Annotated in this window: 49 protein-coding genes (1 of these 49 running past the window's edge); 30 read left to right on the top strand and 19 right to left on the bottom strand. The window is 70.1% G+C overall.

All coding sequences use genetic code 11. The features are described from left to right. The first annotated feature begins 230 nt into the window (after positions 1-230). From AC1DG4_RS10855 to AC1DG4_RS10840, 4 genes are read left to right on the top strand one after another with little or no spacing between them, the layout of a single operon-like run. Positions 231-1640 (top strand): XdhC family protein, encoded by a 1410-nt coding sequence (locus AC1DG4_RS10855; RefSeq protein ID WP_477421233.1) that lies wholly within the window; start codon positions 231-233, stop codon positions 1638-1640. Continuing rightward, positions 1631-2701, top strand: coding sequence for an FAD binding domain-containing protein (locus AC1DG4_RS10850; RefSeq protein ID WP_477381455.1), 1071 nt, complete (start codon positions 1631-1633; stop codon positions 2699-2701). The genes AC1DG4_RS10855 and AC1DG4_RS10850 overlap by 10 nt, the downstream gene beginning before the upstream one ends. Next, positions 2698-5601 (top strand): molybdopterin-dependent oxidoreductase, encoded by a 2904-nt coding sequence (locus AC1DG4_RS10845; RefSeq protein ID WP_477381453.1) that lies wholly within the window; start codon positions 2698-2700, stop codon positions 5599-5601. Before AC1DG4_RS10850 ends, AC1DG4_RS10845 begins: the two co-directional genes overlap by 4 nt. Further along, positions 5598-6215: a nucleotidyltransferase family protein gene (locus tag AC1DG4_RS10840; RefSeq protein ID WP_477381451.1), complete on the top strand. Its 618-nt coding sequence runs from the start codon at positions 5598-5600 to the stop codon at positions 6213-6215. Before AC1DG4_RS10845 ends, AC1DG4_RS10840 begins: the two co-directional genes overlap by 4 nt. A 253-nt stretch (positions 6216-6468) precedes the next feature. On the opposite strand, the gene AC1DG4_RS10835 is transcribed toward AC1DG4_RS10840, so the two are convergent. Next, positions 6469-8013 (bottom strand): NCS2 family permease, encoded by a 1545-nt coding sequence (locus AC1DG4_RS10835; protein WP_477381449.1) that lies wholly within the window; start codon positions 8011-8013, stop codon positions 6469-6471. Between the two features lie 28 nt (positions 8014-8041). Continuing rightward, positions 8042-8572: a nucleoside deaminase gene (locus AC1DG4_RS10830; RefSeq protein ID WP_477381447.1), complete on the bottom strand. Its 531-nt coding sequence runs from the start codon at positions 8570-8572 to the stop codon at positions 8042-8044. Between the two features lie 243 nt (positions 8573-8815). On the opposite strand from AC1DG4_RS10830, the gene AC1DG4_RS10825 reads away from it, so the two are divergent. The 5 genes from AC1DG4_RS10825 (at position 8816) to moaA (ending at position 13358) form a co-directional block, all read left to right on the top strand. Continuing rightward, positions 8816-9223, top strand: coding sequence for a TOBE domain-containing protein (locus AC1DG4_RS10825; protein ID WP_477381446.1), 408 nt, complete (start codon positions 8816-8818; stop codon positions 9221-9223). Further along, positions 9220-10035 (top strand): molybdate ABC transporter substrate-binding protein, encoded by an 816-nt coding sequence (modA, locus tag AC1DG4_RS10820; protein WP_477381444.1) that lies wholly within the window; start codon positions 9220-9222, stop codon positions 10033-10035. The genes AC1DG4_RS10825 and modA overlap by 4 nt, the downstream gene beginning before the upstream one ends. A 41-nt stretch (positions 10036-10076) precedes the next feature. Then, complete coding sequence (locus AC1DG4_RS10815) at positions 10077-10943, top strand: ABC transporter permease (RefSeq protein WP_477381443.1); 867 nt, start codon at positions 10077-10079, stop codon at positions 10941-10943. Between the two features lie 35 nt (positions 10944-10978). Next, on the top strand, positions 10979-12046 hold the full coding sequence (locus AC1DG4_RS10810) for a sulfate/molybdate ABC transporter ATP-binding protein (protein ID WP_477421231.1): 1068 nt from the start codon (positions 10979-10981) through the stop codon (positions 12044-12046). Positions 12047-12233: 187 nt separating this feature from the next. Then, positions 12234-13358, top strand: coding sequence for a GTP 3',8-cyclase MoaA (gene moaA, locus AC1DG4_RS10805; RefSeq protein WP_477381441.1), 1125 nt, complete (start codon positions 12234-12236; stop codon positions 13356-13358). Positions 13359-13503: 145 nt separating this feature from the next. Here the strand turns inward: moaA and AC1DG4_RS10800 are convergent, their stop codons facing one another. Continuing rightward, entirely contained in the window at positions 13504-13914 is a 411-nt protein-coding gene (locus AC1DG4_RS10800) for a molybdenum cofactor biosynthesis protein MoaE (protein WP_477381439.1), read from the bottom strand. Next, on the bottom strand, positions 13911-15074 hold the full coding sequence (locus AC1DG4_RS10795) for a ThiF family adenylyltransferase (RefSeq protein ID WP_477381437.1): 1164 nt from the start codon (positions 15072-15074) through the stop codon (positions 13911-13913). Before AC1DG4_RS10795 ends, AC1DG4_RS10800 begins: the two co-directional genes overlap by 4 nt. A gap of 91 nt (positions 15075-15165) precedes the next feature. Between AC1DG4_RS10795 and AC1DG4_RS10790 the strand changes: the two genes are divergently transcribed. The 5 genes from AC1DG4_RS10790 (at position 15166) to AC1DG4_RS10770 (ending at position 18448) form a co-directional block, all read left to right on the top strand. After that, positions 15166-15423 carry a MoaD/ThiS family protein gene (locus tag AC1DG4_RS10790; RefSeq protein WP_477381435.1) on the top strand — a complete coding sequence of 86 codons (258 nt, stop codon included), beginning with the start codon at positions 15166-15168 and terminating at the stop codon, positions 15421-15423. 23 nt (positions 15424-15446) lie between these two features. After that, the gene (gene moaC, locus AC1DG4_RS10785; RefSeq protein ID WP_477381433.1) at positions 15447-15917 is read left to right on the top strand and encodes a cyclic pyranopterin monophosphate synthase MoaC; all 471 of its coding nucleotides are present in this window, start codon (positions 15447-15449) and stop codon (positions 15915-15917) included. After that, entirely contained in the window at positions 15914-16408 is a 495-nt protein-coding gene (locus AC1DG4_RS10780) for a MogA/MoaB family molybdenum cofactor biosynthesis protein (RefSeq protein WP_477381431.1), read from the top strand. Before moaC ends, AC1DG4_RS10780 begins: the two co-directional genes overlap by 4 nt. Before the next feature lie 193 nt (positions 16409-16601). Beyond that, the gene (locus AC1DG4_RS10775; protein ID WP_477381429.1) at positions 16602-17897 is read left to right on the top strand and encodes a serine hydrolase domain-containing protein; all 1296 of its coding nucleotides are present in this window, start codon (positions 16602-16604) and stop codon (positions 17895-17897) included. A gap of 11 nt (positions 17898-17908) precedes the next feature. Continuing rightward, positions 17909-18448 carry a YaeQ family protein gene (locus AC1DG4_RS10770; protein WP_477381427.1) on the top strand — a complete coding sequence of 180 codons (540 nt, stop codon included), beginning with the start codon at positions 17909-17911 and terminating at the stop codon, positions 18446-18448. A 235-nt stretch (positions 18449-18683) separates the two neighbouring features. On the opposite strand, the gene AC1DG4_RS10765 is transcribed toward AC1DG4_RS10770, so the two are convergent. Beyond that, a complete protein-coding gene (locus tag AC1DG4_RS10765) occupies positions 18684-21959 on the bottom strand; it encodes an efflux RND transporter permease subunit (RefSeq protein ID WP_477381425.1) in 3276 nt (1091 codons plus the stop codon). Between the two features lie 156 nt (positions 21960-22115). Here AC1DG4_RS10765 and AC1DG4_RS10760 point away from each other — a divergent pair, with 156 nt between their 5' ends. Further along, positions 22116-22598, top strand: a complete 483-nt coding sequence (locus AC1DG4_RS10760) for a nucleoside deaminase (RefSeq protein ID WP_477381423.1) — start codon at positions 22116-22118, stop codon at positions 22596-22598. Positions 22599-22669: 71 nt separating this feature from the next. Here the strand turns inward: AC1DG4_RS10760 and AC1DG4_RS10755 are convergent, their stop codons facing one another. Together AC1DG4_RS10755 and AC1DG4_RS10750 are read right to left on the bottom strand one after the other, a co-directional pair. After that, positions 22670-23035: a fluoride efflux transporter FluC gene (locus tag AC1DG4_RS10755; protein ID WP_477381421.1), complete on the bottom strand. Its 366-nt coding sequence runs from the start codon at positions 23033-23035 to the stop codon at positions 22670-22672. After that, the gene (locus AC1DG4_RS10750; protein WP_477381419.1) at positions 23032-23439 is read right to left on the bottom strand and encodes a fluoride efflux transporter FluC; all 408 of its coding nucleotides are present in this window, start codon (positions 23437-23439) and stop codon (positions 23032-23034) included. The genes AC1DG4_RS10755 and AC1DG4_RS10750 overlap by 4 nt, the downstream gene beginning before the upstream one ends. Positions 23440-23591: 152 nt before the next feature. On the opposite strand from AC1DG4_RS10750, the gene AC1DG4_RS10745 reads away from it, so the two are divergent. Next, a complete protein-coding gene (locus AC1DG4_RS10745) occupies positions 23592-24308 on the top strand; it encodes a Pr6Pr family membrane protein (RefSeq protein ID WP_477381492.1) in 717 nt (238 codons plus the stop codon). 2 nt (positions 24309-24310) lie between these two features. Here the strand turns inward: AC1DG4_RS10745 and AC1DG4_RS10740 are convergent, their stop codons facing one another. Then, positions 24311-25696 (bottom strand): flavin monoamine oxidase family protein, encoded by a 1386-nt coding sequence (locus AC1DG4_RS10740; RefSeq protein WP_477381417.1) that lies wholly within the window; start codon positions 25694-25696, stop codon positions 24311-24313. Between the two features lie 207 nt (positions 25697-25903). Further along, positions 25904-26806 (bottom strand): MerR family transcriptional regulator, encoded by a 903-nt coding sequence (locus AC1DG4_RS10735; protein ID WP_477381415.1) that lies wholly within the window; start codon positions 26804-26806, stop codon positions 25904-25906. 104 nt (positions 26807-26910) lie between these two features. Here AC1DG4_RS10735 and AC1DG4_RS10730 point away from each other — a divergent pair, with 104 nt between their 5' ends. From AC1DG4_RS10730 to AC1DG4_RS10715, 4 genes are all read left to right on the top strand, one after another. Next, positions 26911-29391: a glycogen/starch/alpha-glucan phosphorylase gene (locus AC1DG4_RS10730; RefSeq protein ID WP_477381413.1), complete on the top strand. Its 2481-nt coding sequence runs from the start codon at positions 26911-26913 to the stop codon at positions 29389-29391. 85 nt (positions 29392-29476) lie between these two features. Then, positions 29477-30052, top strand: coding sequence for a hypothetical protein (locus tag AC1DG4_RS10725; protein ID WP_477421230.1), 576 nt, complete (start codon positions 29477-29479; stop codon positions 30050-30052). 203 nt (positions 30053-30255) lie between these two features. Next, positions 30256-31107, top strand: coding sequence for a DUF4097 family beta strand repeat-containing protein (locus AC1DG4_RS10720; protein WP_477381410.1), 852 nt, complete (start codon positions 30256-30258; stop codon positions 31105-31107). Further along, positions 31104-31748, top strand: coding sequence for a PadR family transcriptional regulator (locus tag AC1DG4_RS10715; protein ID WP_477381409.1), 645 nt, complete (start codon positions 31104-31106; stop codon positions 31746-31748). The genes AC1DG4_RS10720 and AC1DG4_RS10715 overlap by 4 nt, the downstream gene beginning before the upstream one ends. A 168-nt stretch (positions 31749-31916) precedes the next feature. Here the strand turns inward: AC1DG4_RS10715 and AC1DG4_RS10710 are convergent, their stop codons facing one another. Beyond that, a complete protein-coding gene (locus AC1DG4_RS10710) occupies positions 31917-32459 on the bottom strand; it encodes a universal stress protein (RefSeq protein ID WP_477381407.1) in 543 nt (180 codons plus the stop codon). A gap of 160 nt (positions 32460-32619) precedes the next feature. On the opposite strand from AC1DG4_RS10710, the gene AC1DG4_RS10705 reads away from it, so the two are divergent. The 3 genes from AC1DG4_RS10705 (at position 32620) to AC1DG4_RS10695 (ending at position 34065) form a co-directional block, all read left to right on the top strand. Then, positions 32620-32805, top strand: a complete 186-nt coding sequence (locus tag AC1DG4_RS10705; protein WP_477381405.1) for a DUF3073 domain-containing protein — start codon at positions 32620-32622, stop codon at positions 32803-32805. Positions 32806-32934: 129 nt separating this feature from the next. Next, the gene (locus tag AC1DG4_RS10700; protein ID WP_477381403.1) at positions 32935-33123 is read left to right on the top strand and encodes a hypothetical protein; all 189 of its coding nucleotides are present in this window, start codon (positions 32935-32937) and stop codon (positions 33121-33123) included. A 117-nt stretch (positions 33124-33240) separates the two neighbouring features. Then, positions 33241-34065, top strand: a complete 825-nt coding sequence (locus tag AC1DG4_RS10695; RefSeq protein ID WP_477381401.1) for an MOSC domain-containing protein — start codon at positions 33241-33243, stop codon at positions 34063-34065. Between the two features lie 171 nt (positions 34066-34236). On the opposite strand, the gene AC1DG4_RS10690 is transcribed toward AC1DG4_RS10695, so the two are convergent. Then, entirely contained in the window at positions 34237-36477 is a 2241-nt protein-coding gene (locus AC1DG4_RS10690) for an alpha-galactosidase (RefSeq protein WP_477381399.1), read from the bottom strand. 41 nt (positions 36478-36518) lie between these two features. On the opposite strand from AC1DG4_RS10690, the gene AC1DG4_RS10685 reads away from it, so the two are divergent. After that, entirely contained in the window at positions 36519-37547 is a 1029-nt protein-coding gene (locus AC1DG4_RS10685) for a LacI family DNA-binding transcriptional regulator (protein WP_477381397.1), read from the top strand. A gap of 7 nt (positions 37548-37554) precedes the next feature. Here the strand turns inward: AC1DG4_RS10685 and AC1DG4_RS10680 are convergent, their stop codons facing one another. From AC1DG4_RS10680 to AC1DG4_RS10665, 4 genes are all read right to left on the bottom strand, one after another. Continuing rightward, the gene (locus AC1DG4_RS10680) at positions 37555-39306 is read right to left on the bottom strand and encodes a glycoside hydrolase family 35 protein (RefSeq protein WP_477381395.1); all 1752 of its coding nucleotides are present in this window, start codon (positions 39304-39306) and stop codon (positions 37555-37557) included. 111 nt (positions 39307-39417) lie between these two features. Beyond that, a complete protein-coding gene (locus tag AC1DG4_RS10675) occupies positions 39418-40737 on the bottom strand; it encodes an ABC transporter substrate-binding protein (protein ID WP_477381393.1) in 1320 nt (439 codons plus the stop codon). Positions 40738-40806: 69 nt separating this feature from the next. Further along, positions 40807-41787 carry a carbohydrate ABC transporter permease gene (locus tag AC1DG4_RS10670; RefSeq protein WP_477381490.1) on the bottom strand — a complete coding sequence of 327 codons (981 nt, stop codon included), beginning with the start codon at positions 41785-41787 and terminating at the stop codon, positions 40807-40809. 8 nt (positions 41788-41795) lie between these two features. After that, on the bottom strand, positions 41796-42683 hold the full coding sequence (locus tag AC1DG4_RS10665) for a carbohydrate ABC transporter permease (RefSeq protein ID WP_477381391.1): 888 nt from the start codon (positions 42681-42683) through the stop codon (positions 41796-41798). 232 nt (positions 42684-42915) lie between these two features. Here AC1DG4_RS10665 and AC1DG4_RS10660 point away from each other — a divergent pair, with 232 nt between their 5' ends. Together AC1DG4_RS10660 and AC1DG4_RS10655 are read left to right on the top strand one after the other, a co-directional pair. Continuing rightward, positions 42916-45171 carry a DUF5054 domain-containing protein gene (locus AC1DG4_RS10660; protein ID WP_477421229.1) on the top strand — a complete coding sequence of 752 codons (2256 nt, stop codon included), beginning with the start codon at positions 42916-42918 and terminating at the stop codon, positions 45169-45171. Next, positions 45168-46304, top strand: coding sequence for a metallophosphoesterase family protein (locus AC1DG4_RS10655; protein ID WP_477381387.1), 1137 nt, complete (start codon positions 45168-45170; stop codon positions 46302-46304). Before AC1DG4_RS10660 ends, AC1DG4_RS10655 begins: the two co-directional genes overlap by 4 nt. A 160-nt stretch (positions 46305-46464) precedes the next feature. Here AC1DG4_RS10655 and AC1DG4_RS10650 read toward each other — a convergent pair whose 3' ends face one another. Beyond that, positions 46465-48879, bottom strand: a complete 2415-nt coding sequence (locus tag AC1DG4_RS10650) for a polysaccharide lyase 8 family protein (protein WP_477421228.1) — start codon at positions 48877-48879, stop codon at positions 46465-46467. Between the two features lie 133 nt (positions 48880-49012). Between AC1DG4_RS10650 and AC1DG4_RS10645 the strand changes: the two genes are divergently transcribed. Then, on the top strand, positions 49013-50386 hold the full coding sequence (locus AC1DG4_RS10645; protein ID WP_477381383.1) for a sulfatase family protein: 1374 nt from the start codon (positions 49013-49015) through the stop codon (positions 50384-50386). Between the two features lie 12 nt (positions 50387-50398). Here AC1DG4_RS10645 and AC1DG4_RS10640 read toward each other — a convergent pair whose 3' ends face one another. Genes AC1DG4_RS10640 through AC1DG4_RS10630 form a run of 3 tightly spaced genes read right to left on the bottom strand, consistent with a single transcriptional unit; the run spans position 50399 to position 54014 of the window. Next, entirely contained in the window at positions 50399-51871 is a 1473-nt protein-coding gene (locus tag AC1DG4_RS10640; RefSeq protein ID WP_477381381.1) for a sulfatase-like hydrolase/transferase, read from the bottom strand. Continuing rightward, complete coding sequence (locus AC1DG4_RS10635; RefSeq protein WP_477381379.1) at positions 51868-52863, bottom strand: Gfo/Idh/MocA family protein; 996 nt, start codon at positions 52861-52863, stop codon at positions 51868-51870. The genes AC1DG4_RS10640 and AC1DG4_RS10635 overlap by 4 nt, the downstream gene beginning before the upstream one ends. 32 nt (positions 52864-52895) lie before the next feature. Continuing rightward, the gene (locus AC1DG4_RS10630) at positions 52896-54014 is read right to left on the bottom strand and encodes a GntR family transcriptional regulator (protein ID WP_477381377.1); all 1119 of its coding nucleotides are present in this window, start codon (positions 54012-54014) and stop codon (positions 52896-52898) included. Between the two features lie 218 nt (positions 54015-54232). On the opposite strand from AC1DG4_RS10630, the gene AC1DG4_RS10625 reads away from it, so the two are divergent. The 3 genes in view from AC1DG4_RS10625 to AC1DG4_RS10615 are tightly spaced (at most 8 nt apart) and all read left to right on the top strand, a layout consistent with a single transcriptional unit that may run on beyond the window. After that, positions 54233-55537 (top strand): ABC transporter substrate-binding protein, encoded by a 1305-nt coding sequence (locus AC1DG4_RS10625; protein WP_477381375.1) that lies wholly within the window; start codon positions 54233-54235, stop codon positions 55535-55537. Continuing rightward, the gene (locus AC1DG4_RS10620; RefSeq protein ID WP_477381373.1) at positions 55534-56499 is read left to right on the top strand and encodes a carbohydrate ABC transporter permease; all 966 of its coding nucleotides are present in this window, start codon (positions 55534-55536) and stop codon (positions 56497-56499) included. Before AC1DG4_RS10625 ends, AC1DG4_RS10620 begins: the two co-directional genes overlap by 4 nt. Positions 56500-56507: 8 nt before the next feature. Then, positions 56508-56647 carry the 5' end (the start) of a carbohydrate ABC transporter permease gene (locus AC1DG4_RS10615; protein WP_477381371.1) on the top strand. The gene runs 790 nt beyond the window's last position, so the window shows 140 of its 930 coding nt (coding positions 1-140); its start codon is at positions 56508-56510; its stop codon lies off the right edge, out of view.

Here is a 56647-nt window from a genome sequence, read left to right as displayed (position 1 = left end):
CCGTATGGCGGAATTAAAAGTTCACTATGCGGAGGAAATATTTGCCGTCCCGGTGGATCCTCGGTATCATCGTCGCAGGCCTAGGCGGGTTGCGACAGCAGAACCATCTACCGGGCATCCCAGGCGGTGACGCCGTGGATTGTGACCCGGGGTTCCTCCCTCGCCACAGGCCCGATGCATCGCCCTTGATCAGGCGCCGATGGCCGGCACCTGAATGAGGAAGGTGCCCCATTCTGGATCGCATCCACGAGTACGCCGAGTGCTTCGCCGACCCGGATCGATGGGCGGTCGCGACGATCGTCGAGGTGTCAGGATCCGTCCCCCGCCCCGCCGGCACGTCGATGGCGGTGCGCGACGACGGCCGCACGATCGGATCCGTCTCGGGCGGCTGCGTCGAAGGAGCGGTCGTCGACGCCGCACTCGCGTGCCTCGAATCCGGCACGACCGAGCTGCACTCCTTCGGCTACGCCGACGACGACGGCATCTCGATCGGCCTGATGTGCGGCGGCGACGTGCGCGTGCTGGTGCAGCCGCTGCGCACCTTCGGCGCTGCTGAGCCCGCGAACCGCGCACACCTCGTTCGCGACCTGCCGCTGCACGACACCACGGCCGGCTCGCTCCTCACTGCGGAGGGGCTCGGGATCACGCTCCGCACGGACGCGCTCTGCACGGCCTTCGACCAGGACGAGCTGCCCGACGAGCTCCTGCGGGCCGCGGGGAACGCCGTCGAGCGGATCCGGGCGGCGCTGCGCGCCGGCGGCACGCACGTGGTCGACGTGACCGACCGCACGACACCGGAGTGCCCGGTCGTGCGACGTCTGCTGATCGAGTCGACCGCGACGCCCGCACGGCTCCTCATCTACGGCGCGAACGACTTCTCCGCAGCGCTCGCGCAGGCGGCGGCCGCGCTCGGCCGACACGTCACGGTGTGCGACGCGCGGCCCGTGTTCGCCACCCGCGCCCGCCACCCCGGCGCGCACGAGGTCGTGCTGATGCACCCGGCCGAGCACTTCGCCCAGGAGCTCGCCGCAGGCCGCATCGACGGCCGGACCGCGATCGTGATGCTCACGCACGACCCGCGCTTCGACCTGCCGGTGCTCGACGCCGCGCTGCGCCACGAGGTCGCCTACATCGGCGCGATGGGATCCCGCGTCACGCACGACAAGCGCATCCAGGAGCTGCGCGCCGGAGGGCTCACCGCCGCGCACCTCGGCCGGCTGCACTCCCCGATCGGCCTGGACCTGGGCGCGCGCACCCCGGCCGAGGTCGCGGTGTCGATCCTCGCCGAGCTGATCCTCGTCGAGTCGGCCGCGCGGGCAGAATCGGGATCCGCACCCGTGGGCRCACCGCCGACGCGGACCGGATCCGACTCGCCTCCCGCAGGCGCACCGCCGAGGCGGGCCGGATGGCGTCCTGCCCCGCCCGCGCGGCTGCGCCCCGCCCCGCCCGCGCGGCTGCGCGACACCGCCGGCGACGTGCACGACGATGCGCGGCGGAGCGCCGAGCACGTGGCCGCCGCCCCTGCCGAGGCGCGCGGGCCGGAAGCGGCACGAGACCACGGCGCCGTGCTGACCGGCCGCAGCTGTGCCGCGACGCCGAGACGCACCGCGGCGGCCGAGGAGGCTCTGGCATGGATGTGACGAGCGTGGACGAAGTGCTGATGTGCGCGGATCCGCAGCAGTGGCGGCCGGGCGATTCCTGGCTCGCCGGTGGCACCGTCATCTTCTCCTACGGCACCGACATCACCCGCGGCGCCCCCACCCGGCTGCTCGACATCACCGGCGCCGGCTGGCCCCCGCTCACCTGGCATCACCCACCTTCGAGTCGTCCCCATGAGCGCACCCCAGAGGGTCCCCTGACAGGGACGACTCGAGAAGTGGGGGGCGCGGCGTCGCTGGAGATCGCGGCGACGTGCCGGATCGCGGAGCTGCGCGCCCTCGCGGACGAGCCGTTGCCGGGGGGCATGCCGCGGGCGGCGCTGCCGGGGCTGGATCTGATCCCGCCGGCCTGCGACTCCTTCGTCGCATCGTGGAAGATCTGGAACGTCTCGACCGTGGGCGGCAACGTCGCGACCGGGCTCCCCGCCGGGCCGATGATCTCGCTGCTCAGCAGCTGGGACGCGACCGCGCTGATCCTCTGCCCGGACGGATCCGTACGGCGCACGCCCGTGGCCGAGCTCATCGTCGGCCCCGCCCGCACCCGGCTCGCCGACGGCGAGCTGATCCGCAGCTTCCTCGTGCCGGGCGCCTCCCTCGCGCAGACGCCGGCGTTCCGTCGCATCTCGCTCACCGAGCGCGGGCGCTCCGCCGCCCTGCTGATCGGGCGGCGGACCTCGGTGTCGTCGCTGCGGCTCACCGTCACGGCGTCGACGTTCCACCCGCTCGTGCTCGACCTGATGGCGGATCCGTGTGCCATCGCCCGACGCGAGACCGCCGGACTCGCGGTGCACGCCGACGGCACCGCCGCCGGACTCGCAGTCCGTGCCGACGGCGCCGCCTGGCGCGACGCGATCGACGCCGCGGTCGGCCGCACACGGGGCTGGTACGACGACATCCACGGCGAACCTGCCTGGCGGAGGCTGATGACGCACCGCCTCGGGGAGGAGATCCTCGCCGAACTGCTGCCGGAGTCCGCCTCCGGCGTCGACGACGCGATCGGGCGGACCACCGGCGACCTGCATATCGAGAGGAGCACCCGATGAGCGCCACCCTCACCCCTCGCTCGCAGCGCGAGACACCAGATTCTGCACCAGACACCGCGGCTGCCCTGGTGTCTCACGCAGAACGTGGTGTTTCGCGGGGATCCGACGCCAGCGGACCGTCCGCGACCGTCGATGGCCGCACGGTCGCGGTCACCCCCGAGCCCGGACAATGCCTGCGCACCTGGCTGCGCGATCAGGGGTCGTACGGCGTGAAGAAGGGCTGCGACGGCGGGGACTGCGGCGCCTGCACCGTGATCGTCGACGGCGATCCCGTGCACAGCTGCGTGTACCCCGCGCACCGCGCCGCCGGCCGGGACATCGTCACCGCGCAGGGCCTCGGCACCCCCGAGGATCCGCACCCGGTGCAGGAGCGATTCCGCCGCGCGGCCGGCTTCCAGTGCGGGTTCTGCACCGCGGGCATGGTGTGCACGGTCGCCTCGATGCCCGCGGGCGCCGAGGACGACCTCGGCCGCACGCTCAAGGGCAACATCTGCCGGTGCACCGGGTACCGCGCGATCGAGGACGCCGTGCGGGGCACCGTGAACATCGACGACCGCGCCGGCGGCGTGGGCCGTGCCACGGGAGCCCCCGCCGCGGCCGGAGTCGTGACCGGCACCGTCCGCTACACGATGGACGTCGACCCGGCCGAGCTCCCCTCCCCGATGCTGTACGCCGCTGTCGTGCGCAGCCCGCACGCGCACGCCCGCGTCGTCCGGGTCGATGCGGCCCGCGCCCTGGCAGCGACCGGCGTCGTGCGCGTGCTCAGCCGCGATGACGCGCCGACCACCGTGTTCTCCACGGCGCAGCATGAGATCGAGGCCGACGACCCGTATGACACCCGCGTGTTCGACGAGTACGTGCGGTTCATCGGACAGCGCGTGGCACTGGTCGTGGCGGAGTCGCAGCGGGCGGCGGACCGCGCCGCGCGCCTCGTCGACGTCGAGTACGACGTCCTGCCCGCGAACACGGATCCGGAGCTCGCCGATGCCGCCGGAACGGTCGCGCTGCACGGCGCGGCCTCCCCCGCCGGGCAGCGCGCGCACGCGGCGGGCGGATCCGTGCCCGACCCGGAAGGCGTCGCCCGTGCCGAGGCCAACATCGTCATGGAGATGAGCTCCGAAGTCGGAGACCTCGAGGCCGAGCTCGCCGCGAGTCACGTCGTCGAGGAGCGCACCTTCCATACCCACCGCGTCTCGCACACCGCTCTGGAGACGCACGGGTCCATCGCCTGGCAGGATCCGGACGGCCGCTTCGTCGTGCGCAGCAGCACCCAGGTGCCGTTCCTCGCGCGGCGAACGCTCGCCCGGATCTTCGGCATCGACAAGGATCGGCTGCGCGTCTACTCCGCCCGCGTCGGCGGCGGCTTCGGCGGCAAGCAGGAGGTGTTCACCGAGGACCTGGCCCTGCTGGCCGCGATGGCGACCGGCCGGCCGGTGCGCGTCGAGTTCTCGCGCAAGGAGGTGCTGACCGCGACGAGCGTGCGGCATCCGTTCCGCATCCGGGTGCGCATGGGCGCGACCGCGGACGGCCGGATCACGGGCATCGGAGTCGACGTGCGCTCCAACACGGGCGCGTACGGCAACCACGGGCCCGGCGTGATGTTCCACGGCGTGGGCGAATCGATCGCCCTGTACCGCGCGGCCGCGAAGAAGATCGACGCCGACGTCGTCTACACCAACACCGTTCCCTCCGGCGCGTTCCGCGGCTACGGCCTCAGCCAGATGATCTTCGCGATCGAGTCGACCGTCGACGAGATCGCCCGCCGGCTGGGGATGGATCCGCTCGCGTTCCGCACGGCGAACCTCATCGGGCCGGACGACGCCATGATCGCCGCGCACGAGGAGCCGGACCTCATCATCGGCAGCTACGGCCTCGACGAGTGCGTGCGGATCGTGCGCGACGGCCTGGCGCGCGACAAGGAGGAGGACCGTGCCGCGCTCGGCCCCGGCTGGCGACTCGGGGAGGGATCCGCGGTCGCGATGATCGCCACGGTCCCCCCGCGCGGGCACCATTCGCACACCGTGATCCGGCTCCAGGCGGACGGGGCGTTCGGTCTCGACGTCGGCACGGCGGAGTTCGGCAACGGCACCTCCACGGTGCATCAGCAGATCGCCGCGACCGTGCTGCAGACGACGACCCGCGCCGTGCGGCTGCGCCAGTCCGACTCGGATCTGGTGCCGCACGACACAGGCGCCTTCGGCTCGACCGGAACCGTCGTCGCGGGGCGGGCCACGCACGCCGCCGCGACCGCCCTGGCCGAGCGCATCCTGTCCCGCGCGGCGGATCTGCTCGACGCGCCGGTCGCCGAGTGCGTGCTCACCGGCGCGCGGGTGATCCGCGGCGAGCACTCGGTCGGCCTGGCCGAGATCGCCGCCGACGCGGAACGCCGGGGCCAGCCCCTCGAGGAGAAGGGGTACTGGGGCGGCACGCCGCGGTCCGTCGCGTTCAACGTGCAGGGTTTCCGCGTCGCGATCAACGAGGGCACGGGGGAGCTGCGGATCCTGCGGTCGATCCACGCCGCCGACGCCGGTGTCGTGGTCAACCCCGAGCAGTGCCGGGGTCAGGTCGAGGGCGGCATCGCTCAGGGCATCGGCGCCGCGCTGCATGAGATCGTGCGCGTGGACGACGACGGCACCGTGGTGTCGGACATCCTGCGGCAGTACCACGTGCCGACGTTCGCGGACATCCCGCGCTCCGAGGTGCACTTCGCGCAGACCTCCGACGTGCTGGGCCCCCTCGGCGCCAAGTCGATGAGCGAGTCGCCGTTCAACCCCATCGCCCCGGCGCTGGCCGCGGCCCTCCGCGACGCGACCGGCATCCGCCTGACCACGACGCCTTTCACACGCGACCGGATCCACGCGGCGATCCTGGAACGAGACGACGCGGAGGGGACCCGATGACGACGCGCGCCCGCCACGCGATCGTGCTCGCGGCGGGACGCGGCACGCGCCTCGGCCGCGGACCCAAGGCGCTCCTGCCATGGAACGGCGAGGTGCTCGTCACCCGCGCCGCCCGGGCCGCGGCCGAGGCCGGCTGCAGCGTCACCGTCGCGGTCGGCCCCGCCGCCCGTACGGCGCGCAGCTGGCTCCGCGTCCGCTGCCCGGCCGCGCACGTGGTCGAGGTGCACGACGCGCGGCTGGGCATGTCCGCCTCGCTGCGCGCGGCCGTGCTGCCGCTCCTCGTGACCGACGCCCCGCCCCATGCCGTGGTCGTGCTACTCGTGGATCAGCCGGGTGTCGACGCCTCCGTGATCCGGCGTCTGTTCGCGGCCCAGGTGCCGGGACGCGTCGCCCGCGCGATGTGGCACGGCGTCCCGGGAAACCCCGTGGTGTTCGGCACCGGAGAGCTGTGCTCCGCCGCGGCCCTCGCCGAGGGCGACGCCGCGGCCCGGGCGTGGATCGCGCGGAACCGCCACCTCGTCGACGACGTGGAGTGCGGAGACCTCGGCCGCGGCGACGACATCGACGAGCCCTCCGACCTCGCCTCCTGGCCCGAGTTGCGGGTACCCCGCTGATCATGCCGGTGGGCCGGCTGGCACCCGCCGAGGTCAGCGACGCGGCACACTCCGAATGCAGGACCGCTCCGCCATCTGCAGGACCGCCGGCCGCCCGCGGGCGCGGGTGACGGGGGAATCCGGGAGCGCGCCGCCTCAGGCGAGCCGCAGATCCTGCATTCGGGGACGGAGGTCCTGCATTTGACGCGAATCGGCCCCGAGCACGCCGAAGCCCCCGACCCGCACACGCGGATCGGGGGCTTCGAACGACGGCTCAGTGACTGAGGATCTGCTCCACCGGTCCGCGCACGAAGTAGAGCGCGAACCCGGCGGCGACGATCCACATCAGCCAGTGGACCTTCTTCGCCCGCCCGGACAGGACGTTGATGAGCGCCCACGAGATGCAGCCGACGCCGATGCCGTTGGCGATCGAGTAGGTCAGCGGCATCGTCACGATCGTGAGGAAGGCCGGGAGGGCGACCGCGAAGTTGGTGAACTTGATCTCGCGGATCTGTCCCATCATCATCGCGCCGACGATCACGAGCGCAGCGGATCCGACCTCGATCGGCACCACGAGCGTGAGCGGCGTCAGGAACATCGACAGCAGGAACAGCACGCCGACCACGAGAGAGGCGAGGCCTGTGCGAGCGCCCTCGCCGATGCCGGAGGCGCTGTCGACGTAGACCGTGTTCGACGAGGTCGAGGTCATGCCGCCGGCGACGGCGCCGAAGCCCTCGACGACGAACGCGGAGCGCAGCCGCGGGAACGTGCCGTCCTTGTAGGCCAGGCCCGCGTTCTTCGCGAGACCGGTCATCGTGCCCATCGCGTCGAAGAAGTTCGAGAACACCAGGGTGAAGACCAGCATCGTCGCCGACAGGGCGCCGACGCGACCGAAGGCGCCGAACAGGTCGAACTGCCCCACCAGGCTGAAGTCCGGGATGGTGACGAGCGAGCTCGGCAGCTCCGGGATCGTCATGTGCCAACCGTTCGGATCCTTGAAGGAGGGACCGAGCTGCAGCACCGCCTGGGCGATGAGCGCGACGATCGTGGTCGCGACGATGCCGATCAGGATGCCGCCCGGAACCTTCCGCGCCACCAGGATGCCGATGACGACGAGCCCCAGCAGGAAGATGAGCGTCGGGACGGAGGTGATGGATCCGTCGTTGCCGAGCTGCACCGGCGGACCGCCGGGGCCCGCGGTGCGGTTGACGAAGCCCGAGTCGACGAAGCCGATGAAGGCGATGAACAGACCGATGCCGACGGTGATCGCGGCCTTGAGCGGCTGCGGCACGGCATGGAAGATCGCGGTCCGGATGCCGGTGGCTCCGAACAGCACGATCAGGATGCCGTTGATCACCACGAGCCCCATGGCCTCGGCCCAGGTCACCTGGCCGACGACCGCGACCGCGAGGAAGGAGTTGATGCCCAGACCCGCCGCGAGAGCGAAGGGCAGCCGTGCGATGACGCCGAACAGGATCGTCATGACGCCGGCCGTGAGGCCGGTCGCCGCGCCGATCTGCGCCGCATCCAGGGCGTGGCCCGCGACATCCTTCGTGCCGCCGAGGATCAGCGGGTTCAGGATGACGATGTAGGCCATCGTGACGAAGGTCACGATGCCGCCTCGGATCTCACGACCGACGGTCGACCCGCGGCGGGTGATGCTGAAGAACCGGTCAAGACCGTTCTTGGGTTCGACCTCGACCGTCGAGGTGGCGCCGGTCTTCAAGGGAGGAAGAGTCTCCTCCTGACGGGAGAACAGGGCCGTGGCCTCGTTCTCGGGTGTTCCCTCTGCTTCGGGGGTGGGAGTGGGGGACGTCATTGTCTTCTCCTGGATTCGTCGGGTCGGGTCAGTACTCGGTACGGGTGGTGGTGAGGTTCCATTCGGTGAAGGGCGCGACGCGCTCCTCGGCGGGCAGTTCGATGTCGGAGACCGGCATGAGCGCCTTGTCCTCCGGTCCCCCCTCGAAATAGCGGTAGAAGACCGCGTCGTCGAAGCCGGCGTCCGCCGCGTCGTCGCGGTTGGCCGCGAAGTACACGCGGTCCACGCGCGCCCACAGCGACGTGGCGAGACACATCGGGCACGGCTCGCAGCTCGTGTAGAGGGTGGCGCCGGAGAGGTCGAAGGTGCCGAGCTGCTGGCAGGCGTTGCGGATCGCGGTCACTTCGGCGTGCGCCGAGGGATCGAGGTTCGCGGTCACCCGGTTGACCCCTTCGAAGACCCGGCCGTCGGCCGAGACGATGAGGGCGCCGAACGGGCCTCCGGCGTTTCGGACGTTGTCCGTGGCGAGGGCGACGGCCTGAGCGAGATACTCGGCGGGCGTGGCCGGCGCAGCGGACGAGGGCGCACTGCTGTCAGAAGGCACACTGGTGCTGTTCATGGAGAGCTTCCTTGCTGTCGTCGCAGTGATACGGCTTCCGGTCAGACCCTTCGTCGGGCCCTTCCTCGAGATAAGTACGTCGAACCGCTAGGTTGTCATCCCGCCTCCGGCCGTTGATACGGCCTCGGGTTGAAATGACAGTAACAGCGTTCCTTTGCCAGGTCCATGGTTTTTTGGAACCTGGATTCCACATTGTGATATTCCGTGTTGCTTCTCCGCATTCGCGGCGCTATGGTCGTCGCCATGACGCATTTTCGGATCCGCGAGGCTGCCGGCCTTCTGGGCGTCAGCGATGACACCGTGCGCCGCTGGGCCGCGGACGGCATCCTGACCCTGTCCACCGACGCGACGGGCCACCAGGTCGTGCCCGGTGCCGAGCTCGCCGAACGAGCCCAGGCACTGGCGAGCGAACCGGATCCGGGCGACAACGTGCTGCGCAGCGCGCGCAACCGGTTCGTGGGCCTCGTCACGGCCGTGCGGGTAGAAGGACTGATGGCGCAGATCGAGCTGCAGAGCGGTCCGCACCGCATCGTGTCTCTCATGAGCGCCGAGGCCGCCACCGAGCTCGGACTCGAGGTCGGGAGCAAGGCCGTCGCCGTCACCAAGGCCACCATGATGATCATCGAAACCGAAAGGACCGAGTCGCGATGACCCGATCCCCCCTCCCGATCCGCCTGTCCGCGATCGCCGCGACTGCCCTTGCCGCGGTGCTCGCCCTCACCGCGTGCTCCGGCGCGGCTCCGGCCGCGACGCCGACGCCCACCCGCACCGCCGAGGCCTCGACCGTCAGCGGCGAGCTCACCGTGTTCGCCGCGGCGTCGCTGAGCCAGGCGTTCGACCAGATCAGCACGGCCTTCGAGGCGGAGAACCCGAAGGTGCACGTCAACCCGATCACATACGACGGATCCTCGACGCTCGCGACGCAGATCATCGAGGGCGCCCCGGTCGACGTCTTCGCCTCGGCCGATCAGAAGAACATGGACAAAGTCACCCAGGCGGGCCTCGCCGGCGATGCGCCCGTCTTCACGACGAACGTGCTGCAGATCGCGGTCGCCCCCGGCAACCCGCTCAAGGTCACCGATCTCGCCTCGCTCGCGAACCCGGGGCTGAAGCTCGTGCTGTGCGCCCCCGCCGTGCCGTGCGGCAACGCCGCGAAGACGCTGTTCGACACGGCGGGCGTGACCGTGACGCCGGCCAGCGAGGAACAGAACGTGACGGCGGTGCTCGCCAAGGTCAAGGCCGGCGAGGCCGACGCCGGTCTGGTGTACTCGACCGATGTCAAAGCCGCGGGATCCGCCGTGACCGGCATCGCGATCACGGGCGCCGACAAGGCGACCAACAAGTACCCGATCACGGTGCTCAAGGCCTCGAAGAACGCCGAGGCCGCCACCGCGTTCCAGAGGTTCGTGCGGTCGGACAAGGGACAGAAGATCCTCAAGGATCTGGGGTTCGGCGGCGCATGAGCACCGGGGGCCGGAGGGAGCCGCGCGCGATCGGGTCGTCGATGACGGGGCCCGCGCGTGGTGACTCCCCGACCTCGGATGCCGCGCCCGTGCTCCCCGCGCCTGTCCCCCGACGGCGCGGGGAGCACCTGCCCGCCTGGCTGCTGATTCCGGCGGGCATCGCGGTGCTGCTGCTGGTGCTGCCGTTCGTCGCGCTGCTGGTGCGGCTGGACTGGGCGACGGTTCCGGCGGCGATCACGTCTCCCGCAGCGCTCCAGGCGCTCGGGCTCTCCCTGACCACCGCCGCGATCGCGACCGTGGTCTGCGCGATCCTCGGGGTGCCGCTGGCCGTCGCGATGGCCCGCAGCCCCGGCTGGCTGGCCTCGGTGCTGCGCACGCTGACCACCCTTCCGCTCGTGCTGCCCCCGCTCGTCGGGGGCATCGCGCTGCTCGCCCTGCTCGGGCGCAACGGCCTGCTCGGCGGGGCGCTGGCCGTTGCGGGGATCAGGATCCCGTTCACGACCGCCGCCGTGGTGATCGCGCAGGCGTTCGTGGCGCTGCCGTTCCTGGTGATCTCGATCGAAGGCGCGCTGCGCGCGATCGGCACCGAGCACGAGCGGGTCGCGGCAGGTCTCGGCGCGAGCCGCTTCACGGTCTTCCGCCGGGTCACGCTGCCCCTCGCGGCACCGGGGCTCATCGCGGGCACCGTGCTGTGCTTCGCCAGGGCGCTCGGCGAGTTCGGCGCGACCGCCCTGTTCGCCGGCAACGCCGCCGGGGTCACCCGCACCATGCCGCTCGCGATCTACACGGCGTTCAACGGCGCCGGCGTCGAGGAGGACACGGCGATCGCGCTGTCGCTCCTGCTCATCCTCGTCGCCCTCGCGGTGCTCGTGCTGGTGCGCGGATGGCGGGCGGGGGCCGTGCGATGAGGGTCGATCTGCGCGCTCAGCACGGCGGATTCGCGATGACCGCGGCGTTCGAGGCGCGGCCCGGCGAGATCCTCGCGGTGATCGGACCGAATGGATCCGGGAAGTCGACGCTGCTCAACGCGATCGCCGGGATCGTGCCGGCCGCCGGGTCCGTCACGGTCGGCGGCCGCGTGCTCGATGGCCCGGTCGGTCCCGGTGCGGCACGCGGAGTCCATGTCCCCTCGGCGCGGCGTCGCATCGCGCTGCTCGGCCAGCGCCCGCTGCTGTTCCCGCACCTGTCCGTGCGCGAGAACGTGGCGTTCGGGCCGCGCGCGCAGGGCGTTCCGCGCGCCGAGGCCCGTCGTCGCGCGGAGCGACGGCTGGAGGAGGTGGGACTCGGCGGCTTCGCCGCGCGCCGGCCCGCCGAGCTCTCCGGCGGGCAGCAGCAACGGGCCGCGATCGCACGCGCCCTCGCCTCCGAGCCCGATGCGCTGCTGCTGGACGAGCCGTTCGCCGCGCTCGACGCGCCGTCCGCCGCGCAGGCCCGCCGGCTCATCGCCGCCCAACAGGACGAGAACCCCGCGATCCCGATCGTGCTCGTCACGCACGACCCGATGGATGCGCTGATCCTCGCCGCGCGCACGCTCGTGATGCAGGACGGATCCGTGATGCAGAGCGGCAGCACCGCGGAGGTGCTGGGGCATCCGCGTTCGGAGTTCGTGGCCGCGCTCGCCGGGGTGAACCGCCTCGAGGCGGTCGGTGCGGGCGGTGGCGCCGTCGCCGCGGGCGGGCTCCTGCTCCGAGGACGGGGCGATACGCTGCGGGACGGGGCGACCGGCAGCGTCGTGTTCGCGCCGGGATCCGTGCGGGTGGATCCGCCCAYCGGTTCCTGGGGCCTCGGGCCGTCGGTCACTCCGGCCCCCTCCCCGGCGCCGAATTGCTGGACCGGGCGCGTGGCACAGCTCGATCCGATCCCCGGGGGGATCCGGGTGCACACCGCGGAGCACCCAGGCATCGCCGTGGACTGCCCCTCCACGCATGCCGTCAGCCTCGGCCTGCACCCGGGGCAGCGCCTCTCGTTCCGCATCGACGAGGCCGACGTCTCGATCCGAACCGGTCCCTGAGCGAGCGCAGCCAACCGGTCCCTGAGCGAGCGCAGCGAGACGAAGGGCGGTCCCTGACCAAGCGCAGCCAACCGGTCCCTGAGCGAGCGCAGCGAGACGAAGGGCGGCCGGCGGCCTCGTGTTGCGCTGCGCGGATCCCGTCCTCTCGCAGCAGTGCTACGGTTGCCCATCGAAAGGGGGCCGACCGATGACGATCTCGCCGCGATCACTCGAGACCGATGCCGTTCCGGCGCGCGCCGGCTCGTCCCCCGACGTTCCTCCGCGCGCTCGGCGGCTGCCCTCGACCGGCGTTCTCGACACCAGGGATCGCCCGCTGCGCGACCTGCGGATCTCCGTCACTGACCGGTGCAACTTCCGCTGCGTCTATTGCATGCCGCGCGAGGTGTTCGGTCGCGACTACGTATTCCTGGAACGGCATGAACTGCTCACCTTCGAGGAGATCGAGCGGATCGCCCGTGCCGCTCTCGCGAACGGCGTCCGCAAGCTGCGCCTCACCGGCGGGGAGCCGCTGCTACGGCGCGGGATCGAAGAGCTGGTCGCGCGACTGGCCGCCCTGCGTACGCTCGACGGCGCAAAGCCCGAGATCGCGCTGACGACGAACGGATCCGCTCTCGCCGTCAAGGCCGAGGCCCTCAAGGAGGCGGGCGTCGACCGGGTCACCGTGTCGATCGATTCCCTCGACGATCAGCTGTTCCGTCGCATGAACGACGTGGAGTTCCCCGTCGCGCGCGTGCTGCAGGGCATCGACGCCGCGCAAGCCGCCGGGATGCCCGTGAAGCTCAACACCGTCGTCAAGCGGGGACTCAACGACGGCGAGATCCTGAGCCTCGCGGAGCACTTCCGCGGCACGGGTCATGTGCTGCGCTTCATCGAGTACATGGACGTCGGCGCGACCAACGGCTGGAGCCTGGACGAGGTGGTCCCCTCCGCGGAGATCGTCGAGACGATCGACGCCCGGTTCCCCCTCGAGCCCGTCGCCCCCGCGGCCCCCGGCGAGACCGCGAAGCGCTGGCGCTACGTGGACGGATCCGGGGAGATCGGCGTGATCTCCTCGGTCACGAACGCGTTCTGCGGAACGTGCAACCGTGCCCGCCTCTCCACCGAGGGGCGTCTGTTCACGTGCCTGTTCGCGACCGAGGGCCACGACCTGCGCGCACTGCTGCGCGGCGGCGCGGACGATGCAGAGCTCACGGCGACGCTCGCGCGGATCTGGGGCGTGCGCGACGACCGCTACTCCGAAATCCGATCGAGCCTCACCCCCGAGCTGCGCGCCGCCCGCGACCGCATCGAGATGAGCTACATCGGGGGCTGAGCCGGGCTCGCGGGGGCCACCTCCGTCGGCGCCCCCTCTGAGCATCCGCGCCCCCTCCGGGAGTCGCGTCTGCGAGGGGGCCTCGGTGACCAGAGGGGGCGTCGACGCCAGGTGGCGCACCGCGCTCCGCGGGGCACGCCGGCCGTCAGAGTCCGACCCACTCCGAGACGCCGTCGGCATAGTGCTGGCGCTTCCAGATGGGCACGCCGCGCTTGATCTCCTCGACCAGGCGCTCGCATGCCTCGAACGCCTCCTTGCGATGGCCCGCCGACGCGGCCGCGAACAGGGCGACGTCGCCGATCCGGAGGTCGCCGACCCGATGCGCCGCCGCGACGAGCAGGCCCGTCTCCGCCGTCACGCGCTCCACGATCTCCTCGAGGAACCGCTCCGCGTCGGGGTGCGCGCGGTAGTCCAGGGAGCGCACCGCCTGCCCTCCGTCATGATCGCGCACCACGCCGCAGAACATCACGGTGGCGCCGTGCGCGGTGTCGCCGACCGCCGCCCGGATGATCGCCTCGTCCAGGGGCTCGTCGCTGATGATCGCGCGCTCGCTCACTCCGACTCCGTCCGGTCGCTCGGCGCAGAGCCCGCGCCCACGCCCTCGGTCTCGCCGCCGACAGCGGCGAAGGCTCTGATCCCGCCCGCGAGGTAGCGTGCGTCGATGCCGCGTTCGCGCAGCACGCGCACCGCACGCTGCGAGCGCGGGGCCTTCTCGCAGAACACCACGACCGGCCCGTCGCCGAAGATCCCGGGAATCGGCGCACCGCCTTCGAGCGCACCGAGCGGCAGCGCCACAGCCCCCGGGATGCTCCGCAGCAGGGTCTCGTGCGGCTCGCGCACGTCCAGAAGTCGCACGCCGCCCTCGCGCCGCAGCCGCAGCACCTCGGCGGCCGACAGCGCGGAGACGTCCTCGCCCGCGACCGTGCCGCAGAACAGCTCGTAGTCGACCAGCCCGTCCACGGCCGGCGCGTCGTCGGCGCGCTCGAACCCGATCTCGCGGGTGCGCGCGGTGAGCGCGTCGTAGAACAGCACGCGACCGACGAGCGGCTCGCCGATGCCGGTGATGAGCTTGACGACCTCGGTCGCCATGAAGGATCCGATCGCGGTGCACAGGCTCGCCAGCACGCCGCCCAGCTCGCACGACAGCACCTCATCCGCAGCCGGCGGCACGGGGAAGAGGTCGCGGAACCCGGCGTCGGGCACGGCGACGCCGACCTGCCCCTGGAAGCGCAGGATGGATCCCCAGACCAGGGGCTTCCCGGCGAGGCGGGCAGCGTCGTCAGCCAAGTAGCGGGTGGGGAAGTTGTCGCTGCCGTCGATGAGGATGTCGTATTCGGCGAGTATGCCCGGAAGGGTCTCGGCCGTCGCGCGCTCGCGATAGGGACGCACCAGGATCCCCGGATCGATGTCGCGCACGGTGTCGGCGAGCGAGCCGACCTTGGAGCGGCCGATGTCCTCCACGCCGTGGCTGAGCTGGCGATGYAGGTTGGACAGCTCGACCACGTCGTCGTCGATGACGCCGATCGTGCCGACGCCGCTGCCGGCGAGCGCGGGCACGAGAGCACTGCCGAGCCCGCCCGCGCCGATCACGAGCACGCGGGCCGCGCGCAAGCGCCGCTGAGCGATCTCGCCGAAGCCGGGCAGCATGAGCTGGCGGCTGTACCGGGCGATGTGTTCGGGCGGCAGTTCCGGCCCCGGCTCGACGAGCGCGATCATAGGATCGAGTGTACGCGGGGAATGCCCCACGTGACCGCTTGAATTCCATGATGCGGATGCTCCTTTCCGCAGAACGGGCTAGATTGAGGACATGGCCACCATCACCGTGCGGTACTTCGCCGCGGCCGCCGAGGCCGCCGGACGCGATCAGGAGCAGCTGAGCGTCGACGGCCCGGATGCCCTGGCGACCGTGGGCGCGCTGCGCGCCGAGCTGCTCGGGCGGTACGGTGAGCCGATGGCGAAGGTGCTGAAGTCCGGATCCTTCCTCGTCGACGGCACCGTCAGCCGCGACGACGCCCGCCCCCTCGGCGAGACGGTCGACATCCTGCCCCCGTTCGCGGGCGGCTGAGCACGCACGAGTCTGGAGACGTGATGAGCGAGCTGACGCACCTGCGGGCCGACGGATCCGCACACATGGTGGACGTGACCGACAAGGCCGTGACCCGCCGCGAGGCCCGAGCGCAGGCCGTACTGCAGACGACCACCGCCGTGGTCGCGCAGATCGCCGATGGATCGCTGCCCAAGGGCGAGGCGCTCGGCACCGCGCGCATCGCCGGGATCATGGGCGCGAAGCAGACCTCCGCGCTCATCCCGCTCTGCCACCCGCTGCCGCTGAGCCGGGTCGAGGTCGACCTCGTGCCCGAGGGCGACCGCGTGCGAATCATCGCCACCGCCGTCACGAAGGGCGTGACCGGCGTCGAGATGGAGGCGCTCACGGCCGCGAGCGTCGCGGCGCTCACGCTCTACGACATGGTCAAGGCCGTCGACAAGCACGCCGTGATCGGCGACATCCGCGTGCTCGCCAAGTCCGGCGGCAAGAGCGGCGACTGGACCGCGGAGTGACCGCGGAGCAGACGCCCGCCCGATCCGCGACCGTGCTCGTGGTGTCGACACGCGCCTCCGCGGGCGTGTACGCCGACGAGACCGGACCGATCATCCGCGCGTGGCTCACCGAGCGCGGATTCGCGACCGGGGATCCGGTCGTCGTCGCCGACGCCTCCGTCGCCGACGCTCTCGCGGCCGCGCTCGACGGCGCGCCGGATCTGCTGCTCACGACCGGCGGCACCGGACTCTCCCCCGACGACCGCACCCCCGAGGCGACCGCGGCGCTGCTCGACCGCGAGATCCCCGGCCTCATGGAGGAGCTGCGCCGCCGCGGCCTCGCCGCGACCCCGATGGCGCTGCTCACCCGCGGCGTGGCCGGAGTCGCCGGCCGCACGGTCGTGATGAACCTGCCAGGATCTCGAGGGGGCGTGCGCGATGGCCTTGCCGTGCTGGATCCGGTCCTCGACCATCTGCTCGCCCAGCTGAGCGGCCGAGGCGGCCACCGCTGACACCGGTCTGCAGGGTCCGCCGCACCGCGGGCGGTCGCGGGATCCCGTCCTGCCGGAACGACCCGGCCGGAACAACGACGCTCCGCCATCGACGCGATCATCGCGCACCCCTACAGTGTGCTCAACAGGGCGGTGTGCTCAACAGGGCGATGTGCTGGGTGCAGCGCTCGGCGACGAGGGGCGGTTCACTCCGATGATCGACTCGCAGCACATGCGCGCCAGGGAACCACGGTTGCGCCGACGCGGGCGTGCGGCATGCGTGGTGGTCCTGGTGGGCGCCCTGATCGCAGTGACCGGATGCACCGCGAACGGGACGGCACCGCCGCCCTCGACCCGCCCGCCGTCCACCGCCGCGATCGATCCGTCGGCGTGCGTCCCCGACCCCGCGTCGGTGATCGATCGCACGCAGGGAACCGCAGCCACCGGGAAGCTGCCGGCGGCGCACTCCGCGCCGCTCGACGCCGCTGCCGCTGCGGCGTTCGCCGCGACCGGGGCGCCCGGCGCCGTCGTCGCGGTGCGTTCTCCCGAAGGCACCTGGGTCAGCGCCTACGGCGTCTCGGATCTGACGACGGAAGAGCCGCTGACCTCCGACGTGTACCACCGGATCGGATCAGTGACGAAGACGTTCACGACGACGATGATCATGCAGCTGGTCGCGCAGAAGAAGCTGTCGCTGGACGATCCGATCAGCAGGTATGTGCCGAATGTGCCGAACGGATCCGAGATCACGATCCTCCAGCTGGCGAACATGACAAGCGGCATCGCCAACTACACCGACGACCCCGAGTTCATGAAGCTATACCTCACCGACTACAGCATCATCTGGACGGTCGACCAGCGGCTGGCGACGGCATTCGCGATGGGGCCGACGTCTGCGCCCGGAGCCGAGTTCCACTACTCCAACACCAACACGGTCCTGCTCGGGGAGGTCATCGAGAAGGTCACAGGGCACCGTCTCGCCGAGGAGCTGCAGCGAAGGATCTTCGATCCGCTCCGGATGGCCAACACTTCGTACCCCGTGGCGAGCGCGGTCATGCCCAACCCGCATGCGCACGGATACACGAACCTCGGAATCGTCGACGGCGCCATCAGCCCCTTCGCGCCGACAAGGGACGCGACCGCGTGGAACGTGTCTCAGGCCGGCGCATCCGGGGAGATCGTCAGCCGGGTCGACGATCTGCTCGTCTACGGACGCGCTCTCGGCACCGGACAGGGCCTGCTCCCTCGCGAGGCGCAGATCGAGCGACTGTCATCGATACCCGTGCCCTCGGGCTATGGCATCGGCCTGAACTGCGTGCAGGGCTGGATCGGACACAACGGGCAGGTCCCCGGCTACAACACGGCGCTCTACTACGACACACGCACCGACACCACGGTCGTCGTCGAGGTCAACGGCGACCGCCCGACGGGAACGGCCGGGGCGACACCGGCGGACTCGATCTTCTACGCCGTCGCGACCGCGCTGGGGCGAGGCCTCGTCACCCCGTAGGGTTGACCCCTATGGCTACTGGGGCGACCATCCACACCTTCGACGTGCAGCTGGCGGATACCGACCGCGGCGTCTACGAGGAGTACTCGCTGCGCGTGGCGCGGCATCCCTCCGAGACCGACGCGTACATGCTGACCCGGTTGCTCGCCTACGGGCTGGAGTTCACCGAGGGCGTGGCCTTCAGCGAGGGGCTCTCCTCGACGGAGGAGCCCGCCGTGGTCGTGCGCGATCTGACCGGTCGAACCACCGGGTGGATCGAGGTGGGCGCGCCCGACGCCGAGCGCCTGCACTACGGCAGCCGCCTGGCCGAGCGCACGGTCGTCTACACGCACCGCGATCCGGCCAAGGTCATGGCACCGTGGCAGGGCAAGCGGATCCACCGTGCCGAGGACATCCGGGTCTACAGCTTCGACCCCGGCTTCATCGAGTCGGCCGTGCCGTTGCTCGAGCGCCGCAACACGGTGACTCTCACCGTCACCGAGCGCACGCTCTACCTCGACCTCAACGGCACGTCGCTGACGACCGAGATCCACGAGCACGAACTCGGCTGACCGGCTGCGTGCGGAGCCGGCTGCCCGCCGCCCGCCGCCCGCCGCCCGCTGCCCGCTGCCCGCTGCCCGCTGCCCGCTGCAGCGAGTCGAATCCACGTTTCCTCCGTCGACGCGCGACCGTTCTCAGGATGGATCCTGCCGCGGGACGCCTGTTGACGTGCACACGGGCGCTTGACGCAAATCCATCCTGAGAACGGTGCGAGCGCGAGCCGACAATGCCTGCGCCGGAGCGGCGTCAGTCGGACCCGGGCTGCGCCGCTCCGAGGTTCCCGTGGTCACGCAGCTCGCGTCGGGTCGGATGGTGCTCGTCCGCCGTCGCATCCGTGACGGTCACCGGCTCGCTCTCTCGCTCCGCAGCCGTCGGGGACACGTCGCCCGACGGCGTTCCCGGCACCGTCGGCGCCTCCGAGTCCGGCGCGCCCGTGCCGTCCGGCGATCCCCCGGCCTTCTCCGCACGTCTGGCGGCCCGGCGCTCCCTGGCACCCTCGACGAGGTTGTAGAGCGTGGGCAGCACGAGCAGCGTCAGCACGGTCGACGATACGAGGCCGCCGATCACGACGATCGCGAGCGGCTGCGAGATGAAGCCGCCGTGGCCGGTGATGCCGAGGGCCATCGGGGTGAGCGCGAAGATCGTGGCGAGCGCGGTCATCAGGATCGGGCGGAGGCGCCGGGATCCGCCGGCGATCGTGGCGTCGTGCGCGTTCATGCCCTTCTCGCGGTACTGGTTCACCAGGTCCACGAGCACGATCGCGTTGGTCACCACGATGCCGATCAGCATCAGCACGCCGATGAGCGACGCCACGCCGAGCGGCACGCCGGTCGCGATCTGCAGCAGGATCGCACCGGTCGCCGCGAACGGCACCGAGCTCAGCAGCAGGATCGGCTGGCGCAGCGACCTGAACGTCGCCACCATCACGATGTACACGATGAGGATCGCCGCGAGCATCGCGAGCCCGAGCTGGCCGAACGCGTCCTGCTGCTGCGTGACCACGCCACCGAGCGACGCATCGGCCCCCGAGGGGAGCTTCGCGCTCGTGATCGCCTTCGACACCGAGGTCGAGGCGCTCGCGAGGTCGTTGCCCTTCGGCGTGACCGAGACCGTCGCGGTGCGCTGCCCGCGCTGGGTCGTGACCGACGCCGGGCTCTCGCTCTGCTGCACGGTCGCGATCTGGTCCAGCCGGATGAGCCCTGCCCGGCTCGGGATCGTCAGGGCCTTCAGCTCGTCGACCGTGGTCGGCGGGTTCGCGCCCTGCAGGTAGACGGTGAGCGAGGATCCGTCGATCTCCACGGATCCGATCTGCTGCGGGCGCATCGACTGCGAGACGATGCCGCCGACCGCGACCTCGCTGAGGCCGTGCTGCGCGGCGGCCGCGCGGTCGACCTGCACCGAGATGTACGGCAGCGACGCCGAGAGGTTGCTCGTGACCTGATTCACGCCGGCCGAGCCCTTGAGCTTGGTGACGAGCGCGTCGGTCGCCTCGTTCAGCGTCTTCTCGTCCGGTGCGGTGATCTTCACCTGGATGTCGCTGGATCCGAAGCCCTGAGAGGCGGCGATCGTGATGTCGCCGACGCCGTCGAGCTTCTTCACGGCCGCGCGCACATCGGCCTGGACGGTCTCCTGGTTCGCCGACGGATCCGTCGTGATCGAGTAGGTGATGCCGGATCCGCCGCCGGAGAACGCGTCCCGCAGGGCGGATCCGCTCGAGCCGATCGAGACCTGCACGGTCTTGATCCCCTTGATGCCCTTGATCGCCTCCTCGACCTTCTGCGCGGCCTTGTCCTCTGAGTCGAGGCTGGGTGACTGGCCCAGCGACTGCGTCATCGTGAAGGTGTTCTGGCCGCTGGATCCGAGGAAGTTCACCTTCATCAGCGGGGCCGCGGCTGCYGTGCCGATCAGCACCACGACCGCGAGCACGACCGTGAGCCAGGAGTGCTTCAGCGTCCAGCGCAGAATCGGCAGGTACGCCTTCTGCAGGCGCGACGGCGGCGCATCCTCGTGCTCGGGATCGATCGCCCTGCCGTTCTCGTCGAGCAGAGGCTTGCCGGGGCGGAGGAACCAGTACGCCAGCACCGGGACGATCGTCAGAGCGACGAACAGCGAGGCGACCATCGCGATCGTGACGGTGAGAGCGAACGGGCGGAACAGCTCGCCGGTCATGTCGCCCACGAAGGCGATCGGCAAGAACACGGCCACGGTGGTGATCGTGGACGCGCTGACCGCCATCGCGACCTCGCGCACGGCGCTGAGGATCGCGGTCTTCTTGTCGGCGTCGCCGACATAGTGGCGTTTGATGTTCTCGATCACGACGATCGAGTCGTCGACGACGCGGCCGATCGCGATCGTGAGCGCACCGAGCGTGAGGATGTTCAACGAGTACCCGAAGGCCTGGATCCCGATGAACGTGATCAGCACGCTGGTCGGGATCGAGATCGCCGTGACGAGCGTCGAGCGCACCGACAGCAGGAAGATCAGGATCACGATCACCGCGAAGACGAGACCGAGCAGACCCTCCTGCGCGAGCGACTCGATCGACTGCTGGATGAACGGCGCCTGGTCGAACACCGTGGTGAACGTCGCACCAGGCAGATCCTTCTTGAGCTGCGGGATGAGGTTCGTGACGGCCTTCGACACCTCCACCGTGTTCGCGGAGGGCAGCTTGGTCACGGCGATCGTGAGGGCGGTCTTGCCGTCGACGCGCGAGAGCGACGTGACCGGATCGCCGTCGATGACGACCTTCGCGACGGAGCCGACCGTGGCGCCCGGCACCGTAGCGCCGATCAGGGGGATCGCCCGCACCTGCTCGACGCTGGTGAGCTTCTCACCGGTCTGGACGGTGAGGGTGTTGTCGTTCTCGGTGATGGATCCGCCCGGGAACAGTGTGCCGTTCTGCTGCAGTGCGTCCTTGATCGCGCTCGAGGAGAGCCCGGCCGCCAGCAGGGCGGTGTTGTCGGGGGTGATCGTGAGGCGCTTGCCCTGTCCGCCGACGAGGGAGGCGGCGTTCACGCCCTTGAGCCGCTCGATCTTCGGGATGACCGTGTTCGTGAGGCGCTGCTGCGCCGCCTCCGCGTCGGAGAAGCCGGTGACGGCGAGCTGGATCACCGGGAAGTCGTCGATCGACGCGGTGATGACCTGCGGATCCACGCCGTCGGGCAGCTGCGACTTGATGCGTCCGATGGCCTGGTTGATCTTCTGCTCGGCGGTCGCGAGGTTGGTGCCGTACGCGAAGGACGCCTGGATCACGGACGAGTTGGTCGTGCTCGTCGCGGTGGAGGTGTCGAGGCCCGGCACGCCCTGGATCGCGGTCTCGATCGGGGTGGACACGTCATGTTCGACGACCTCGGGCGAGGCTCCGGGGTAGCTGGCGACGATCGCGAGTTGCGGGAACTCGATCGACGGGATCAGCTCCTGCTTCAGATTGGTGAGCGCGAGGCCGCCGAACACCGCGGCCACGATCGTGATGAGCGCGATCAGGGCGCGGTTGCGCAGGCTCAGAACGGCGAGCTTCGACACGGGTCCCCCTTCGTAGCCCGATACGGGAGAACGGGCGTACAGGCCAGATTCTAGAGCGCCCGGGTATCGCCCCCGTCACAGGCTCGTCGCCGGCATCGTCCGGATCCTCCGTGGCGGCCCGCCGGCGGCCGGCCGCGGCGTGAATACGATGGCACCATGCAGCTGAGCGCAGACGATCGTCGCTTCCTCGATCTGGCCGTCGAACAGGCCCGGATCGGCGGGGAGGAGGGCGGCATCCCGATCGGCGCCGTGCTCGTGCACGACGGCGAGGTGCTGGCCGTGGGCCGCAACCGTCGGGTGCAACTGGGCAGCGTGATCCGCCACGGCGAGACGGACTGCCTGGAGAATGCGGGCCGGCTGCCGGCACGCGTCTATCGGGAGAGCGTCCTCTACACGACCCTCTCGCCCTGCTACATGTGCGCCGGCACTGCGACGCTCTACGAGATCCCGCGCATCGTGATCGGCGAGAACCGCAGCTTCCAGGAGTCGGAGGCGTGGCTGCGCTCGAACGGCAAAGAACTCGTGATCGCCGACGACGCCGACTGCATCGCGCTCATGGATCGGATGATGAGCGAGCGCCCCGAGTTGTGGGCCGAGGACATCGGGGTCGAGGCGAGCGACCTCGAGTCCCGCGGATGAGCAGGGATCCCGCGTGAGCGGGGCTCCGCTCTTCTCACTGCTCCGGAAGGTTCCGCTCCGCGAGGTTCCGCTCAGCTCCCGAGTGCGGCGCCGAGCGCGAGTCCGGCGACGGCCGCAAGCACGCCGAGGATCAGCATGCCCACGGCGTTGAAGAAGGCGGCCCGGGAGGATCCGTCCCGCCACAGCGCGACCGTGTCGAGCATGGCCGTGCTGAACGTCGTGTAGCCGCCGAGCAGGCCGGCGCCCACGATGAACGCCGCCCCGGGGAAGCCGCCCGTGACCACGCCCAGCGCGAAGGACCCGGTGAGGTTGATCACGAGCACGCCCCAGGGGTACCGGGTGCCGACCAGCCGCGCGACGCCGAGGTCGACCAGGTAGCGCAGGCCCGCGCCGACACCCCCGGCGAGCGCGGCGTACAGGAAGATCAGCGGGTTCATCCGTGCGCCTGCGTGTGCGAGGAGCGGGGCCGGGCGAGGTCGAGTCCGAGCGCCGCGGCGCTCAGGCCGAGCACGAGGCTGCCGAGCGCATAGGCCGCGGCGAGCCAGGGCTGGACGTGCCACAGCGTGACGCTGCCGACCGCGAAGGCGCTGTAGGTGGTGAAGCCGCCGAGCACGCCCGTGCCGAGGAGGATCCGGACGCCGCTCGACGACGGCAGCCGGGCGGCGAGCACCCCGATGAGGAACGCACCCACGACGTTGGCGATGAGCGTGGCCCACGGGACGGCGCCGAGTCCGCTCCCGCCCGAGGGTGGCAGCGCGAGGCCCAGCCCGAGCCGAGCGGCGGAACCGATCACGCCCCCCGCCACGACCAGCGCGAGACGGAGCGGCACGGGCGAAGTCACGTCCGTCAGCCTAGACCGGGGCGGTGCGGGAGTCTCGTCCCGGAGATCCGGACGGTTCCGATCGGGGTTACGTAGACTCGGCGGGGTGGCGGGCGACCCGACCCGAGGGGCCGTCGAACAGCCCGGCCGAGGAGGACGACGCGCGAGTGACCATGAGGATCGCCTTCGGCTGGTCGCGTCTGCTCACCGCGGGCGTGTGCGGAGTCGCCCTCGTGGACCGTCTGTTCTGGGGCCTGGGCTCGCAGACCATCGCCGGCCAGAACTACCTCGCGTACCTCACGATCGAGTCGAACATCGTGTTCGCGATCCTCGCCCTCATCGCCGGGATCATCGCGCTGCGCACGCCGGAGGATCCGGCCTGGCTCACCACGGCCAGGGCGGTCGTGCTCAGCTGGACCATCACCGCCGGCCTCGCGTTCGCCCTGATCGTGTGGCAGGCGGGCCTGCACGGCATCCCGATCTGGGTGCCGTGGTCGGACGTCGTGCTGCACTTCGTCCTGCCCGCCTGGACGATCGTCGCGTGGGTCTTCGGCCCCGGCCGGCGTGCCGCGTCCTGGCGGATCGTGCCGTACGTGCTGTTGTACCCGGCCGCATGGGGCGTGTTCACGATCTGGCGAGGCGGCGTGGTCGGCTGGTACCCGTACTACTTCCTGGATCCGCGACAGGTCTCGGGAACGCCCGAGATGATCGTGACCTGCGCGATCGCCCTCGCGATCTTCGGGTTCGTCGCCAGCGGGCTGGTCGCGCTCAGTCGGCTGCACACCATGGCCCGGACGGATCTGCCCGGATCACCGAAAGCGGGCGGGTCACCGAAAGCGGGCGGGACACCGAAAGCGGACGGGAACGGGGACGCGCCGGATCCGGCCTGAGATCAGGGCGTGGGCGTCGCCGAGACGAAGAACCGCAGCGACTCGCGGACGGCGGCCTCGGCATCGCCGTCCCCGAGTTTCGCGAAGGCCTCGGCCTCGGGCCCGCCGACCAGGCCGACGAGCACGGGCCTGCCGGTCACGGGCTGCAGGTTCAGCCAGGTGCGGATGGGACCGTCGCCCCCGACCACGTGCCAGAGGTCGGCGTCGACCTTCCAGAAGGCCTCGTCGAACTGCGCCCAGACGGTCTCGACGTATCCCGAGGCGAGCGCGGCGATCGCACCTCGGTGGCCGAACGGCAGCGGAGGCGCGAACTCGATCGCCTGATGCTGCAGCACGCCGAGCGGAGCGGTCACGACGACCCGGTCGAACGACAGCGACTCGCCCGTGCCGAGGCGCAGGCTCACACCCGAGTCGTCGTAGGCGATGCGCGTCACCGGAGAGGCGAGCGTGACCTTGATGCCGTCGAGCGGCGAGTTCACGAGCACGCCGACATCGCCGTCGGCGCCGACGAGCGCGTCAGGGGCGAATGCCGGCGGGAACCAGCTCGACGCCTTCGCGGCGTCGGCGCCCGTGGTCGCCTGCACCCAGGCGAGGGCCGCGGCGAGCGCCGGATCGGCGGGGTCGGCTCCCGCTGCGGTGAGGGCCGCGTCGATCGGCACATCGGAGGGCGCGTTCGCCGCCTTGTCGACGGCGTTCCGCAGCGGTCCCGCATCGATCGCGGGCGCGGCGCCGTCCTTCGACCACCCGGCCGGCCTGTCGAACGTCACCCGGTGGACCCCCTGTGCGGCGAGCTCGCCGCCCAGGGTTCCCGCTCCCTCGCCCGCGGAGAGCCACGCGCCGAGCTGCACCGGGATCGGCCAGGCCTTGTCGGCGACGGAGCGGATCCGGCCGCCGGTGCGCTCGCGCGCCTCGAGCACGGTCACCGTGCGCCCCGCATCGGTGAGCGCGCGGGCGGCGGCGGCCCCGGCGGCGCCCGCGCCGACCACGGCGATGCGCTCGCCGCTCGCCGAGGCGGCGATGAGCTGGGCGGCGGCGCGCTGCCCGGAATCGATCGCGCCGGGAACCGTTCCTGGATGATCCGGGTCCGTGGCCTCTCCGGCCAGGAACACGCGGGCGCCGATCGGCACGGCGAGATCCTTGCGCAGCTGTGGCGTCGCGCCGGCGGGCAGGTAGCTCATCGCCCCGCGGGAGTAAGCATCCGTCGACCACGTGCTGCGCATCCAGGCGGTCGGCTCCGGTGCGGCGCCCGGCGGCACGGACGGCACCGGAGAAGGCGGGGCGGTCGTCGGCGTCTTCGTCGGCTGCGGCTCCGGCGTGCAGGCGGCGAGGAGCACCGCGACGGCACCGGATCCGGCGCCGACGAGCAGGGTTCGCCGCGAGATGCCCATCGTGGTGCCAGCCTATCCCGGTGCCGTGCGAGGGCGTCGTGCGGGGGCGTCGAGCGAGGCCTTGCACGACGACGTCGCACCGTTCTCAGGAGGAAAGCCCGTAGGCAGACCCGTGTTCGCGCGAACACGAGCCTGCCGGGAAATCCATCCTGAGAACGGTCGACCGCGAGCCCGGTTCGCCGGCGGGGGCCACCCCGTTCGAGCGTCCTAGAGGTTGCCCTCCGCGTAGAGGCGCAGGGCGTCGCGGACGAACTCCGCGCCTGCCGTGCCGGCCGTTCCCGCCGCCCCCTCGGCCGCGGCCCGGTCGGCGTCGGTGGCGTAGTTCGCGCCGAAGCGCGGATCCGCCACGTACATCTCGCCGAGGCCGATGACGTACGCCTTGCGATCGCCGGCCGCGCCGTAGTCAGGCGTGCCGGGGATGCCCGTGAGCCAGTCGACGTGGCGGCGCGCCACGTCCTGCGCCTCGGACGATGCCGGATCCGCTCCCGCCTCGGCGAGTGCGATCCAGCTCCGGTTGAGGTCGGCGACGGCCGCCTTCCAGGTGTCCTGCCCCTGGGCTCCGAGCCCGCGCCACCAGCGGTCGCTGTCGGCGTAGGCCTTCTTGCCCCAGCGGGTCTCGACCTCGTCCTTGTACTGGGTGTGGTCGAAGCCGTCGAACATGTCGTCAGGCATGAGTGATCCTCCTTCTCTGAGTGTGGTGATGGTGTTCTCGACCGACGCGATCTGCCGCGCCAGCCTTGCCTGCTCCTCGCGCAGCAGCGCGAGGTGCTTCTCGAGGGCGTCCGCCTCGATCGCGATGTCCGCCCGCCCGCCGGATCCGGACTCGGATGCGGATCCGGACACGTCGAGAGTCTCGGCGCTCGGACGCGGCGGTCGGTGCTGGCCGGGCGCCCCGACGACCTCGGCGATCGCCGGCAGGCCCAGCCCCAGCTCGCGCAGCAGCAGGATGCGCTGCAGGCGCAGGAGCGCGCCCTGGTCGTAGTGCCGGTAGCCGTTCGAGGCGACCCGCGTCGGCGGCAGCAGACCGATGTCGTCGTAGTGCCGCAGGGTGCGGCTGGTGGTGCCGGTCAGCCGTGCGATCTCCTGGATCGACCAGTCCCGGTGCGTCATGGGATCCTCCTTCCGTCGTCGATATGACCACCGTAGAAGTTGACGTTGCGTTAAGGTCAAGCGGATCCTGAAGATGCGACGGAACCCTGCGGTACGTTCGTCGCGTGACCTCCTCCGATGCCACCGCCCTGCACCCGCCCGTTTCCGCGCTCGAGCTTCCGCCGACCGTGGACGGCTTCACCGCGCAGTTCCTGCGCAACCTGAACTTCGACGGCGGTGTGACACTGGCCGATGCCAGCACGAACGACCGCTATCTCGCACTCGCCCGCACGGTGCGCGACTACCTGATGCTGCACGCGCTGGCCGATCAGCACCGTCAGGCCGAGGCGCAGGCCAAGGCCGTCTGCTACCTGTCCGCGGAGTATCTGCTCGGCAACCAGCTCGACAACGACCTGCTGGCCGGTGACCTGGACGGGATCGCTGCGGACGCCATGGCCGCGTGCGGCATCGACCTGGACGAACTACGTCGGCACGAGATCGAACCGGGCCTCGGCAACGGCGGCCTCGGCCGTCTCGCCGCCTGCTTCATCGACTCGCTGGCCACGCTCGGGGTGCCGAGCATCGGCTATGGGATCCGGTACGAATACGGCATCTTCCGCCAGACGTTCGAGGACGGTCAGCAGGTCGAGCAGCCCGACGCCTGGCTCACGCTCGGCGCCCCCTGGGAGCAGCCCCGTCCCGAAGCCGCGCAGACCGTGTCGTTCGGCGGCCGCACCGAGACCTTCGACGACGAAGGAACCGTCCGGTCGCGGTGGATCCCCGGATGGAACGTCAGCGCCGTGCCCTATGACTACCTCGTGCCGGGATTCCGGAACGCCCGCGTGAACACCCTGCGGCTGTGGCGTGCGAAGGCGACGGACGCCTTCGATCTGCGCATCTTCAACTCCGGCGACTACGAGCAGGCCGTGCGCGCGCAGACCTTCGCCGAGAACATCTCCAAGGTGCTCTACCCCGAGGACTCCACCCCGCAGGGCAAGGAGCTGCGCCTGCAGCAGCAGTACTTCTTCGTCGCCGCGTCGATCCGCGACTTCCTCGATCGACTGCCGGAGGACTTCGATCTCGCGCGGCTGCCCGAGCGGGTGATCTTCCAGCTCAACGACACGCACCCGGTGATCGCGGTGCCCGAGCTCATGCGCGTGCTCGTCGACGAACGCGGCATGGCCTGGGACGCCGCCTGGGCCGTGACGCAGCAGTGCTTCGCGTACACCTGTCACACGCTGTTGCCGGAGGCGCTCGAGGTCTGGCCGGTCGAGCTGCTCGGCCGTCTGCTGCCGCGGCACCTGGAGATCGTCTACCGGATCAACGAGGAGTTCCTCGCCGCCGTGCGCGCGCGGTTCGGAGGCGACGAGATGCGGATCCGCGACATGTCGATCATCGCCGAGTTCCCGGTCCGCGCCGTGCGCATGGCCTATCTCGCCACGGTGGCCGGCAGCCGGGTCAACGGCGTGGCCGAGCTGCACTCGCAGCTGCTGCGCGACAAGGTGCTGCCCGCGTTCGCCGAGTTCTTCCCCGAGAAGTTCACGAACGTGACCAACGGCGTGACTCCGCGCCGCTTCCTCCGGCTCGCGAACCCCGGCCTCTCCGCTCTCATCACCGACGCGATCGGCGACGGCTGGGTCACCGATCTGGAGCGGCTGCGCGCGCTCGAGCCCTTCGCCGAGGACGCCGCGTTCCGCGCGTCGTTCGCCGCGGTCAAAGCCGACAACAAACACCGCCTGAACGACGTGCTGCACGCGCGGGACGGAATGCGGGTCGGCGACGGCCACCTCGTGGACGTGATGGTCAAGCGCCTGCACGAGTACAAGCGGCAGCTGCTCAAGGTGCTGCACGTGGTGAGCGAGTACGAGGGCGTCGTGTCGGGCCGCATCGCGCTCGCGGACCTGCAGCCGCGCACCGTGCTCTTCGGCGCGAAGGCCGCCCCGGGGTACGCGATGGCGAAGCGGATCATCCATCTCATCAACGCGGTCGGATCCGTCGTCAACACGGATCCGCGTCTCGACGGGCGCCTCCAGGTGCTGTTCCCGCCGAACTACAACGTCACGCTCGCGGAGAGCGTGATCCCCGCAGCCGACCTCAGCGAGCAGATCTCGCTGGCCGGCAAGGAGGCCTCCGGCACCGGCAACATGAAGTTCGCACTCAACGGCGCGCTCACGATCGGCACCGACGACGGTGCGAACGTCGAGATCCGCGAACTCGTCGGCGACGACAACTTCTTCCTGTTCGGGATGAGCGAGCCCGAGGTCTCCGAGCTCGCCCTCGCCGGCTACCACTCGGCCGCGTTCTACCAGGAGGATGCGGGTCTCCGCCGTGCGATCGACCTGATCGCCTCCGGGGCGTTCTCCGGCGGCGATCGCTCGGTCTTCGAGCCCGTGGTCTCGAATCTGCTCTACGAGGACCGCTTCATGGTGCTCGCCGACTACGCCGCCTACATGGCGGCGCAGCAGCGGGTGGACGCGGCCTACGCCGACCAGGACGGCTGGACGCGCGCCGCGATCCTCAATGTCGCCCGCTGCGGCTTCTTCTCGTCCGACCGCTCGATCCGCGATTACATCGACCGGATCTGGCACACTCCGCCGACGAGCTGAGGGCGCCGCTCATCCGCCGGCGGTTCGTGCGCCACTCAGCTGGCGCATAGGGTTGCGATACAGACGTTCCACCGGAGGGAACCCCATGACAGACGAGACCACGATTGACGCGCGCAGATTCCCGCGACGCACCATCCTGAAGACCACCGCGTGGTCGATCCCGCTGGTGGTCGCTGCCGCTGCAGTGCCGCTCGCTGCCGCGAGCACGGCCACCGACCTCGTACTGGCGCCGCAGCCTGTGGGCGAAGGCATCACCGGCACGAGTCCGGACGGTCTGAGCAGCTACCAGCTCAGCTGGACCTCGCGCTACACGGCGTCCACCTCGGGCAACGTTGCGACCCCTGCCGGGGCGACGCTCGCGATCAGCTTCGATTCACGCGTTTTCGCAACATCCAGCGCGAGTATCGGGGCCGCGAGTCTGGTCCTGGCGAGCAGTTCGACTACCGGCAACGTCACGACGGCGATGTTCACCGTTCCTGATCCGATCCCGGCATCGGGCGGTTCGATCGTGATCACCATCGCCTTCGACTCAGGCGGCGCGCCCACCCCGCCGTGGTACACCGACGTACAGCCGATCTCGGTCTCGCTGCTGCCTCCTGCGGGTTACTCCGACTCGACTCCGGCGAACAACACGCACRTCTTCAGCCCCGTCTACTCCTGAGTCGGCAGCCCTGGCCGCGCCTTGCAGCCGGCTTCCTGAGAAACCGAATCCTGCATGAGACACCACGTCCGTGGTGGTTTCTCATGCAGGATTCGGTTTCTCGTCGGCACCTCTTGACAGGATCGAGATATATCGTGTTACAGTAGCGAACACGATATATCTCGATCTCCGGATCGGGATCCCTTAATTCAGGAGAACAAGACATGACCGAGAAGTGGCTCATCGCCCCGGGGCAGGAGCGCGTGATCGACATCGAGCGCGCGTCGAAGCTCAAGATCGGACTCGTCGGCGGACAGGTCGACGTCATCGCGCACGACGAGCCGGGGATCCGGATCGAGGTGCACAACGTCACGATCAAGGACCTGCGCGTCGAATCCGACGGCACCCAGATCGAGATCGATCACCCGCAGATCGGCTGGGACAACTTCCTCGAGGTGTTCCGCAACTTCGGCGCCGGCGGCCCCAAGGCCGAGATCAGCGTCGCGGTCCCCCGCGACATCGCCCTCAACCTGGGCGTGGTGAGCGCGGGAGCCCTCGTCTCCGGCCTCACCGAGGACGCTCGCCTGAACACGGTCTCCGGCGACCTCATCGTCGACACCCATATGGGCGACCTCAACATCAACACCGTCTCGGGCGATGTGCAGGTGCGGGGTCTGACCGGATCCACCACCGCGAACACCGTCTCCGGCAGCGTCGCGCTGACCGGCGAGGTCCGCAAGGCCACGATCGACAGCGTCTCCGGCGCGATGCTCATCGACGCGACCGGCGCCGTGAACACCGTCTCGCTGAACAGCGTCTCGGGCGACGCGACCGTGCGCCTGGACGAGAACCTCGCCGCGAACTACGTGGCCCGCGCGCTGAGCGGCCGCATCACGATCGACGGCGTGCCGCGCGGCTCGTCCGGTCCCTCGACCTTCACCGGATCCCGCGGTGAGCTGTCCGGATCCTTCGCCGACGTGCGGGCGAACACCGTCTCCGGCGACATCACGGTGCTGCGCCGCGACGCCGCAGAGGCTCCGGTGTCGTTCACCTCCGACGGAGAGGATCTGCTGTGAGCCCCGCGGTCTTCTCCCACGGCGACCTGCGGCTGTACCTGCTCGCGCTGCTGGCCGAGTCGCCCCAGCACGGGTACGGCATCATCCAGGCGCTGACCGACCGCACGGGGGGCACGTACACGCCGAGCGCCGGCACGATCTACCCGCGCCTCGCGAAGCTCGAGGAGGAGGGCCTTGTCTCCAAGACCGCCGACGGTCGCACCACGATCTACGCGATCACCGAGGCTGGCCGCGCCGAGCTCACCGCTCGTGAAGGCGACCTTGAGGGCATCGAGGCGGGACTGAACGACTCGGTGCGCCTCATCGCGAACGAGGTGCGCCAGAGCGTGAAGGAGGCCATGAAGAGCCTCCGTGCGGATCTGGCCGCCGCCGCCCGCGAGGAGCAGAAGGGCGCCTCCACCCCGTCCTACCGCGAAGCCTCGGCCCGCGCCGACGACCGGATCGCCAGCCGTGAGGAACTGCGCCGCGCCGACGCCTCGATCAACGAGTTCCGCGCCAGAGTGCGCGCCGACCTGCGCACGCACGTCGCGAAGGGCGGCCTGCTGCCCGCTCAGCTCGTGAGCGACCTCGACACGGCCCTCGACACGGCAGCACGCTCGGTCACCGCCGCCCTCGCGGCCGCGGGCCTCGCCCGCCCCTGACCCGCCTGACCCGTTCCTGATCCGCGCCTGACCCGCGCCTGATCCGCGAGACCGAACCTGCGTCCCGAAACCCGCGATGACATCCTCGGTCTCGGGACGCAGGTTCGGTCTCGCGGTTCCCCGGAGGGGCCGCCTACGAGCGGCGGCCCGGGCGGGCGGGCCGGCGGGTCACTCGGCCCAGGGGTCCTTCTTGTCGTCGGCGATCGGCTCTTCGAGCGGGACGACGAGGATCGGTCGGGACTGGCGATGCGAGAGGCGGGCCGCGACGGATCCGGTGAAGAACTCGCGGATCGACTCGCCGATCCCCCGGCTGCGGGTGCCGACCACGATCAGCTGCGCGTCCAGCTCGCCAGCGAGATGCTTGATCGCGAGCGCCGGATCGCCGACGAGTTGACGGGCCGTCCAGGTGAGACCGGATCCGGCCAGCACCTTCTCGACCTCGCGGCGCAGCTCCGCGAACTCCTCCGCACCGGTGTCGATGTTGAGGTCGATGGGCGCCGAATGCACCATCCCATCCGGATCCTCGAAGGTCACGAACCGGGTGACGTCGACGTGCACGACCACCAGCGCCGCCGACAGCAGGCCGGCGTAGCGGATGGCCTCGGAGAGCACACGCGGGGGCTGCCCCGGCCGCAGCGCCACGATCACGGCCTTCTGCAGCTGCGGATCCTGCAGCTCCTGATCCTCGGGGGTGGAGGCGTTGTCGCTCATCTCGTCGTTCCTTTCGGTGCGGCGGTATCGGGGACCCGTCACGGCGAGGTGAGGTGGCCCTCGTGCTATCCTGGATGCTACTCTTACCGGCCGCGAGCCGGTGCCGGAAATAGACAGCGAGCCCGTTCCGCACGCTGCTTACAGTAAGGGGGTCTCGCGCATGGGCCGTGGCCGTCAGAAGGCAAAGCACACCAAGATTGCCCGCGAACTGAAGTCGTATAGTCCGTCGGTGAACTACTCGGCGCTGGAGCGCGAGCTGGGTCACCCGGAGAACGAGGAACAGTACGTCGACAAGTGGGCGGATCAGTACACCGACGAAGACGAGGACGAGCTCGAAAAGGCCTGAGCCTCGTCGTTCGAAACCCCGCCCGAGTCCGCTCGCGGCGGGGTTCGTCGTTGTTCGGAACCGTCCCTGCCTCTCGATCGAGTCTCTCGAATCTTTTCAGAGTGCCTGAGATCGGCAAAGATGGTCGCCATGCGAACCGTGTGGATTGTGTTCAACGACGAAGAAGACAACCTCGACATCTACGGCGTCTTCGACAACGCCGATGAGGCTGCCGACTACGCGGAAGAGGTCAAGCACTTCGCGCCGAACGGGTTGAAGTATGCCGAGTATCCCGTGCCCTGGCGACTCACCGACCGATCGACGATGATCAAGATCTGAACGTGTGAATGGTCGCTGGGGCACCACTCGCCCCGGCTACGATTCGTCGAGCTCCCCGGCCCGGTTCGTTCCCGTTCCGACGCTGATCACCTGGAACGGTCCTGCGAGGATGGATCCATGCCTCACGTCGTCGCGCTCTACCGCCACCCGGTCAAGGGCTTCACGCCCGAGAAGCTGCCCGCTCTCACGGTGCAGGCGGACGGCCGGATCGCCGGAGACCGCGTGCTCGCGTTCCGCTTCGGCGATGCGGCGACCCCTGAGGAGCGCGACGGGCTGGACCACTGGCCCAAGTCGAAGGGGCTCGCTCTCGAGACCTTCCCGGGACTCGCCGCGCTGCGACTGGAGTACGACGAGACCGCGCAGCGCATGCGGATCGACCACGCCGGAGCGATGCTCGTGGAGGCGGGACTGGACCAGGACGGCCGCACCGCGCTCGTCGAGGCGGTCACGGCCTTCGTGCTCGACTCCCCTGACGGAAAGCGGCTGCAGCGCTCCGGGCGCTTGCCCCTGGCACTGGTCGGCGATGGCGAGAGCTCTCGCTTCCAGGACCGCGGACGGGGCTACGTCTCCGTGCACAGCGAGGCCAGCGTCGCAGCCCTCGGCGCCGCGCTCGCGCAGGACGTCGATGACCGCCGGTTCCGCTCGAACGTCGTGATCGGCGGCGTCGACGCGTGGGACGAACTGGACTGGCAGGGCGAGGTCACGATCGGCGACGTGCGCCTCGCCACGGCAGGACCGATCGTGCGCTGCCTCGCGACGCACGCGAACCCGGACACCGGCGAACGTGACGCGAGCGTGCTGAAGACGCTCACCGGATCCCTCGGGCAGGACGAGCCGACGCTCGGCCGCCTGCTCATCCTCCCCGGTGTGAGCGGCGCCGTCGGCGACGACGCGGGCATCGGCGGCACGATCCGCGTGGGCGACGAGGTCATCGTCGGCTGAGATCCCCGCGCGGGTGTCGACCGGGTGGTTCGAAACTCAGTCGATTCGGCCCGCGTCAGCGGCATCCACGACGGTGACAGGGCGAATCGACTGAGTTCGAGACGCAGGGGACCGGCTTCAGCCCCGCGGGGCGGCTGTGCTCGCCCTCGGATCAGCCGGCCTCCCGACGCCTCAGCCGCGCACCGGCTCCTCGCGCACGTCGATCAGCACGGCGCGCTCGGGGCGCAGCGAGGGCATGACGAGGCCGACGCCGCCGAGCGCCGCCCCGGAGAACACGCGGTCGGGCAGGCTCTGCCACGGCGCACGATGGTGCGGGTCGGTCTCGGATCCGGGATCGAGCACGTCGACCGTGTACCGGCGCGCCGGGTCGAGACCGGGGAGTCGGATGCGTCCGGCCGTCGACGTGTCCAGGATCGCGGTCTGCGCGAAGAGATAGAGCGCGCGCTCCTGCTCCGGAGCCACGACGCCGTGCACGAGGATCCGCTCGTCGGCGGTGTCCCCGCGCACCACACGGCCGGCGGCGATGAGATCCCGGTGCGCCTTGTGCAGCGCGATCCACCCGGCGAGCTCCGCACGCTCCGCCGCGGAGCAGGAGCGGATGTCCCACTCGACGCCGAGATGCCCGAACAGCGCGACCGCCGCGCGGAACGCCAGCGTATGCGTACGCCCCGTCGTGTGGGAGGTCGGCGACGCGATATGCGTGCCCATCATCTCCGGCGGCACGAGCTGGGTCGTCCAGCGGTTGATCCGCAGCCGCTCCAGGGGATCGTTGTCGTCCGACACCCAGACCCGATCGGTGCGGGCGAGGATGCCGTGATCGATCCGGCCGCCGCCGGACGAGCAGGACTCGATCTCCAGCGTCGGGTAGCGCTCCTTCAGCTCATCGATCAGGCGGTAGACGGCCGTCGTCTGCGCGTGCACGCCCGGCGCGCGCAGGATCCCGGGCCCGGTTCCCGCTCCGGAGTCGATCAGGTCGCGGTTGTGGTCCCACTTCAGATACCGGATCGGGTACTCCTCGAGCAGCGCGACCAGTGCGTCTCTGAGGTACGCGTAGCAGTCGGGATCCGAGAGGTCGAGCACCTGCTGATGACGCGCCTCCATCGGCATCCGCTCGCGCGCCCGCATGATCCACTCCGGGTGCGCCCTGGCCAGGTCGGAGTCCGGGTTCACCATCTCCGGCTCCACCCAGAGGCCGAACTCCATCCCGCGCGCGGCCACCGCGGCGATCAGCGGATGCAGCCCGTCCGGCCAGACCTCGGACGAGACCGTCCAGTCCCCGAGCCCCGCGCGGTCGTCACGGCGGGCGCCGAACCAGCCGTCGTCCAGGACGAACCGCTCGATGCCGACCTCTGCCGCGACGTCGGCGAGGGCCACCAGTGCGTCCAGGTCGTGGCCGAAGTAGACCGCCTCCCACACGTTCAGCGTGACAGGACGCGGCGCGCGCGGGTGCGCCGGCCGTGCCCGCAGCACGGCGTGGGACTGAGCGGCGAGCGCATCCAGTCCGCTTCCGTGGAAGCCGTGGATCCAGGGGCTCCGATAGGACTCGCCCTGCGCGAGCCTGACCTCACCGGGCAGCAGCAGCTCGCCGCCCCGCAGCAGCTGCACTCCTGCGGTGGTCCGTTCGAGCTCGTGCACGTGATCGCCGGACCAGCCGGTGTGCACGCCCCAGATCTCTCCGGCGGAGAAGCCGAAGCCAGTCGTGCCCGCGCACAGCAGGTGCGCCGAGCCGAGCCCTGTGCGGCCGTGCCGGTTCTCCCTGCGGTGCTGCCCGACCACCGCGCGATGCCGTTGCGGCGTGCGCTCGGCGCCCCACCGTCCGGCGAAATCCAGCACCTCGTCGGCGAGCAGCGGTACCGGAAGGGCGAGGCTCAGCTCGTCCAGCTGGTAGACCTCTGAGGCGAGGTTGCGCAGGTCCGCGCGCAGGCGCACCGCGCCGGAGGGCGCCAGCTCGATCTCCAGGCGCAGCGACAATTGCGCCTCGGCATCGAGTGCGTCCACCGTGAGCGCCCCGGCCCCCGCGCGGACGAGCTGCTCCTCCGGGCCGCCCGCCAGCGCGACGCCGTCGAGGGAGGCTCCCACGACGGTGAAGGCCGGCGACCAGGCCGCCCCCGCGCGGGAGCCGGAGATGCCAGGACGCCCGGTCCATCCCTCGGTCAGCGCGGGCACGATCGACACCGGCATCGGTTCATCGACCTCGCTGGCCGCGGCGGGGACCACTCCGGCGGCGGCGAGCGCCGCGAAGTCGCGCACGTCCGTCAGGTCGATCTCACGACCCCAGTGCAGGACGACCGGCAGCCGCCCGTCCCGCAGGTCGAGCACCAGGGAGACCCCGGCGGCGGCGAGCGCGATGCCGACGTCCCGCATCACCGTGCCGCCGCGCTGCTCGCCGGATTCCTGCACCTGTCGATCCATCGTTCCTCCCGGGACGTTCGTGGACTATTGTTTACGTTGCCATGCAAGGGACCAGAGACGGCGCGCCACGCGCATCGATCAAGGACGTCGCCCGGCGTGCGGGCGTGTCCCCGCAGACGGTGTCGCGCGTCGCCAACGGCTACGTGCATGTGCGTCCGGAGAAGCGCGAGAAGGTGCTCGCCGCGATGAAGGAGCTCGGCTACCGGCCGAACAGCGCCGCCCGCAATCTGAAGTCGGGCCGGTTCCGCAGCCTCGGCGTCGTTACCTTCAACATCACCACGCTGGGCAACGAGCGCACCCTCGAGGCGGTCGCCGAAGCAGGCGCGGCCGCGGGCTACACGACGACCCTGATCCCCGTCGCGGATCCCACGCGCCTCTCGGTGGCAGGCGCGTTCGGCCGCCTCGAAGAGCAGGCCGTCGACGGCATCATCCTGATCATGTCGGCCGAGTTCGGCTCCCCCGACGACTACACCCTCACCGCGGGGCTGCCGCTCGTGATCGTCGACTCCACGGCGACCGCCGAGCACACCCTGGTCGACACCGACCAGGAGCAGGGCGCGCGCGTGGCGATGCAGCATCTGCTCGACCTCGGGCACACCCGCATCGCGCACGTCGCGGGACCGCTCAAGTCGTTCTCGGCGCGACGTCGCGCGGACGCCTATGCGCACGTGATGCAGGAGCGCGGATTGGAGACGCCCGCCCCGCGGCGCGGCGATTGGACAGCAGCATCGGGCCGTGCGGCGGGCCGTGAGATCCTCGCGGAGAATCCCCGCCCGACCGCCGTGTTCGCCGCGAACGACCAGATGGCGCTGGGCGTCCTGCACGCCGCGCACGAGGCCGGCCTGCGCATCCCAGAAGACCTCAGCGTGATCGGGTTCGACGACAGCGACGACAGCGACAGCTACTGGCCCGCGCTGACCACCATCCACCAGCAGTTCGACGTCGTCGGACAGCGTGCGACGGAGCTGCTCATCGCGATGATCGACGGAGAGCCGCTCCCCGACAACCCGCTGATCCCGACGCGGCTCGTGGCGCGCGACAGCACCGGTCCGGCGCCGGCGCAGGCTTGACCTCACGTCAGAACTCGGTCGGGCCGAGCCGCGGCTCCGCCGTGAACCGCACGGTGGTCCGCTCCGCTCCGCGCAGCTCGAGCACCAGGATCTCGTTGCCCTCCCCGCGCAGCACGGGAGCCGGCACGTACAGCGTCTCCTGCGGCCCCCTGGCCGAATAGCGTCCGAGCGCGAAGCCATTGATCCAGACCGCGCCGGATCCCCAGCCCCGCACATCGAGGTGCAGGTCGCCGGAGGCATCCGCATCGAAGCGCCCTCCGAGCAGCACCGGACCGCCGACCGGCACCCCGGCGGGCAACGCCGCTCCCTGCGCGTCGAGCGCGGCGCGTACGTCCTCCGCGGTCAGCTCCAGAGGCGCGGCGCGCCACCCGTGCAGCTCAGCGCCGTCCAGGCGGACGGGTCCGATCAGCCCCTTGGCCTCGCCGATCCGATGGCCGTAGTTCACGCCACCCAGATGCTCGACGAGGATCGACAGCTCTCCGCCCGCGGGGACGGTCAGAACGCGATCGTGCGCCTCCCGGTCGAGGATTCCGACCGGATGGCCGTCCAGGAAGACGTGGGCGCGATCGCGGACCTCTCCCACCGTGAGGACACCGGCCTGAGGGATCGTCGTCGCATAGCGCGAGTATCCGCGCGGGGATCCGAAGACCGACGCCGCGGGGGCGATGTCGTGCGCGCTCCAGCGCTCGAGTCCGGCGTCGGCGAGCAGGACGGAGCGGTCGAGCGGCGCCTCGAGGACGCGGGCGGGGGTGCGCGGCGCCGGGCGGTCTTCCGGCACCGATGCGTGCGCGGCGATCACCTCGCGGAACCGCCAGTACTTCTCGGTGGGCGTCCCGTCCTCGGCGATCGGCGCGTCGTAGTCGTACGACGTCGCGATCGGCCGATAGACGCCCTTGTCGTTGGCGCCCGCGGTGTAGCCGAAGTTGGTGCCGCCGTGCACCATGTAGATGTTCACGCTCGCTCCCGCCGCGAGGATCGTCTCCAGCTCGGCCGCGCTGTCCGACGCCGAGGTGGTGTGATGCGGTTCCCCCCAGCTGTCGAACCAGCCGCACCAGAACTCGGAGCACATGAGCGGTCCGCTCGGCTGATGCCGGCGCAGGGCCGCCAGCCGCTCTGCCGCACGGGATCCGAACGAGGCCGTGCTGTGCAGCTCGGGCAGGGTGCCGCCTTCGAGCATGGCGTCGGTCGGCTGGTCGACGGTCGTGAGCGGCACATCGATACCGGCGGCCCTGGTCATGTCGGTGAGCGCCCAGAGGTAGACCTCGTCGGATCCGTAGGCGCCGTACTCGTTCTCGATCTGCACGAGGATCACGCCGCCGCCGTGCTGGACCTGGCGCGGCCCGACGATGTCGTACACCCGCTGCAGGTATCGCCCGACCTCGGCGAGGTAGCGCGGATCCCGCGAGCGCACCGCGATCGTGTCGTCCTCGATCAACCACTCCGGCAGCCCGCCGTTGTGCCACTCGGCGCAGATGTACGGCCCGGGCCGCACGATCGCGAACATGCCCTGCTCCTGGATCAGATCCAGGAAGCGGCCGAGGTCCAGGCCGCCCTCTGCGGTGAACTCCCCTGGGCGCTGTTCATGCGCGTTCCACGGCACGTAGGTCTCGATCGTGTTGAGCCCCATCTGACGTGCGGTGCGCAGCCGTTCCTCCCACTGGTCGGGATGGATGCGGAAGTAGTGCATCGCTCCGGAGATCACCTGGAACGGCGCTCCGTCGAGGAGGAAGTCGGTCTCGCCGATGGCGAACGTGGGCATGAGGACTCCGGAAGGGATCGAGGGTGCGGATCGGTGTCGGGAGGAGAGGTCTGACGTGAGGAGGTGCGGGGCCCACTCGTGGGGACCCCGCACCTCAGGAACCCGCTGGGACTACTTGTTGACCTGGAAGCCCTGGGCGTTGCCGTAGTCGACGAGTGTCTTCTGCCACTCCTGCAGCGCGGCGTTCAGGTCGCCCTTGGCACCGATGGCCTTGCCCACCGAGTCGCCGAAGACGTTGTTCGCGTAGCCCTGGTACGGCAGGTACTGCCAGCCGGTGATGACCGACTTCGCCGAGGCGGCGCCGATCGGGTTCGGCTTCTGGTCGCCGTAGGCCTTGAACGTCATGTTCGCCCAGTCGGAGTTGTCGAACTCCTTGACGGTCGACGGGAAGCCGTTCTTGTTGATGAGGTCGCGACCCGCGCCGTCGGCCATGAACTGGAGCACCGCTGCGGCGAGCGCCTTGTTCTTGCTCTGCTCTGTGATGCTCAGCCCGCTCCCGCCGTTCTCGGCCGATCCGGGGGTGCCGTCCCAGGTCGGCATGGGTGCGACCTGCCACTTGCCGGCACCGTGGTCGTCCATGCCGGAGATCATCCAGGAGCCCATCATCAGCGTGGCGAGCTTGTCCTGGTTCAGCGCCTTGCTCCACTCGTCCGACCAGGTGGCCAGCGGCGAGAGCTCCCCGCGCTGCAGCATTCCGCCCCAGGCATCGGCGAACTTCTTGCTGCCTGCGTCCTGCAGGTTGATCGTGACCTTCTCGCCGTCCACCGAGAACGGGTGGCCGCCGGATGCCCAGATCATGCTCGTGAAGAAGCCCGCGTCGCCGCCGGTGGCGATGTATGCGTCGGGGTCCTTCGCACGGATCGCGGCGCTGTCCTTGACGAAGTCGTCCCAGGTCTTCGGCGCCTCGGTGATCCCGGCGGACGCGTAGAGGTCCTTGTTGTAGATCATCACCATCGGCCCCGAGTCCATCGGGATGGCGACGAGCTTGCCGTTGACGTTGACCGAGTTCCAGGTCGACGCGGTGAACTGATCCTTGTCGCTGTCGAACCCGAAGGAGGTCATGTCGGCGAGCGCACCGGCCATGGTCAGCTGCGGCATGGTCTGATACTCGACCGGCACGATGTCGGGCGCGCCGGATCCGGCCTTGACGGCGTTCTGCAGCTTCGTGACGGCCGCGTCGGGGTTGTCGAGCTTGACGACCTTGATCTTCACGTTCGGGTGCTCCTTGGTGAAGGCGTCGGCCTGCACCTGGGTCGCGTCGCTCCAGGTCCACCAGGTGAGCTCGCCGCCCTTCTTGAGCGCGGCGGCGATGTCGGCCTTCGAGCCGCCGGAGGCGGCGTCGCTGCCGCTCTGGCAGCCCGCGAGGGCGCCCATCATGAGCGAGGCGGCGCCGACGACGACGGCGGCGCGCATCCAGATGTTCTTCTTCACTGCGGGGGTCCTTTCGGAGGTGATGCAGAAATGGTGGTTTCGATGGATGAGTGGTGCAGGCGTAGGGCGCTACTTGACGCTGCCGGCGGCGAGGCCGGACTGCCAGTAGCGCTGCAGGTAGAGGAAGGCGGCCGAGATCGGCAGCACGGTGAGCAGAGAACCGGTGATGACGAGCTGCGGGATCGGTGCCGTTCCGATGGACGCCGACGCAGACGCCCATTGGCTGAGACCCACGGTCAGCGGATACCACTCGGGGCTGGAGAGCATGATGAGCGGGAGGAAGTAGTTGTTCCACGTCGCCACGACCGCGAACATCAGCACCGTGATGAAGGCCGGGGCGAGCTGGCGCAACGAGATCGAGAAGAAGATCCGCAGCTCCCCCGCGCCATCCAGGCGGGCCGCCTCGATGAGCTCGTCCGGGATCGCCTCTGCCGCATAGACCCACACCAGATACAGGCCGAACGCGCTCACCAGAGACGGGATGATCACCGCCACGGGGGTGTTCGTGAGGCCGAGCTTGCTGAACAGCAGGAACTGCGGCACGGCGAGCACGGATCCGGGGATGGCGAGAGCACCGAGGATGATCGCGAACACGGCCTTGCGCCCGGGGAAGCGGTATTTCGCCAGGCCGTACCCGGCCAGGGTGGCGAGCAGCGTGGCCCCGCCCGCGCCCACCACGACGTAGAGCACCGTGTTCAGGAACCACCGGAGGAAGACTCCGTCGTCGTAGGCGAAGACATCGGCGATGTTCGTGAACAGGGAGAACTTCGGCCCGAACCACAGGCCGGACGTGTCGTAGAGATCCTGACGCGACTTGGTGGAGTTCACCACGAGCCAGAACAGTGGACCCAGGCTGTAGAGCAGCATCAGGGTCATGACGATCATCAGGGTGATCGAGGTGCGCGTGCGCCGCGCGGGGCGCCTCCCGCTCCGGCGCGAGGGCCTGCCCTGGATCCGGCCGCTGGCGAGCCGGCTCGGACGGCGGCCGGTGACGATCGCCTCGGTGCTCATCGGATCGGTGTCCATCGGCTCGGCGCCGTTCGAGGTCATGACGCTCATCACTTCTGCTCCTTCGAGCCCATGGACTGCGCGATGAACGCGATGATCATCGTGATCACGCCGGAGATGATCGCGATCGCGGCAGCGTAGTTGAACTGGGATCCGGCGAACGACAGGTTGAAGGCGTACATGTTGGGGGTGAAGTAGCTCGAGATCGAGTTCGGTGCGATCTTCTGCAGCACGGCGGGCTCGTTGAAGAGCTGGAAGCTGCCGATGATGGAGAAGATCGTCGCCACGACGATCGCACCGCGGATGGCGGGGAGCTTGATGCTGAAGACCGTGCGGAGCGCCCCGGCTCCGTCGATCTCCGCCGCCTCGTAGAGCTCCTGCGGCACCGCCTGCAGGGCGGAGAAGAAGATCAGCATGTTGTAGCCGACGAACTCCCAGGTGACGATGTTGCCGATCGCGGGGAGGATGAAGGACTCCGACAGCGGGGACGGCACGATGTCGCCGAACCAGCGGTTCAGGTCGGCGACGAGGCCGAACTGGTCGCCGTACATGTAGCCCCAGATCATGACGGCCACGACGCCGGGCACCGCGTAGGGCAGGAAGATGCTGAGCCGGTAGAACGGCACGAAGCGCAACCGCGCGCTGTCCAGGGCCAGTGCGGCGACGAGCGCGAGGATCAGCATGATCGGCACCTGCACGAGGAGGAACAGCACCACGCGCACGGTGGCGTCCCAGAACTTCGGGTCGGCGATCGCCGTGGCGTAGTTCTCCAGACCGACGAAGTGCGTGCCGCCGATCAGAGAGTCGCGGAACAGGCTGAGATAGATCGCGTAGAGCAGCGGTGCGATGAGCACCAGCGTGAACACGAGCATGAAAGGACCGACGAACCACCAGCCGGCCCAAGACCGGCGGGAACGTCGGATCCCCGTCATCGCCATCGCCATCGTTGATCACTTCCTCGTGATTGGTTGCGTTATCAAGAGCACTATAGGCACACTATGGTTACGTAAACAACTCACGATTCGGCAACGGACGTGTTGACGTCGCCAACCCGCTGGAGTTCTCRCCCTGCGACGACGCAGGGACGGCGGATGAGGCCACGGCCCCCACCCCGACCCCGAAGCGCGACCCCCGACCCCGACCCCGACCCCGACCCCGAAGGAGCCACCCGTGGTCGACACGATCCACGTCGTCTTCAAGACCCACCTCGACATCGGATTCACGGCACTCGCCCGCGACGTGGTCGCCGGGTACGCCGAGCGCTATCTGCCGCGCGCGATCGAGCTCTCCGAGGAGCTGGATCGTCGAGGCGGCGATGCCCGGTTCGTCTGGACGACGGGCTCCTGGCTGATCGACCACGTGCTTCGCGCCGGCACGCCCGCCCAGCGCGACCGGCTCGATGCGGCGGTGCGCGAAGGCCGGATCCGCTGGCACGGACTGCCGCTCACGACGCACACCGAACTGATGGATCCCTCGCTGGCCGCCTTCGCGACGTCGCTTTCCCAGGGCCTCGACGCGCGATACGGCCGCCGCACGATCGCCGCGAAGATGACAGACGTTCCCGGGCACACCATCGGGATCGTGCCCGTGCTCGCGGCAGCCGGGATCGAATACCTGCACCTCGGCGTGAACGGCGCCTCGGCGGTGCCGGACGTGCCGGAATTCTTCGTGTGGCGCGCGCCGGACGGCGCGGAGGTCGTCGTGAACTACGCGCGCTCCTACGGATCGGAGGGCCTCGACCTCGCGGTCGTGCCGGATGGATCCGACGCCCTGCACCTCGCGCACACCGGCGACAACAACGGTCCTCCCACCGCCGCCGAGGTCGAGGAGCTGTTCGCCGCCCTCGCCGCCGCGCACCCCGGAGCGCGGATCCTGGCATCGAGCCTGGACGACTTCGCCCGCGCGCTGCTCGCGCACCGTGACGCACTGCCCGTGCTGACCGAGGAGATCGGTGACACCTGGATCCACGGCGCAGGCGCGGATCCCCTGCTCACCGCGGGTCTCGGCGTGCTGCAGCGGCTGCGGACGTCGTGGCTGCGCGACGGCCTGCTGGACCCGTCGTCCGCGGAGCACCACGACCTGGGCGTCGCCCTTCTGCGCGTCGCCGAGCACACCTGGGGCGAGGATCTGAAGACGTACCTCCCGGACTACGTGAACTACGCCAAGGCCGACTTCAGGGCCGCGCGCGCCAGGGACGCCGTGGATCCCTCCGCCAATCCCGCGGACACCCGTGCCTACGACTGGGCGTGGGCCGAGCACCCGGCGCCGCATCCGCTGACCTACTCCGGATTCGAGGAGTCTTGGGCCGAGCAGCGCGCGCATCTCGACACCGCGCTGGCCGCCCTGGCACCGGAGCGCGCCGCAGAGGCACGGGTCGCGCTGGCCGCCCTGCACCCGCCGTCCACCCCGGCCGACGAACCAACCGTGTCCCACTTTCGGCCCCGCCRTGTCCCCATTTCGGCGGCAGAACAGGCCACGGAAGAGCCAGAAGTGGGACACGGTAGTTCCCCGACCCCGGCCCCGACCCCGGCCCCGGCCCCGGCCCCGGCCTCCCGGGAGGGGCGCCCCCACGCGGTCGGCGAGGAGGTGGCGCTCGGGCGGTTCGCGGTGCGGTTTGGCGCGGACGGGGCCATCGTCGGACTGCGCGATGAGAACGGCGTCGTGTGGGCCGACGCCGAGCACACTCTCGGATCCTTCCGGCATCAGACCTTCGACGAGCGCGACGAGCAGCGCTGGCTGCAGCAGTACTGCCGCGACCTCGCGCACACGGGTGTCTGGGCCATCCCCGACCAGGCGAGCCCCGGTCTCGCGATCGCCGAGACGCTGCCCGCCCGAGTCACCGCCCCCGAGGTGCAGAGCCTGCGGACCGGCACGGGCGACGACGGCGCCGGCACGGCGATCGTCGAGCTGACGCTCCCGGAGGAGCTCGTCGCGGAGACGGGTGCTCCGGCGCGGATCAGGGTCGAGTACCTGTTCCCGCAGGGGCAGGGACCGATCCGGATCCTGCTGGACGTGTGCGGGCGCGAGGCGTCCCGGCTGCCGGAGGCGAGCTGGTTCGGCTTCCGGCCGACGTCCAACGTCCGATCGGCCGACGGTGCGTGGACGCTGCGCAAACTCGGCTTGCCCGTGGATCCGCGTCGCGTGGTGAGCCGCGGCAACCGCACTCTGCACGCCGCGACCGCGGCGGAGCGGGACGGATCCGCCCCGGTGCGGCTGCGCACGATCGATGCGCCGCTCATCGCGGTCGGGGCTCCTGCCCTGCTGAGCTTCGAGGATGTAATCCCGGATCCGTCCGACGGCTTCGCGGTGAATCTGCACAACAACGTGTGGGGCACCAACTTCCGGATGTGGTTCGATGACGATCTGCGCTACCGATTCGAGCTCGACCTCGGCGGTGCCGACGAGCCGAGCGAGGAGATCCGATGAGCGACTCACCCGTGACGACGCCGCTCGTGATCATGGCCCCGCGCACGGACGGGTTCGAGGCCCTGTGGGGAGTGGACCGGCTCTGCCGCGGGTGGCTCGAGTGGCGAACGGAGGACGGATCCGGCCTCTCGCGCTCCGACGCCTTCGGCATGGTGCCGCAGAGCGACGCGGTCATCCGCGTCCGCGTGGACGGTCGGCTGCCCGGATCCTCGGTCCGGGTTCGCGCCGTGACCGCGCCGGTGGACGAGCCGGGAGTGGAGCACGTCAGCGCGTGGCGGACGGTCCGTCTGCCGGATCCACGCGCCGCGAGCGCGCATCTCGCCGTCTGGAACGACACCCATCAGCACCCCGAAACCCTCGCCGCCCTTGACGCCTGCACCCCCGCGGTGGACCTGCTCGTCTGGAACGGCGATCTCGGCAACAACTGGGAATCCGGCCTGGACGAGATCGTGCGCACGGTGCTCGCACCGGCGGGTCTCGACATCAGTGCGGACCGCGCGCTGGCCGTAGCCGTCGGCAATCACGACGTCCGCGGGCGCTGGGCCCATCGCCTCCGCGACGTCGTGGCGAGCCCGGACGGACGTCCCTATTGTGCGGGCCGCATCGGCCCCGTCGCATACGTGCTGCTGCACACCGGCGAGGACAAGCCGGACGCGCATCCGACGTTCGAGGGGCGCGTCGCCCTCGAGGACCTCCGCGCCGCGCAGACCGCCTGGCTGGCCGAGGCGCTGCAGGATCCCGAGATCCGGGACGCGCCCTACCGTGTCGTGTTCTGCCACATCCCGCTGCGCTGGACCGACGAGAGCGCCGTCGACTACGACGCCGAGGGCTACGACTGGTTCAGCGCGGCCGGCCGCGATGCCTGGGACCAGAGTCTGCGGCACTGGGGTGCGCAGGTGATCGTCTCCGGGCACACGCACGGGCGCGCCTGGATCCCCTCCGACGCGCGTTTCCCTTATGCGCAGCTCATCAGCGGCGGGCCGGATCCCGACCCGGCGGCCGAGGAGGCTGCGTCCTGGGTCGAGATCACGGCCGACGAGCACTCCCTGCGGCTGACCATGCGCACGCTCGATGGTGCGGTCGTCGTTGAGGAGGACATCCGCCCGGCTCCGGTCGCGGATCGCGGCCGGTGAACGGTCGACCGGCGCGGTCGCCCGTCGCTCTCATTGCGTACGCCGTGGGCTGCGGCGATCTCGGCCGATGCGGGGCCCACTCGGGCTCGATGCCGGGCACAGAACTGCCGTTGGTTCGCCCGTATGCGAAGCACAGCCCGCCGTGCGCGTGGGAGCGGGGCTACTTCTGCAGGGAGAACTCGATCGTGCCCCCTGCAGTGCCGGAAGCGTCGACCGTGACTCGCACGCCCTGCGATGTGCGCACGACGGCGACGCGGTCCGCATCCCTCCCCTTCACGCGCGTGACGGGCGTGTCCGCGATGTCGAGCACCACAGTCATGCCGGCCTGGGTCGGCTCGCTCACAGACACCCGGATCATCCCGGGGTTCTTGCGCAGGATCACGCACGCGGCGCGGTCGACCGTGAGGTCGCCGACGCTGCCCGCTTTCCAGAAGGCGGCGGCGGTGACGTGCGCCGAAGGCTGGATCGCCTGCGCCGTCTCGTCATTGCGCAGCACCCTCACCGGCGGGGACGATGCCAGCGCGGCGGTCGCCGCGGCGTTGGCGCCGGGGTGCACCAGATAGGCGTAGCCTCCGCCCGCGCTCGGGCCCGTGCCGTGCGAGAGGCTCAGCGTGGCATAGGACCGGCGCTGGACGACGGCCGTCCCGGTGGCTGTCCCGGTGTTGTTGCGCTGCCAGGTACCCTCGCGAACGGCGACCTCGGCGGTGACGGCGGCGGTGCCGTCGAGGAAGACATAGCCGCCGACGCCGCCCAGATGGGCCCAGTGGGCGCCCGCGATCGCCGTCGAGGCCGTGACATCCTGGCCGTCGACGAGGAGCCGCCGCGGCGACGATCCGAGATTGCGGTGCTCGACGACCGTCTGCACCTCCGCGGCACTACCGGTCGAGATGCCGGCGCCGAGCGCGACGATCGCATCGGGGAGCGCGAACCAGACCTTGCGCGCCACGAGCCCCGTGCCGCCCGGCGCGACGAGATGYATCGCCGCCAGCGCGGTGTCCTCGAACGTCACGCCACCGGTCCACTCGTTCTGCGGCGTGCGCTCGCCCCACTCGCCTTCGGGATCGTCGGGCAGCGGCGTGAGGTCCACCGTGGTCCCGGGCGGCGCCGTGAGGTCGGAGGTGGACCAGAACTCGTCGTCGAAGGCGTCCTCCTGTCCGCGCAGATACAGATACGTCATGCCCTGGCTGGTCTTGACGCCTCGGAAGTTCTCCGCGGCGGTGCCCTCGTGCCACGCGATCCGGTTCGAGCACATCGCGACGCACAGTGCCCAGGATCCGTCCGCCGACCGGTGCACGAGGCGGTCCATCGCCGGGAAGAGGCGAGGACCGGTGGGATCCGGCACGGCGGGGGTCGTCGAGTTCATCAGCTCGGTCACGAGGGAAAGCCGCACGATGTTGGTCGTCGCGGTGATCTCCGCGGCCGAGTCTCCCTCGATCCACTGCCGACACAGCCCTCTCCAGCGCTGCGCCGTCTGCGCGTCGGCGGACTGGGCGAGACGCAGTACGTACTCGATCAGGTTGTCGCCGTCGTCGATGCTCCGCTCCGCGAAGCGGGAGACCGCACGGCCGCGCACGGCGTCCATCATCTGACCCCGGAACATCAGCGGAGCGAACGAGCCCTCGATCACGCCGGTGATGTTGCTCCGGCTGGGATCCGTGATGTCGAACGAGGTGCCCGCCAGCAGGGCGAACAGCTTGGCGAGGCCGCCGAGCAGCACGAGGCCATACGTGCCGGTGTAGCCGATCGTGGAGTGCTGGATGAACGACCCGTCGCGGAAGAAGCCGTTCCCCTCGGTGACGTACTGCCAGGTGTCGCTCAGCGCCGCGACGGCGCTGTGCAGCAGCTCGGCGTCGGGCTGCACGATGGAGCGCACGATGATGCCCTGGCAGATGTCGACACGGTTGGCGCCGTCCGAGGGCTTCGGACCCGTCGGGTGCAGCTGCATGCGCGGATCCCGGCCCGGCAGGAAGTGGTCGATCGCGGCGCAGTAGGCGTCGATCTCGGACTGCGTCAGTTGGTCGTGCAGGATCGCCATCGCGTTCGACAGCGGCTGCGGCGCGCCGATCGACCACGACCACCAGTTGCCCCACCACGTGGTTCCCGTGTTGTAGATCTGCGTGTGCAGGTGCGCGAGACCCCGGAGGGCGGCGTCCAGGACCGTCGAGGATCCCTCGTGCCTTGACCCGGGTGTGGCCCACGACACGGCGAGGGTCTGGATGCCGACATAGTTCATCCGCATCGAGTTCGACCGCGCGAGATCGGTCGGGCCGATCGCCCAGTCCTGATCCGAGAAGTAGCGCGTCGCGCCCGGGCTCACCTTCGCAAGGAGGGCGTCGGTCTGCGCGTCCTGGCGAGAGATCGCCGAGGCGAAAACCGCCGGCGAGCCGGCCACGATGGAGCGCCCGGTCAGCGTCTCCACCCATCGCTGGCGCAGCGCCTCGAGTTCGGGGACTCCGACGGCGAGCGGCCGGACCGATGCGCCGGCCGCCAGCGGGCGGGACAGATCGGCGAAGAGGGCGGTGGCCGCGGCGAGGCCGCCGAGCCGGAGCACAGTGCGGCGTGAGGGGGTGAACATACGATCTCCTTCGGTCGTTGCCAGCGACGCTAGGAGAGCACCGGGTGAGGAATAAACGTTGATTCCTCACGTTTCGTGCCCGTTGACTTGTGGCACCCCCGTCGACTCCCGACGGGGCGTGAAGGGAGGACCCGTGGCCACGTCGCCCGACATCCTCGTCGTGATGGCGGATCAGTTCCGTGCTGCGGCGATCGACCCTCTCGGAGGGGATCCGGTCGCGACTCCGCATCTCGACCGTCTCGCCGCGGCGGGCTGCCTCGTGCGACAGGCGGTCAGCTCGTATCCGGTGTGCAGTCCGCACCGCGCCATGTTCCTCACGGGTCGACGACCCGCCGAGAACGGAGTCACGCTCAACGTGCACTCCGAATCGGCGCAGGACGGCGTGGGGCTGCGCGACGGGCTGCCGACCTGGGCGAGCCTGCTCCGCGATCACGGCTACCGGACGGGCTACATCGGCAAATGGCACCTCGAGCCGCCGGTTCCGGACGACGAGCTGCACGGGGAGGGACGGCGTGACGATGGCAAGGTCTGGGACGCGTGGTCGCCGCCCGAACGCCGATTCGGTTTCGACTTCTGGTACTCCTACGGCGCCGCGGATCGTCATCTCGCCCCGCATTACTGGACGAGCCGGGCCCCTCGAGACGCGCGCATCGACGTGGGCCGCTGGTCGGCCGAGCACGAGGTGGACGTCGCCCTCGAGTTCCTGGCGGAGAAGCAGGACACGCCCTCCGCGCTGATGGTGTCGCTGAACCCGCCGCATCAGCCCTTCGATCAGGTCCCCGAGCGATACCGTCGCCGCTACGCCGCTCTCCCCGCCGACGAACTGCTCGTGCGGCCGAACGTGCCGCAGGACGCGGCCGTCGCCGCCGAAGCGGCGACCATCGCGCGGGACTACTTCGCCGCGATCACCGGAGTCGACGAGCAGATCGGGCGGCTCGTCGCGGCCGTTGCCGAGTCGGCGCGACCCACTGTCCTGCTCTTCACCTCGGACCACGGCATGCAGCTGGGCAGCCACGGGCTGCTCTACAAGAACGTCGCCTATGAGGAATCGATGCGGCTTCCTCTCATCGTGCACGCCCCTGGCCGGATCCCGCCGGGCGTCTGCGATGCGACCGTCGGATCGCTGGACTTCGCGCCGACGATTCTGGGGTTGGCCGGGTTCCCGGACGATGCGGCGGCCCTGCCGGGCATCGACCGGTCGCCTCAGCTGCGGGGAGAGGCGGCCGCCGCGGACGACGCCGTCGTCTATTACCGCTATGCCTCGCGTTCGGATCCGGGCAGCGCCCGAGGCCTGCGGACGCCGCGGGAGAAGGTCGTCGCGACCGTCGGCTCAGAGACGGAGCTGCTCGTCGACTACTTCGACCTCGACGCGGATCCGTACGAGATGGACAGCCATCCGGAGTCGACCGCGGCGCGGGCGCTGGCGCGGCGGCTCGTCCACGTACTCCGTGCGGAGGACGACGACTGGACCGGCCTCGAGGAGCTGAGGCTGTTCTCGGCAGGATGAGCCGCGTGCGGCTCAGGCCGTGCCGACGTTTGCCCCGTCCCACCCAGGCGGGGCGAACGCTCCCAGCGGGTCGTCACCGAGGGGTGCGAGCTGACCCGCGCCGAACACAGGAAGGGCGGCGCCGTCCACGTCGGGCTCGGCGTGAGTGGCGAACCATCCGTGCATCCGCCGGCGCAGGACGCCGATCTCATCGGCGCTGGCCGGGTCCCCCACGAGATTGCGCCGCTCCCCCGGATCCGCGTCCAGGTCGTAGAACTCGTGCGGTCCATAGGGAAACCGATGCACGTACTTGCGATGCTCGGTGCGGATCATCCGGACCGGGCCGAACTCGCTGTGCACCACCACGGCGCGCTCCGGCTCGACCTCCGTCTGCTCCGTCTGCTCTTCCGGGGTCTCGCGCAGTCGGGCGGCGAAGCTCCTGCCCGGCCCCGCCTCGAACGCGGTGCCGTCGATGCCGGCGAGGTCGAGGAGGGTCGCGGCGAAGTCGTAGGCGCTGAGCAGATCGTCGACGACCTTGCCCTGCGCGACCCGCCCCGGTGCGGCCACCAGGAACGGCACCAGCACCGACTCGTCGTACATGTTCATCGGGAAGGTGCCGTTGCCCTTGCCCCAGATCCCGTGATGGCCGCAGTTGAACCCGTTGTCGCTGAGGAACACGACGATCGTGTCCTGCTCCAGTCCATGCGCGCGCAGGCGATCCAGCACGCGCCCGATCGCGGCATCCATCGCGCTCACCGCTGCGAAGTAGCCGATGAGCGCCTCCCTGGTATCCGGTTCGCCACCGATCGGCGCACCGCCGAGATGCCGCATCCACGGATGCGGCTCCTCCTGTGGGCAGCTCTCGAACGTGCAGTCCTGGTACAGCGCGGTGAACTCGTCGGGATGCTGGCCCGCGAAGGGCTTGTGCGGCGCCGTGAAATTGACGGCGAGGAAGAACGGATCCGGCCGGCCCGCCTCGTCATCCAGGAAGTGGATCGCATCGTCGGCGATCGCGTCGGTGAGGTAGCCCGTCGCGGTCTCCGGCGTCGCGCCGCGGAGCATCGGCGCCTCCCGATACGGGCTGCCCCCTCCCTGCAGCGCATACCAGTGCACGAATCCGCGCCGGGGCACGTCGCTCGCGCCCAGGTGCCACTTGCCGGAGAGTCCCAGGCGGTAGCCGGCGTCGGCGAGGGCGTCAGTGAACGCGGGGACCTCGGCCAGGTAGTCGACGCTGTGCGGACCGGTGTGTGGTCCGTCGAGGTAGTCGTGCACGCCGTGCCCGGACGGGATCCGCCCGGTGAGCAGCGATGCTCGGGCGGGCGAGCACACCGGGGAGGCGCAGAAGAACCGGTCCAGCCGGACGCCACCCGCCGCGAGGCCGTCGAGGACCGGGGTGCGGATCTCGTGATTTCCGGCCGCGCCGAGCGCCCACGCACCCTGGTCATCGCTCATGAAGACGATGATGTGCGGGCGGTCGGCGCGGCGCTGCGGAGAGGGACCGGTCATGAGGCGGCGGGGACGGGGAGCGGAGCGGACGTCGTGGAGGTCCGCGCCGAACGATAGCCGGCGAGGATCAGCTCCACGACGTGGCGGGCGTGCGCGATCGGGACCGCGGGCTCCGCGCCGTCGATCACGTCGAGGAAGTCGGCGAGCTGCGCGGTGAAGCCGGTCTGGATATCGTCCGCTGCGGGCGTGTGCAGGATCCGGGTCGCGCCGTCGATCCGCACCGACGCGCCCGCGCGCGGATCAGCCTCGACGGTGCCGCGCTCGCAGACCACGGTGAGGAGGTCCCCACGGGTCGGCGGATCGCTCACGATGGAGATGGCGACCTCGACGCCGTTCTCCAGCTGCAGCCGAAGAACGCCGTCCGTCTCGACCGGAGACCCGAATCGGTGGGCCACCGCTGCGGAGATCTGCGACGCCCTGGCGCCGCCGAACCGCAGAGAGCGATCCAGGCAATGCGCGCCGATGTTGAAGAGGGCCCCGCCGCCGGCGATCTCCCGGTCGAAGAACCACGGTGAGCGAGTGCCCGGCCGGTAGTCGGTGCTGCGGTTGTCGCGGATCATCAGCACGTCGCCAAGCTCGCCCGAAGCGATGAGACGGTTCGCCGCGACCTTGTCCGGCAGGAAATGCTGGATGTGGCCCACGGCGAGCGCCACACCGGCGTCGCGGCACGCGGATGCCATGAGATCGCAGTCCTCGAGCGTCGTCGCCATCGGCTTTTCCACGAGCACGTGCTTTCCCGCGCGCGCGGCGTCGACGGTGATCGGCAGGTGCAGGGCGTGCGGGGTGTTCACGATGACGGCGTCGACCACGTCCTCATCGAGCATCCGGCGATGGTCGGTGAAGATGCGGGCACCCGGCGCGAGCGCGGAGGCCCTCCGTGCGGCGCCCTCGTCGAGATCGCACACGGCCGTCATCGCCGCGCCGGCCAGCGACCTGGCCGCGTTCATGTGGAACGGCGCGACGGCGCCCGCTCCGATCAAACCGATGCGCATACTTCTCCTCTGGTGCTTGCGGTCGTGGGGGCTCAGGCGTCGCGGGCGCCGCAGGAGTGGCGCACGACGATCCGGGGCCGGAGTCTGATCTGGTGCAGGGGACAGTCGGCGCCCTCGATGAGACGCCGCAGCAGGACGTCGGCGGCCATTCGTCCGATCCGATACTTCGGCGGGGCGACCGCGGTGAGGGGCACCTCGGCGAGGTCGGCGACCTCGTCGTCGTACGAGACCAGCGCGATGTCCTGGGGCACCCGCATGCCGCCGCGGCGGATGGCGCCCTCGAGCAATGCCGCCTCGCGGTCTCCGAACACCAGAGCCGCCGTCGCCTCGAGGTCGCGGATGTGTCGGAACGCGGACTCGGCGGAGTCGGCCTCCCACGCGGACTTCGGCTGCGCGAACTCCAGCGATCCCGGCAGTCCGAGGTCGGCGATCGCCTGACGATAGCCGTACACGACGCTGGCCTCCGTCGGCGTACGTTCTCGTGTGAGCAGGGCGATCCGGGTGTGCCCCAGACCGGCGAGATGTCGGACCGCGTCGTAGGCGCCGCCGCGATGGTCGGAGCAGACATGCTCCGTGGTGTCGGCGGGGCCGAGGTCGGGCAGGCTGCGCTCCACCAGGACCACCGGAACCGGCAGAGCCATCAGCTCGCGGGCGCGCAGCGCAGGATCCTCGATCCCGGTCAGGGTCGGCGCGATCAGCAATCCGTCGATTCCGGTCTCGAGCAGCGCACTGATTGCGGGATCCTCCCGATCCGCCTGATAGCGGTAGGTCGCGAGCTGGAGCGTCGCACCAGCGGCGGAGAGCGACTCGTCGATGCCCTGGAGCACTCGCGGGTAGTACAGCTGGGTGTCCGGGAGGAGCACGCCGATGCGGCGGCGCGCGTTCCCGTCACGCCGGGGCGCGTGGGCGACGAAGCTGCCGGCGCCCTGCCTGCGCACGACGATGCGTTCCGCGACGAGTTCGTCGAAGGCTCGCCGCACGGTGGTCAACGAGAGCCCCGTCTCGGTCGCGAGCTGCTGTTCGGTGGGCAGCTTCTCCCCGGCGGTCCACGTGCCAGCGAGGATCCCGCGGCGGAGTTGGTCGGCGAGGATCTCGAACTTCAGGCCCCTGGACTCCGCGTCGCGCACCATGGATCGTCGTGAAACAGACATCGCCCCTCCTCCGCCGTTGTTCCTCCATTCTTCGACGCGAAAAGAGAGGAATAAAGAGGAATTGAAGGATTCCTCTGATTGAAACACCTACCTCTGAGCCCTGGCGTGGTCAGGTCCGCCGAAAAGGTTTGAATTACTCCTTGAATGGTCCTTTTGCTCCTTGCAAGAGTCGGGCATCGGAGAGGCGACGTGGCCACTCCCGATCGAAAGGAAACCCGATGGTGAAGGTCCGAAAGCTCTCCGCACTCGCCCTGGTCGGCGCTCTGGCGCTGTCGGTCGTGGGGTGCGCATCCTCGCAGGGTTCTCCGCAGGGCGGCTCGGGTGGAACGCTCACCTACTGGTCGATGTGGAAGGAAGGTGAGGCGCAGCAGAAGGTGCTCGCCTCTGCGATCGCGGACTTCACGAAGGAGACCGGCGTCACTGTCAAGGTGCAGTGGCAGGGCCGGGACAGCGTCAAGAAGGTCGTCCCGACGCTGAACACGAACAACGTCCCCGACCTGATCGACAGCTCCTTCGCGAAGCTCGCACCCGTGCTGGCCGCGAGCGGCCAGGCCAAGGCGCTGACCGCGGCCTACGGCGCAGAGGCAGACGGCAAGAAGGTCGCCGACCTGATCCCGCAGGCCTACCTCGCGAACGACGTGATCAGCCGCAAGGGCGAGGACGCGCCCTGGATGCTCCCCTACACGCTGACCAGCGATGCGATCTGGTTCAACGCCGCGACGCATCCCGACCTGGTCTCTGCGCCGCCTGCGGACTGGAGTGCGTTCGTCGCCGAGCTCGACAAGCTCAAAGCCGCGAACGAGATCCCGATCGCGATCGACGGCGACGTCTCCGGATACAACGCCTACTGGTACACCGCCGCACTCGTGCACATCGCCGGCCCCGGCGCACTGAAGAAGATCGCCGAGGACAAGACGGGCAAGGCGTGGGACAGCGCCGAGGCACTCGAGGCGGCGAAGATGGTGCAGCAGCTCGTCGACGGCGGCTATTTCATCCCCGGCTACAACGCGAGCAAGTGGCCGGCTCAGCAGCAGGGCTGGGCGGATGACAAGGCGGCGTTGCTGTTCAACGGCACCTGGATCCCGACCGAGACGGCGACCTACGCCGCGAGCGGCTTCCAGTACTCGTCGTTCCCATTCCCGACGGTCGACGGCGGCAAGAAGGTCGCGCGTGCCGACTTCATCGGCTTCGCGGTACCTGCAAAGGCGAAGAACGCGGCCGACGCGCAGAAGTTCGCCGCCTTCTTCCTGAAGAAGAAGTATCAGGACGCTCTGGGCACGGACGCGAAGATCCTCCCGATCCGTCCGGACGCAGCAACGAGCCCTGACGTCGCGACGGTGAAGGCCGCCCTCGACTCGGCCGACGCGTACTACGTGCAGAACGACGGCATCACTTTCGCCGGATACGCGGAGAAGCTGCTCTACCCGACCATGGACCAGCTCGTCCAGGGCAAGCTCTCGGCGGGGAAGTTCATCGAGGCGATGAAGTCGGGCCAGATCGACTACTGGAAGCAGAACTCATGACCCAGACGGCAGCGATGCCCGGCGTCACCGCCGGCCGGGGGGTGCGCATCGCGCCGCCCCGCGCCGGCGGCAACGCCATCGATCGCTCACGCAAACGGCTGTTCGTCCCGTTCGTCGGGCCGGCGTTGCTGTTCTACTCGGTCCTCTTCGTCGGCCCCGCGGTCTACGCCATCTGGATCAGCTTCCACAAGTGGGCAGGCTCCGGACCGATGGATTTCGTCGGGCTCGGCAACTACGTGAAGCTTTTCTCCGACAAGCTCTTCCTGCAATCCTTCGGCAACACGCTCCTGCTGCTGTTCGTGGTGGGTGCCGCCGTCTTCCTCGTCTCGTTCGGTCTGACCCTCGTGCTGCGCGACATGACGGGCCGAAAGATCGCCCGGTCGGTGATCTTCTTCCCTCACCTGGTGAATGCAATGATCTTCGGCGTGCTCGCCGGATTCGTCCTGAACCCCGGAGGGCTGGTGAATACCCTGCTCGGCTGGGCGGGCGTGAAGGATCCGCCCGCGTGGCTGGGGACCGAGAACCTGTTCCCGCTGATCATGGTGATGCTCACCTGGATCACGACCGGCTACTACACGACGATCCTGATGGCCGGTGTCGACCGCATCCCCCCGTACTACTACGAGGACTGCGCGCTGGCCGGAGCAAACGCCTTCCAGCGCCTGCGCTACGTGATCCTGCCGCTGACCTGGGACGTTTTCGGCACCTGCGCGGTGCTCTGGACGATCTCCTCGGTGAAGATCTTCGAGATCATCTGGATCTTCGGCGGATCGACCGGGCAGGGGATCCCGCCGACCCGCACCTGGAGCACGGCCGTCTACACCTACGTGACCGCCTTCTCCGGTGAGTCCATCCCCGCGTACGGCATGGCGAGCGCGAGCGCGATCCTCTCGCTCGCGCTCGTCTCCGTCCTCGTCGTCCTGCTCCGTCGCGTGATGAAGCGCGACGCGATCGAGTTCTAGGAGTGACCATGACTTCCGCCGACCTGCTCGTCGAAGAGACCAGCACACGCGCGCTGGTGACGCCTCCCTCGCGGCGGCCCCCACGGCGGCGCGGCGCCGCGATCGGGCGCGACCGGAGCGTCTTGCGCGGCATCGGCCTGGTGCTGCT

The organism is Microbacterium sp. 05N427, assembly GCF_056397105.1.
Note: the sequence above shows the minus strand (reverse complement) of the source record. Positions and strands in the feature narration are given on the sequence as shown.

What these genes read in the sequence shown, in the direction of transcription:
- AC1DG4_RS10695 (WP_477381401.1), top strand. Translation starts at nt 33,241, where the DNA reads ATGCCTCACGTCGTCGCGCTCTACCGCCACCCGGTCAAGGGCTTCACG.
- AC1DG4_RS10845 (WP_477381453.1), top strand. Translation starts at nt 2,698, where the DNA reads ATGAGCGCCACCCTCACCCCTCGCTCGCAGCGCGAGACACCAGATTCT.
- AC1DG4_RS10625 (WP_477381375.1), top strand. Translation starts at nt 54,233, where the DNA reads ATGGTGAAGGTCCGAAAGCTCTCCGCACTCGCCCTGGTCGGCGCTCTG.
- moaC (WP_477381433.1), top strand. Translation starts at nt 15,447, where the DNA reads ATGAGCGAGCTGACGCACCTGCGGGCCGACGGATCCGCACACATGGTG.
- AC1DG4_RS10735 (WP_477381415.1), bottom strand. Translation starts at nt 26,806, where the DNA reads ATGACGCACCGGGACTGGTCGATCCAGGAGATCGCACGGCTGACCGGC.
- AC1DG4_RS10620 (WP_477381373.1), top strand. Translation starts at nt 55,534, where the DNA reads ATGACCCAGACGGCAGCGATGCCCGGCGTCACCGCCGGCCGGGGGGTG.
- AC1DG4_RS10705 (WP_477381405.1), top strand. Translation starts at nt 32,620, where the DNA reads ATGGGCCGTGGCCGTCAGAAGGCAAAGCACACCAAGATTGCCCGCGAA.
- AC1DG4_RS10720 (WP_477381410.1), top strand. Translation starts at nt 30,256, where the DNA reads ATGACCGAGAAGTGGCTCATCGCCCCGGGGCAGGAGCGCGTGATCGAC.
- AC1DG4_RS10700 (WP_477381403.1), top strand. Translation starts at nt 32,935, where the DNA reads ATGCGAACCGTGTGGATTGTGTTCAACGACGAAGAAGACAACCTCGAC.
- AC1DG4_RS10670 (WP_477381490.1), bottom strand. Translation starts at nt 41,787, where the DNA reads ATGACCTCGAACGGCGCCGAGCCGATGGACACCGATCCGATGAGCACC.
- AC1DG4_RS10775 (WP_477381429.1), top strand. Translation starts at nt 16,602, where the DNA reads ATGATCGACTCGCAGCACATGCGCGCCAGGGAACCACGGTTGCGCCGA.
- AC1DG4_RS10635 (WP_477381379.1), bottom strand. Translation starts at nt 52,863, where the DNA reads ATGCGCATCGGTTTGATCGGAGCGGGCGCCGTCGCGCCGTTCCACATG.
- AC1DG4_RS10680 (WP_477381395.1), bottom strand. Translation starts at nt 39,306, where the DNA reads ATGCCCACGTTCGCCATCGGCGAGACCGACTTCCTCCTCGACGGAGCG.
- AC1DG4_RS10825 (WP_477381446.1), top strand. Translation starts at nt 8,816, where the DNA reads ATGACGCATTTTCGGATCCGCGAGGCTGCCGGCCTTCTGGGCGTCAGC.
- AC1DG4_RS10815 (WP_477381443.1), top strand. Translation starts at nt 10,077, where the DNA reads ATGACGGGGCCCGCGCGTGGTGACTCCCCGACCTCGGATGCCGCGCCC.
- AC1DG4_RS10840 (WP_477381451.1), top strand. Translation starts at nt 5,598, where the DNA reads ATGACGACGCGCGCCCGCCACGCGATCGTGCTCGCGGCGGGACGCGGC.
- AC1DG4_RS10710 (WP_477381407.1), bottom strand. Translation starts at nt 32,459, where the DNA reads ATGAGCGACAACGCCTCCACCCCCGAGGATCAGGAGCTGCAGGATCCG.
- AC1DG4_RS10740 (WP_477381417.1), bottom strand. Translation starts at nt 25,696, where the DNA reads ATGGGCATCTCGCGGCGAACCCTGCTCGTCGGCGCCGGATCCGGTGCC.
- AC1DG4_RS10655 (WP_477381387.1), top strand. Translation starts at nt 45,168, where the DNA reads ATGAGCGACTCACCCGTGACGACGCCGCTCGTGATCATGGCCCCGCGC.
- AC1DG4_RS10745 (WP_477381492.1), top strand. Translation starts at nt 23,592, where the DNA reads ATGAGGATCGCCTTCGGCTGGTCGCGTCTGCTCACCGCGGGCGTGTGC.
- AC1DG4_RS10755 (WP_477381421.1), bottom strand. Translation starts at nt 23,035, where the DNA reads ATGAACCCGCTGATCTTCCTGTACGCCGCGCTCGCCGGGGGTGTCGGC.
- AC1DG4_RS10760 (WP_477381423.1), top strand. Translation starts at nt 22,116, where the DNA reads ATGCAGCTGAGCGCAGACGATCGTCGCTTCCTCGATCTGGCCGTCGAA.
- AC1DG4_RS10770 (WP_477381427.1), top strand. Translation starts at nt 17,909, where the DNA reads ATGGCTACTGGGGCGACCATCCACACCTTCGACGTGCAGCTGGCGGAT.
- moaA (WP_477381441.1), top strand. Translation starts at nt 12,234, where the DNA reads ATGACGATCTCGCCGCGATCACTCGAGACCGATGCCGTTCCGGCGCGC.
- AC1DG4_RS10830 (WP_477381447.1), bottom strand. Translation starts at nt 8,572, where the DNA reads ATGAACAGCACCAGTGTGCCTTCTGACAGCAGTGCGCCCTCGTCCGCT.
- AC1DG4_RS10640 (WP_477381381.1), bottom strand. Translation starts at nt 51,871, where the DNA reads ATGACCGGTCCCTCTCCGCAGCGCCGCGCCGACCGCCCGCACATCATC.
- AC1DG4_RS10685 (WP_477381397.1), top strand. Translation starts at nt 36,519, where the DNA reads ATGCAAGGGACCAGAGACGGCGCGCCACGCGCATCGATCAAGGACGTC.
- AC1DG4_RS10790 (WP_477381435.1), top strand. Translation starts at nt 15,166, where the DNA reads ATGGCCACCATCACCGTGCGGTACTTCGCCGCGGCCGCCGAGGCCGCC.
- AC1DG4_RS10850 (WP_477381455.1), top strand. Translation starts at nt 1,631, where the DNA reads ATGGATGTGACGAGCGTGGACGAAGTGCTGATGTGCGCGGATCCGCAG.
- AC1DG4_RS10665 (WP_477381391.1), bottom strand. Translation starts at nt 42,683, where the DNA reads ATGGCGATGACGGGGATCCGACGTTCCCGCCGGTCTTGGGCCGGCTGG.
- AC1DG4_RS10630 (WP_477381377.1), bottom strand. Translation starts at nt 54,014, where the DNA reads ATGTCTGTTTCACGACGATCCATGGTGCGCGACGCGGAGTCCAGGGGC.
- modA (WP_477381444.1), top strand. Translation starts at nt 9,220, where the DNA reads ATGACCCGATCCCCCCTCCCGATCCGCCTGTCCGCGATCGCCGCGACT.
- AC1DG4_RS10835 (WP_477381449.1), bottom strand. Translation starts at nt 8,013, where the DNA reads ATGACGTCCCCCACTCCCACCCCCGAAGCAGAGGGAACACCCGAGAAC.
- AC1DG4_RS10690 (WP_477381399.1), bottom strand. Translation starts at nt 36,477, where the DNA reads ATGGATCGACAGGTGCAGGAATCCGGCGAGCAGCGCGGCGGCACGGTG.